Genomic DNA, 57,671 nt, shown 5'->3' with positions numbered 1-57,671 from the left:
TTACCTCTAAAGAACATCAAGGCTTACTTACACTTCTTGAAATTGCCCGTCATGAAACCCAGCTTCGTCATCAACCAGATGGCTTTCATATTGGCTTTAATGATGGTGAAGTTTTTGGAAAAACTTCAGATCATTTCCACATTCATGTCATTCCTTACTATAAAAACCAGCCGTTGAAACTAGATCAACGTTGGGGCGTAAAAGAGGATTAATCCTCTTTATGCTTGAAGCAGAGACCACTTATTTTCAAGTGATCTCTGTTTTAACAGGCTCGTTCTGGTTGCCTGCTTTAAACAAAACTTCTCTCCAATTTCAGCTATAATTTAGCCCTTACTTCTCTTCTATAGCTGTTCATGCCTGAATTTTCTTTTTCTGATGCCCTCTTAAACTGGTTCGATCAACATGGTCGTCACGATTTGCCTTGGCAAGTTGCCGATGATCCGTACAAAGTTTGGGTTTCTGAAATTATGCTACAACAGACTCAGGTGAAAACAGTTCTGCAATATTTTGACCGCTTTATGGAGCGCTTCCCAACTGTAGAAGCTTTAGGTCATGCAACTTGGGATGAAGTAGCACCTTTTTGGGCTGGCCTCGGTTACTACGCTCGTGCACGCAATTTGCATAAAGCGGCTGGTCTTGTCACGCAGCAAGGTAAATTTCCTGAAACGCTAGAAGAATGGATTGCGTTACCTGGCATTGGTCGCTCTACCGCAGGCGCGCTCATGTCTTTAGGTTTACGTCAGTACGGCGTCATTATGGATGGCAACGTGAAACGCGTCTTAGCTCGTTTCTTTGCAATTGAAGATGATTTAAGCAAACCACAGCACGAGCGTGAAATGTGGAAACTGGCTGAAGAGCTTTGCCCTACACATCGCAATCATGACTACACTCAAGCGATTATGGATCTCGGCGCAACCATTTGTACGCCTAAAAAACCGCTATGTTTATATTGTCCAATGCAAGCTCACTGTCAGGCTTATCAGCAAGGGTTAGAACAAGAATTACCTTTTAAAAAACCGAAAAAAACACCGCCTGTTAAAACAGCAGATGTTCTTATTATTCAGTGCGAAGGTGAATGGTTCTGGCAACAACGTCAAGCTCATGGTCTATGGGGCGGTTTATTCTGTTTACCTATTTTAGAAAATGAACATGAACGACTGAGCATAAGCCAGCAATATAAATTACAGCCTCAAGCACAAACTTTTCAGATCAGCCATAGCTTCACTCATTTCACATGGTTACTTAATGCTCATGTGTTCCACGTGGAACCTGATCAAAAAGAACATCTGGCTATTGAACTTGAAGGTCAATGGTTGAGTCCGGAACAAGCCATTGCCAAAGGTGTTCCAACCGCTATGAAAAAATTGATCTCGACAAGCCGTTCATGACATAGTGAGTAAAATAATTTTGATATGGGTGTGACAGGGAGTATTTTGTGCGACGTTTTGTTTCTCATTTCTCACTTGGTTTTCTGATTATTCTATTGGCGGCCTGTGCCAGTGCACCTAAAAAACCTGCCCCACTTCCACCTGCTGAAGTCATCAAACTCAAAAGTATGCAGCTTCCAAGTCGACTACCTGTACCTGTAAAAGGTATTGACCGGGATGAATTAAAAGACACATGGGGAGCTGCTCGGAGCCAGGGCCGTAGTCACGAAGGAATTGATATTTTGGCTCCACGTGGAACCAAAGTGTACAGTGCAACCGAAGGACTCGTTGCAGATCTTCGTAATAACAACTTGGGTGGCAAAGTCATCTGGATTTTAGGCCCAGCAGGAACATGGCATTATTATGCTCATCTGGATGGTCATAAACGTGGCTTAAACGTAGGCGACTATGTCAAAAAGGGCGACCTCATTGGCTATGTCGGCAATACGGGCAATGCACGTTATACTTCACCTCATCTTCATTATGGTCTTTACCTAGATGGTAAAGGACGTGGTGCTGTTAATCCTTATTTATATTTACGCTAGGAACATTTTATGTCGGAAGCGCTGATCAATCGCTTAGTAGAGTTTGCCGAGTCTGGCAACCAGCAAAAGATCATTTTAAATGGCAATAGCTATCAAGGCTGGATCATGGAAATCAGCGATGATGCCCTACTGATCAGTACCGGTTTTTCAGACAAAGTTGGCAAAGACTTTTGGCTAAAGTTTGAAGACTTAACACAAGCAGAACTGTATTATTGGGATACTCGCCCGAATGAATGGGTGCTATTTAAACTTTAAAATTCTAAGATAAATATAAGGAGCATTATCATGAAAACTCAACGTTGCGGATGGTGTTCCGACGATCCACTCTATATTGCCTACCATGATGAAGAATGGGGCAAACCCGAACACGACGAAGCACGATTATTTGAAATGCTCTGTCTTGAAGGTCAGCAAGCCGGCCTATCATGGATTACCGTACTGAAAAAAAGAGAAAGCTATCGTCAGCATTTTTTTAATCATCCGATTGCAGACATTGCTTCATTTACAGATGATTTTCTAGAACTAAAATTATCTGATGCTGGCTTAATTCGTCACTTAGGTAAACTCAAAGCCATTCGTGATAATGCTATTGCTTGGCAAGCGCTCAAAGCACAAGTCGGTGATGTTCCTACATGGCTTTGGCAGTTTGTAGATGCAGCTCCACAAAACAATGATGTTGTAGATTATCGTAAGGCCCCTGCTCAAACCGAACTGAGCGTAAAACTTTCCAAAACTCTTAAAAAGAATGGTTTCAAATTTGTTGGCCCAACCACCTGCTATGCTTTTATGCAGGCAGTAGGCATGGTCGATGATCATGAAAACGATTGTCAATTTAAAGCTTCATAACCCACCAGAACGGTTCAAAGCCGCTTAAGGAGTTTCCGATGAGCAATAATACGATTCAAGCTTATGCTGCAATGCAGGCAGGTGAAAAACTGGTTCCCTATCAATTTGACGCAGGTGAATTACAACCGCATCAGGTTGAGGTAAAAGTTGAATATTGTGGTTTATGTCATTCTGATATTTCTGTTTTAAACAATGAATGGCGTTCGACCGTGTACCCTGTGGTTGCAGGTCATGAAATTATTGGACGAATTGTTGCTTTGGGTTCAGAAGCAAAAGGTCTACAAATTGGGCAACGTGTCGGCATTGGTTGGACAGCTGAAAGTTGCCAAGCCTGTGATGAATGTATTGGTGGTCAGCAAGTACTGTGTACAGGTGGAAATGTTGCAACAATCGTGGGGCATGCTGGTGGCTTTGCCGATAAGGTCCGTGCAGGTTGGCAATGGGCCATTCCCCTCCCTGAAGATTTAGATGCTGAAAGTGCAGGTCCTTTACTTTGTGGCGGAATTACCGTTTTTGACCCGCTACTCAAACACAAAATACAGGCAACGCATCATGTCGGTGTAATTGGTATTGGTGGTTTAGGTCATATAGCCATTAAGCTACTTAAAGCTTGGGGCTGTGAAATCACTGCTTTTAGTTCTAATCCTGACAAAACAGAAGAACTCAAAGCAATGGGAGCGGACCATGTGGTAAATAGCCGCGATACAGAGGCGGTAAAAGCTCAAAAAGGGAAATTCGATTTATTGCTAAGTACCGTGAATGTGACTCTAAATTGGTCTGCTTTTATTGCAACACTGGCACCAAACGGAACCTTACATTTCTTAGGTCTTACGCTTGAGCCTGTTCCTGTTTCTGTTGGCTCTCTTATTGGTGGTGCTAAGTCAGTGACTGGTTCACCTACGGGCTCACCTGCTGCACTACGTCAGCTTTTAAAGTTTGCTGCACGCAAAAAAATTGCGCCTCAAATTGAGCTATTTCCAATGTCACAGCTCAATGAAGCAATTGAACGTCTACACTCAGGTCAGGCACGCTACCGCATTGTACTTAAAGCAGACTTTGCAGAATAAAACTAACTCGCTGTTTTAATCTGTTGCCGTGACCAGTCCGCTAAGTCTTTAATTGCTTGGCGGACATCTGCTGTTAACTCATGACCTGCATTTAAACGAATAAAATGCCGATAGCGTTCATCCTCACCAAAAACATGACCGGGAACTACAGTAATTCCGTGAGATTTTGCAGTGTAATAGAGCGCCAAACTATCTACAGTTTTAGGTAACTGCATCCATAAAGCATAACCACCTTCTGGTTGACTCAGTGCAATTGGAATATCTTCAAATGCATTTAAAATACAACTACGATAGTCCTCGACTTGCCGCATCAAATTCGGTCTTAACTGCTCTAAATGCTCCCTATAACCACGACTATAAATAAAATCAGCTAGACCTAATTGTAGCGGTGTATTGACCCCAATATTACTGGCTAACAGCTCAAGCCTTAAATGTTCTAACTTTGTTGTTAAACAGAACCATCCTACGCGATACGCACTCGACAATGACTTAGAAACTGACCCACACCAAATCACATAGCCTTCACGGTCCCAATAGCGAATAGGTAATGGTCGTTCACCGCTGTAACCACACTCTCCATAAATATCATCTTCGATAATAAAGCACTGATACTTTGCTGCTAATTCGGCAATCTTTTGTTTTTCTGCATTACTTAAACAATATCCTAGAGGGTTTTGATAGTTGGCTGTCATTAAGCAAACTTTAGCCAAACCTTGCTTCATAAATGATTCTAAGCGCTCAAGATCGATACCACGATGATGCGCTGGAATTTCAATAATCTGCCGTTTTAAACTGGCTATAAGCTGTAGTTGTCCATTAAAAGTAGGCGTCGGAATTAAAATACTATCGCCTACTTCTGTTAGATGTTGAATCACCAAAGATAAAGCAGGCATGCAGCCATTGGTAATAAAAATATCTTCTACCGCGATAAAAATCCCATCTTCACGCCAATGATCAGATAACGCTTTTCTTAATTGCTCATGCCCTTGTTTATTACAATAAAGAAAGTCTTGAGGCTGACAATTTTTTAAAGCCCGTTGAATAGAACGACGTAAACCTTCCACAGGAATAAAATGAGGTGTTAACTGAATAGAGCCTAATGGTACAAGATGGCTTTGTAAGGCAGCTTCCTGAATTTGATTATGCAATTCCAGATTTGAAACTTGTCGAGGTAAAGACAAGAAATCTGGACTTTCAGGAATGGGACCCGATTGTGCACGAGCAACCACAAAATAACCTGACTTCGGCTTTACATAAATAAGCCCCCTCGCCTCAAGTAACTCATAACAACTTTTTGCTGTACTTAAACTAATGCTGTGCTGACGAGCAAAATCTCGTAAAGAAATAAGTTTCTGGTGAGGTTTAAGCTCATCTTGATAAATACGATGTGCTAATTGATTGGCAAGAACCTGATATTGGAAAGTCATTCTGTGCTGCTTTTTTAAAAATTTCTGTATCTGTACTGGTTTATAGAACACCTTTAGGCTATAGAAATCAACTCAGAAAGTAGCAAACTCATGAAATTAAAAGCTATATTGTTATTTACTATTGTTTTAGCTGGTTGCCAAACTGAGCCACAAAACGAGCAGTACAGACATACCGTTTGCCAAAGCCTGATTGAAGGTTATTTAAAAATGACCAATCAACAAGACTATAAAATGGAGCAACGCACTGATGATGAGGCTAGTACGATTTCTCATTATCAATATAAGCGTAATAGCTCTAATGAAGTTGTGATGGTGAATTCGACTTATTCCAAATTATATTTTAGTTGTCGACAACAGCAAAAAAGCTATTTTCTGTCTCAACATTCATCACAAGGACAAACGACCCCACTTTTAGAAGTTCATTTTCCAACTGACAGTTACACTACTTTTAGAGAGCGTTTTTAAAACCGTCTTTTAACTGTTCTGCCAAAAACTCAATAAATAAACGAATTCGTTTTGGTAGATGCTCTTGTTGATAATACACAGCATGGATGCTTTGGTATTGATGTTCAATTTGGTCTTCGAATAATGCAATCAATCGCCCTTCTTCAATATCTTTCCAAATTTCAAATTCAGATAGTCGTGCAATACCATGTCCTCTAATCGTCAACTGACGTACCGTCTCGCCACTTGATGCTTTAATTTTTGATTGTGCAAAAAAATATTCATCACCAACTTTAATCGGCCAACTATTGATATATGCAGGCCTGGTAAAACCAATCAAATCATGTTGTTCAAGCTGTTCAGGTTGTGTCGGTGTACCCTTAATTGCTAAATACTCAGGGCTTGCAACGATAAATAAGCGACTTTTACATACTAATTTGGCATGAAGACTTGAATCATTAAGTTCCCCAAATCGGAATGCAACATCGGTTTTATGTTGCAGTAGATCAATCACCTGATCATTACTATTGAGCTCAATTTCAATGTTTGGATAGCACTCACGAAACTTATGCATTAATGGCGCAATTACGTGTAAGACAAACGGCGTTGCTGAATCAATGCGAATGAGTCCCGCAGTCCCCTGATCAGATTTTTGTAGTTCTTCTTCAGCCGCATTTAGCTCATTTAAGATTTTACGGGCCTTTACCAGAAACTGTTGTCCTTCTTGAGTGAGTTTCAATTTACGTGTAGTTCGCTCTAACAAAGTCACATCTAACTTAGCTTCTAAGCGTGTTAAAGATCGACTGACTCCTGAAGGCGTTTGTTTTAAATGTTCTGCCGCCGCAACAAAAGAGCCTGTATCAACGATTGCGATAAACGCGACCAGCTCTTCAATTGTTGATTTCATGTCTTATTCCATTATTGACTAATGATCAAAGATATTTTGCTTATTCATCTATTTTTTCGCAACAATAAAAAAAGCAAAATGCACATCAAGTTAAATGATTATTCAAATTTAGGTAAACACATGAATATCCCACGTTTTGGTCTAGGAACTTTCCGTCTTAAAGAACAAGCAGTTATTGATTCTGTTAAAACAGCTTTAGACGTAGGTTACCGTGTCATTGATACAGCTCAAATCTATGAAAATGAAGCTGCGATTGGACAAACCATTGCTGAAAGTGGTGTAGCGCGTCAGGACTTATTTCTAACCACAAAAATCTGGGTAGATAATTTTGCGCAAGATAAGTTTATTCCGAGCTTAAAAGAGAGCTTACAAAAGCTTCGTACTGACCATGTCGATCTTACTTTGATTCACTGGCCAGCACCAGATTTAGGGGTTTCGATTCCTGAAATTATGCAGCTTTTACTTGAAGCGAAACAACAAGGTCTTACCAAACAAATTGGTATTTCAAACTTCAATATTGAGCTTACCCAACAAGCCATTGACACCATCGGTGTAGAGCATATTGCGACAAATCAGATTGAGCTAAGTCCTTATCTTCAAAACCATAAACTTGTAAATTTCTTACAAGACAAGAACATTGATGTCACTTCATACATGACTCTTGCGTACGGTAAAGTGCTTCAAGACCCAGTTCTCGCTGAAATTGCAGCAGCACATAAAGCAACGACAGCGCAAATTGCACTAGCGTGGGCATTGCAACGTGGTTTTGCAGTCATTCCATCTTCGACTAAACGTGAAAACCTGATTAGCAACTTAAAAGCACAGGATATCGAGTTAACTTCAGCTGAAATGCAAATGATTGCTGAGCTCGACCGCAACAGTCGTGAAGTTAGCCCAGAGCCATGGGCACCTGTTTGGGACTAAACTCATGAACACTCAATCAAATACGGCGTTCTCGTTATTGGCATTGGCAATTGGTGCCTTTGCCATTGGCACCACGGAATTCTCACCAATGGGACTGTTGCCGAATATCGCTAATGATTTAGGAATTTCAATTCCAACGGCCGGAATGTTAATTACGGGCTATGCACTTGGCGTCATGCTAGGTGCGCCTTTCATGACCTTGTGGTTTGGTGGTTTTGCACGACGTAATGCGCTTATTTTGCTGATGGCGATCTTTACGGTCGGTAACCTAATCGCAGCGTTTTCACCAAGCTATATGAGCTTATTAGGTGCTCGTCTCATTACAAGCCTGAACCACGGTGCCTTCTTCGGGATTGGCTCTGTTGTAGCGGCAAGCATTGTACCCGCACATAAACAGGCCAGTGCTGTAGCAACCATGTTTATGGGTTTAACCATTGCCAATATTGGTGGTGTACCGTTAGCAACATGGGTTGGGCAAAACATTGGCTGGCGTATGTCTTTTCTTGCGATTTCTTTGCTTGGCGTAATTACCATGCTCGCTTTATGGAAAGCGCTCCCACAAGGTATGGTTGCCCAAAAACCAAATGTGAAAGCTGAATTAAAGGTATTAACGCGTACTCCTGTGGTCCTTGCGCTACTCACCACCGTACTCGGTGCAGGTGCAATGTTTACACTCTACACCTATATTGCGCCAAGTTTGACTGAGTTTACCCATGCTTCACCGACTTTCATTACGTTCATGTTGGTGCTGATTGGTGTAGGTTTCTCAATTGGTAACCATTTGGGTGGACGTTTTGCAGATTTGTCTATCAACAAAACTCTGATTGGTTTCTTGGTTCTGTTGATTGTGATGATGGTGACTTTCCCAATTCTTGCGCAAAGCCAGATTGGAGCAGCCATTGCATTAGTGACCTGGGGTGCAGCAACCTTTGCTTTAGTACCACCTTTGCAAATGCGTGTAATGTCAGTCGCTCATGAAGCACCAGGACTTGCCTCTTCAGTGAATATTGGTGCGTTTAACTTAGGTAATGCAGTAGGTGCAGCAGCAGGCGCGTTAGTACTCGATCTAGGTTGGGGTTATAGCGCAGTATCTTTTGCTGGCGCATTGTTGGCTGGGTTAGGTTTGTTATTGGTTTTATTTCAAATCAAACGCGAAAGCAGCCCTGCACAAGCTTTACAGCAGTGTTCAGATTAATAAAAAAGCGCCTGATCTCAGGCGCTTTTTTTTTAAGCTATTTATTTTAAAATATCTGGTAATTTAGGGTGTTCATAAATCGGACTGGTTACTTCCCGCTTCATTTTGAGCAGCATCTGGTAAGGTTGCTGTTGAACAAACATATTTACAAAGCTCAACGGAATTGCACCAGCAGGATCAGCATAACCACTGGTCGTTACTTTCACCTTATTATTTGCAAGTTTCTGGAATGTCCAATCCCCTTCATAGCGTGTTAAGCGCACTACATCAGGTTGTATCGGATAATTTCCACTAATTGCAGTATTTTTAATTGTTACAACGCCATTTGCAGCCTTGCTCATTTTTCCTTTTACAACCACATCGCGATCTTTCAAAGGAAACGGAAAATCCAACACCATATACAGTGTGAACTCACCTTTTTTCTCATCTTGAGACAACATTTCAACTTTGCCCATATAGGGCACCCACTGGTCAGCACGATTTACATCTAAAATCACAGCAACAGCGCGTTCAAGTGGCACATCAAATGTGGTTTCTGCTTTATATTGAAAGACTGGATTATCAGTTTTTTGATAGGTCCAGACTTTAATATTATTACGGTCTAAGCTGAGTTTAGCTTTTTCAGTAGAAGCAGCCCCCGTCCAGAGACTGCTTAAGCAAAGAAGAGTGGTCAAGGCAATTTGTTTTTTATTCATGTTCTGCTCTATCTTGTTTTTCTCGCTACACATGGAATACGTACAGGGTTTTATACCTGTACGTCGTTCAATCCTAAAACATCTTTCATGTCATATTTACGCGCTTCACGGCCCACAACCCATGCAGCAGCTCGTACTGCACCAGCAGCAAAGTTCATACGGTTAGTCGCTTTATGAGTCACTTCAACACGCTCACCTTCACCAATAAACATGACAGTGTGTTCGCCAACGATGTCACCACCACGGATAGTTTCAAAACCAATCGTTTGACGGTCACGTGGGCCTGTATGCCCTTCACGTCCATACACAGCAACTTCTTTTAAGTTACGGCCTAAAGTATCTGCAATTGCTTCGCCCATCATTAATGCTGTACCTGACGGCGCATCTACTTTATGACGGTGGTGCGCTTCAATCACTTCAATATCTACTGTATCGCCAAATACTTTTGCTGCAAGCTCAAGTAACTTGATTGATACATTTACGCCCACTGAATAGTTCGCAGCGTAAACCACAGGGGTATGCGTAGCAACTTCGTCTAGCTCGGCTTTTTGCTCATCTGACATGCCCGTTGTACCAATAACCATGGCAACCCCAGCTTCACGACAAAGCTTTAAATGCTGAGCAGTTGCAACGGGTGCAGTAAAATCAATGATTACATCGCAGTCTTTAAGAACTTCTGCCAAGTTTCCTGAAACTTTCACACCCACTGAACCAATACCAGCAAGCTCACCTGCATCAGTGCCCACCAAACTACTTTCCGGACGCTCTACCGCAGCAGCTAATTGATAGCCTGCCTGTTGAACTGCTTGAATAAGCGTACGGCCCATACGACCGCCTGCACCTAAAATACCAATGCGTGGAGCTGCTGACATAATCTTCCCAATCTTCGGTTTTATGTAATTTGTCTACTATATCAAAACTCTTTGCTCATCTTAAAAAGTAAAAATTATTTTTTGAGTTAGGACGAAATTTAATCTGTTTTCACAAAAGTTAAAGAATTGATCGGCAGACTACGGAGCCACGAATGAGAAAAAGATGACTATAAGGAGTTCAGCATGCATTCGAGAATTATTGGCTTTACAGTAATGATGGGGATTATGAGTTCAGTGGCATTTGCAGAGCCTGCAATCCAGCCAGGAGACACATTAGAAAGCTTATCTAAAGCGCGTATTACGACAAACGTAAATACTCAAACAGCAACGCCTACAGCTCAAACAAATGATGCCAATGCTGACGTTAAAGTTGAAGATATTGACCCAATTATTGGCGAAACAACAGCAGAAGCACCGAAAGTAGCTGTACAGGCAGAAGCAGTAGCCGCACCAGTGATCGAAAATGCTCCTACTCTTGCCTCTAGCGAACCGACTGTAAGTGTTGACGACATTGATGTTGCTCACCCTACAGAGTAAGCAGACGTAATTTTCTTTTAAGCAGAATAAAAATAATAAGATGAATCAGCGCAATAAAAAGGCGGATATTTTATAAATATCCGCCTTCTTTTTAATTTCTTGTCTAATCAAGCATTAATCGAACAAACGATCAAAGAATGATTTTTTCTTTGGTGAAGAAGCACTGTCTTCGCCATCAAAAGAAGCTTGCAACTCTTTAAGTAATTCACGTTGACGAGAATTTAAGTTGACTGGTGTTTCTACCACAATACGGCAGAGTAAATCACCGACCATGCTGCTACGTACTGGACGAACGCCTTTGCCACGTAAACGGAATAATTTACCTGTTTGAGTACCCTCAGGAATTTTCAGGCTAACACGGCCTTCCAAAGTTGGGATTTCAATTTCTTTACCAAGTGCAGCATCAGCAATGCTCACTGGTACGTCCATATAAAGATCTGCGCCATCACGTTGGAAAATTTCGTGTTCACGAACGACGACTTCAACGTACAAGTCACCTGATTGGCCATCACGAATTGCTTCGCCTTTACCACTCAAACGAACGCGGTCACCATTATCTACACCCGCTGGAATTGTAACTTCCAACGTTTGCTGGCGATCGGCAACACCTGAACCATGACATGCCTGACAAGGGTTTTTAATAATTTTACCTTGACCACGACACGTACCACATGTTTGTTGAACAGAGAAGAAACCTTGCTGCATACGAACTTGTCCTGAACCATGACAAGTTTTACAGGTTTCAACATCTTTTGGATTTTTAGAACCTTTACCATCACACACATCACATGGTGCTGGAGCAGTAAAGGTAATGGTTTTTTTCACCCCTTTTACAGCTTCTTCAAGGGTAAGTTCCATTACATAGCGTAAATCTGATCCGCGACGTTGACGCTGTTGACGTCCACCACCACCGAATGCGCCACCGAAGATATCACCGAACTGGCTAAAAATATCTTCTGCACTAAATCCGCCGAAGCCACCACCGCCCCCGCCAAAGCCACCTTCGAACGCATTATGTCCCATTCGATCGTACATGCTACGCTTTTCGCTGTCCGATAAAACTTCATAAGCTTCAGCAGCTTCTTTAAATTTCTCTTCAGCTTCGGCATTGTCAGGGTTTCTATCAGGATGATATTTCATCGCCAATTTACGGTAGGCTTTTTTGATCTCATCATCACTTGCGGTTTTTGAAACGCCTAAAACCTCATAATAATCACGTTTAGCCATTTTTGGCGGTGCTCCTCACGGAATTTTATCAATACTCTATTGCCGACTAAATGGGGGGCTTTAGCCGAATTTACAAGGGGGAAATGTTTAAAAAATAGATATATTAAAAAACTGCCTTATTTTTTAAATATTTAGACAAGCCTTTTAACCATGCATTTAATAGAAATAACCACGCAATAGCGCTAAAAACTACGCCAGCAACCGTAGAGGCTGTGACCCAAAGATTACTATCCCATGCAAAGAAGAAGAGCGGAATAAACCAGACAACAGCAAAAACTGACATGAGAAGGAATAGAATACCATTGCGCATAATCCATAGCGCATGCGCATGAATCCAAACTTCTGCATCATCCACAACAGCTACTTTGCGAGCGACCAGATAAGCCAAAGCCGCAAAGATAACCGTAAACAATGCAAGAAACATGAACGCATAAGAAATTACAATATAACGGCGATGCTGTTCGATATGGTCTTGCCCCATCTGTATTTCACCTCAATTCACTGCATTGTGCCTATTTTTTATGCAGCGAAATAATCCTGTATTTTTTGTGTAAAGACAGGTGCTACTATATTGAACTTTTCAATATTTCGCACCTTTATTCACAAAAAATTTATGTATTTTATGCGGTTTTTTTCACCTTAAACCATGCTGCATAGAGTGCAGGTAAGAAAAACAATGTCAGTAGGGTGGCAACAATCAATCCGCCCATGATCGCAACTGCCATCGGACCAAAGAAAATACTTCGAGAAAGTGGAATCATGGCCAGAACAGCGGCTAAAGCAGTCAAAATAATTGGACGGAATCGACGCACTGTCGCTTCAATAATTGCCTCCCAAGTTGGATGTCCCGCTTGTCGGTCCTGCTCAATTTGATCAATCAAAATAAGCGAGTTACGCATGATCATGCCAGAGAGCGCAATTGTGCCTAACATGGCCACAAAGCCAAATGGTTTGTTAAATAACAGTAAGAATAAAACAACACCAATTAAACCCAGTGGAGCTGTTAACAACACGATGGTCGAGCGAGACAAGCTTTTGAGCTGAATCATCAGTAATGTCATGACCACTGCCAAGAAGAGTGGCATACCCGCATTCACAGAATCTTGCCCACGTGCAGACTCTTCTACGGTTCCACCCACTTCAATGAGATAGCCGCTTGGCAATTCAGCACGTAACTTATCCATTGATTCAGCTAACTCATCCACAACGGTAGCAGGCTGTAAATTGGTACGAATATCTGCGCGAACAGTAATCGTCGGTAAGCGGTTACGATGCCAGATCAAACCATCTTCAAACTTATACTCAATCTTCGCGATTTGAGCTAAAGGTACAGTGGTTCCATTGTTCGTTGGCACAGCTAAGCTTGCCAGTGAAGCCACTTCAACGCGCTCTGCTTGGTCCCCGCGTAAGCGAATTTCAATGAGTTCACGTTTTTCACGATATTGCTCAATCGCACTACCTGTAATTGATGCATTAATGAAGTTCGCTAAATCCAGACTAGAGACACCCATTTGTCGAGCACGGTCTTGATCAATTTGAATAGAAATGATCTTACTTGGCTCGCCCCAATCTAAATGCACATTGGTGGTATTCGGGTTTTCACTCATTACTCTAGCGACTTGCTGCGCTTCTTTACGTACCAGATTTAAATCTTCACCTGACACACGATATTGCAATGGATAACCCACAGGTGGGCCATTTTCGAGTAATGACACACGAGTACGGACTTGTGGGAGTAACTGCTTAATTTGTGTTTCTAACGAACGACGAATGTCATCACGATCATCAAGTGATGATCCGAGTACAACAAACTGAGCAAAGCTGGCTTGCGGTAATTGCTGGTCTAAAGGTAAATAAAAACGTGGTGAACCTGTCCCTACATAGGCCACATAGTTATCAATACCTTTTTGTTTAGACAAGAATTTTTCAACCTTTTTCACAGCTTGTTCTGTTGCTGTTAAAGAAGCACCTTCTTCAAGCTTTAAATCGACTAAAATCTCAGCACGGTTTGAAGGCGGGAAAAACTGCTGAGGTACCATCTTAAACATCAGCACAGAGAGCACAAAAATCCCCACCGTCGTTGCAATCACGGTTTTACGATAGGTCACACAAAACTCGACCATCTTTCTAAAACGTAAATAGAAACTAGATTGATAAGGATCGTAATGATGGTCCTGTGAAATTGCCACAGTTTGCGGTTGTGGTTTTTTAGTTAATCTTGCCCACAAACGGACATACCAAGGGGCCTGATGTCCTAACTTGGTAAAGTCTGGTAATAGCTTTTCACCTAAATAAGGTACGAATAAAACTGCCGCGATCCAAGACACCAATAAAGCAATGGTCACAACCTGAAAGATAGAGCGTGTGTATTCACCTGTACTAGACTGAGCCGTAGCAATCGGTAAAAAACCTGCCGCGGTAATCAATGTTCCCGTGAGCATCGGAAATGCGGTAGTTTTCCACGCAAATCCGGCGGCTTTAATCCGGCTATAGCCCTGCTCCATCTTAATGGCCATCATCTCGACGGCGATAATGGCGTCATCGACTAACAGACCTAACGCCAAGATCAAAGCACCAAGTGAAATCTTATGCAGTCCGACATCGAATAAACTCATACCGGCAAAGGTCATTGCTAAAACTAAAGGAATAGAAAAAGCGACCACCAATCCCGTACGGAAGCCTAAAGAGAAAAAACTCACTAACAAGACAATAATGACTGCTTCAGCGAGTACCTTCACAAACTCATGAATACTGCGTTGTACTGCTACAGGTTGGTCAGAAACTTTTTGCAATTTCATGCCGAGTGGCAAGGTCTTTTGCAGTTGGGCAAATTCTGTTTCTAGATTTTTACCAAGGGCAATAATGTCACCGCCCTTACGCATCGAAACGGCAATGCCAATACCATTTTCACCCATGAAACGCATACGTGGTTGAGCAGGCTGACTAAAACCACGATAGACATCCGCGACGTCACCAAGCTGGATGGTTTTATCTCCGACCAATAAAGGTGTTTTTTTAATTTCATCAATGTTTTGTAGATGACCACTTACTCTAATTTGAATACGGTCTGTACCCGTTTCAAAAAAGCCCGCACTTGCCATACTATTTTGCTTTTGTAAGGCTTCTTGAATCGCTGTAACTGGAATTCCGAGCTGCACCGCTTTAGTGTTAGAAATCTCAACCCAGATTTTTTGATCTTGCAGACCAATCAATTCGACCTTACTGACATCTTTGACTCGTTGAAGCTGTAATTGCAAACGATCTGCATATTCTTTCAAAAGTGCATAGTCAAAGTCTTTGCCTGTCAGTACATAAATATTACCGAAAGTGTCCCCAAATTCATCGTTAAAAAATGGGCCTTGTACACCGTTTGGCAGTTCATGGCGAATATCATTCACCTTCTTACGAACGTTATACCAAACGTCAGGGATCTGTGCCGATGTCAGCGAGTCCTTGGCAACAAACGTGACCATAGACTCACCTGGGCGGGAGTAAGCCATAATCTTGTCATACTGCCCTGTTGTCATGAGTTCCTTTTCGATACGGTCAGTCACCAGCGTTGAAACTTCTTTCGCTGTTGCTCCCGGCCAATAGGTTTGTACGACCATGACTTTAAAGGTAAATGGTGGATCTTCACTTTGTGAGAGTTTTGAATAAGAGATCGCGCCGATAATGCCAAGTAACAGCATAAAATAAAGGACGATACCTTTATTATTTAATGCCCATTCCGAGAGATTGAATTTCATGGCTGGATTGCTCCCTGAATTTTCACCGCACGGTTTTCACGGTCAATCGGGTGAATCTTCTGCTTATCGCGTAGCAAATGCACACCACCAATCACCACCCAATCATTTGGTGTTAAACCAGATAGCACGGGTACACTGTCTCTGCCATATGCACCAACCGTTACAAATACTTTGCGTAAAGTTTGATTCGCATTAACAACCCAGACATAAGGCTGATTATCTGTTGCTGAAACACTCGAAAGTGGCACACTCATCACGTTGGTTTGAGTTGAGGTAAAAAATACACGTGCACTTTGTCCAAGTTGGATAACAGACTGCCCTTCTTTGAGTGCAACTTTCACTGTAAAGGTACGAGACTGATCAGCTGCCGGAGAAACTTCGCGTACATATCCAGCAAACCTTTCATTCGGTTTAGACCACAAGGTGATCCAAGCGCCTTGACCAACTTTAATCTCGGTAACTGCTTGTTCCGGTACGCCAATAACAACTTCACGCTCTCCATCAATTGCAAGTTGATAAGCAGCTTGTCCTGCTGCAACCACTTGTCCAATTTCTATGTTTCGCGCAGTAATCACCCCGTTTTTATTAGAAACGAGTTGGTTATAACCAGTTTGGTTTGCAGAAACTTCATAGTTAGAACGCGCTTGTTGTAGAGCCGCTTGTGCCGCGTCGTATTGATTTTTTACCGTATCAAATTGTGAACGGCTCACTGCATTAATAGGGAGTAATTGTTGAAAACGTTTAAGTTCATCTGCTGCTGTTTTTGCTGAAGCCTGTGCATTATCCAGTTGGGCTTTAGCAGCATTTAATTGTAACTGGGCATCTGCCACATCGAGTTTTGCTAATACTTGTCCAACTTTAACTCGGTCGCCTACATCCACATAGCGCGCCGTAACTTGTCCACCAACCCGAAATGCCAAAGCCGTTTGTTGTCTAGCCTGCACATCCCCTGCATAGCTTTTTTGTTCATTGAGTGTGGTTAATGGCTGCGCCACCATCACATAGGGTATTTCTTCTGTTTTGGGTGCTTCTTTACTGCATCCCATTAATGTGACCGTACAAACAATCACCATACTCATGATGAGAGGTTTTAACAGATTCATATCTTATCGCTCTTATTCAAACTGATTTTTTAAGGCACAATATGCTTGCATCATAGTTTGTTTGTTTTTTAATTAATATACCTACGAGTACATTAATTAAAAAAAACTTATAAATATTTATTTTTCTAAACTTTTATTAGAGGGTTTTGTGCAAACAGTTAATCAAAGTGGTCGTCCCAAAGATCTGGAAAAGCGTGCTCGTATCCTACAAGCCGCGAAAGCTATTTTTTTAAAATCCGGCTATCACGGAACCAGCATGAACCAGATTGCACAGGAAGCAGGCGTTACTAAACTCACGGTTTATAACCACTTTCAAGATAAAGTGAACCTGTTTATCTGCGCGATTACGGAAACTTGTGAAGAGACACTGTGCACTAAACAATTTGACTTAGATACATCGGCAGACTTCTATCAAACACTCTTTATTGTATGTTCACGTGCCTTACAAATTATTTATTCACCTGAAGCATTAAAGCTTGATCACGTATTGTTGGAGCTTGCAGCCGAACAGAACCCACTCGCCTTACAGTTTTTTGAAGCTTCACACACACGAATGGAGAATCAATTAGCTGAGTTTTTTCAAAAAGCTGCTCAATTAGGTTTCATTCAAGCCGATGATCCGATCTATCAAACAGAACTGCTTTTGACCTTATTGCTTGGTGTACGCCATCACAAGGTTTTACTGGGCATTACTGCTGCCCCAAATGCACAGGAGCTAGAGCAAATTATTCGCGACGCAATTAATTTATTCTTGCTCAAATATCGGAATTAAACCAAAGTCCGATTGTCAAAAGTTGCGCTGAGTGCATGCCAGCTTTTAAGACACTACAAGCGAATTAAATGTTATTTTTTAAGCAAAAATTCACATTTTCTTACGCTCAAAGCTTGGAATGTTTGTTAATCGCGCTATATTCGATAAGAATAAGAACAGGAGAAAATAGCATGGTTCAGCAAATCGATGCGCCACTGCGTGAGGATGTCCGCTTACTTGGTAATTTGTTAGGTGAAACCCTAAAACAACATGCAGGACAAGAACTGTTTAATCAGATCGAGCAAATCCGTGCTCTTGCCAAAGGTGCACGTGATGGTCAAGCTGAAGCCGAAAAGCAACTAGAACAATTATTTTTAGAACTGCCCGATGAAGAGTTACTTCCTCTCACCCGCGCTTTTTCTCACTTCCTCAATTTTGCGAATATTGCCGAGCAATATCATGTGGTCCGTAGCCGCAGACAGGCAGAGTTTGATTCGGATGCAAACTCTCCGAATCCGCTGGTTCACTTATTTCAAAAATTTAAAGATAAAAGTATTTCAACAGAAAAACTATTCCAGCAAATTTGCGATCTTAAAATTGAGTTAGTACTTACGGCGCACCCAACTGAAGTGAGTCGTCGTACCCTCATTCAAAAATATGATGATATTAACGCTTGCCTCTCACAGCTTGATCAGCAAAAACTCACCCCACGCGAACGCCAAAATGCACTTGCGAATTTAAAGCAACAAATTAGTTCGGCTTGGCAAACAGATGAAATCAGACAGCACCGTCCAACTCCAGTTGATGAAGCAAAATGGGGGTTTGCCACAATTGAGCAAACACTTTGGAATGCTGTACCTAAATTCATTCGCGAGTTAAATGAATTAGTTCAAGAAAACTGCCAACTTAATTTACCACTGAATATTGCACCAGTACGTTTCGCATCTTGGATGGGTGGAGATCGTGATGGCAACCCAAATGTTACCCATCAAATTACCCAAGAAGTACTGTGGTTATCACGCTGGCAAGCTGCCGATCTCTATTTAAGAGATATCGAAAACTTACGTTGGGAACTTTCAATCCAGACGTGTTCCGAAGAAATGATTCAGGCAATTGGTAGCCAACATGCAGAACCTTATCGCGAATATTTACGTGCTACACGAGAACGTTTAAAAGCAACTCGACACTGGTTAGCGCAGCGCCTACAAGGCTTAGAAGCAGACGACAGCAATGTCATTAAAAGTAAAGATGAGCTTTTACAACCATTATTGCTGTGCTATCGCTCTTTAATCGACAGTAACCTACCTGAAATTGCGAATGGTCAACTGCTCGACTTTATCTACCGTGTGAACTGTTTTGGTATTGAATTACTTAAACTCGACATTCGCCAAGAATCAGGCCGTCATCGCCAAGCGATTTCAGCCATTACCGAATATTTAGGTTTAGGTAATTTTGAATCGTGGACTGAACAAGCGCGCCAAAATTTCCTCATTCAAGAATTACAAAGTAAACGCCCGCTTTTACCGAAATATATTAATGAGCCTGAAGGTAGTTTGATTGGTCATCCAGATGTTCAAGAAGTATTTGCAACCATGCGTACTTTGGCAGACCAACCGCCTGAGTCTTTAGGTGCATATATTATTTCAATGGCTGAATATCCAAGTGATGTTTTAGCTGTGTTGTTATTGCAAAAAGAAGCAGGTATTCAGCACCCTTTACGTGTAGTTCCCCTGTTTGAAACTTTAAAAGACTTAGATGGCGCTGCAACTACCATGAATACGCTATTCAATATGCATTGGTATAAACAGCACATTCAGGGTAAACACGAAGTCATGATCGGCTACTCCGACTCTGCAAAAGATGCTGGCTTCATGTCTGCCAACTGGGCACAATATCGTGCTCAAGAAGAGCTGACTGCAATTGCTCAAACACACGGCGTACAGTTGACACTATTCCATGGTCGCGGCGGTTCAATTAGCCGTGGTGGGGCACCAACCCAACAGGCTTTGTTCTCGCAACCTCCTGGTTCAATTTCTGGGGCAATCCGTGTCACAGAACAAGGTGAAATGATTCGCTTCAAATTCGGTCTAGAAGGTATTGCGATGCAAAACCTTGAAATCTATACCGCAGCAACACTTGAAGCGACCTTATTACCACCACCAGAACCTAAAACTGAATGGCGTGAACTCATGAACCGTATGACAGATCATTCTGTTAAGGTTTATCGCCAAACAGTCCGTGAAAATCCACACTTTGTGAAGTATTTACGTACTGTCACGCCTGAGCTTGAATTACAAATGTTGCCGTTAGGCTCGCGTCCTGCAAAACGTAAAGTGAGTGGTGGCATCGAGTCTTTACGTGCGATTCCATGGGTGTTTGCATGGACTCAAATCCGTTTGATGTTACCTGCATGGCTAGGCACTGGCGCAGCTATTAATGAAGTGATTGCCGATCAGCAAAAAGCGACACTTGATGAAATGCTCCAGCAATGGCCTTATTTCCAAACACTCATTGATATGCTGGAAATGGTATTGTCTAAAGCCGATGCCAACATTGCACTCTATTACGAGTCTCATTTGACTGAAGATGAAGATTTGAAAGTGCTCGGCAACCAATTACGCCAACGACTAAAAGATGCTGTTGAAACCTTGCTTGCATTAAAAGATGAATCAAAGCTTCTGAGTAATAATGATGTTCTTGATCAATCTATGCAGGTTCGTAAGCCATACCTACTTCCTTTGCATCTTTTACAGGCTGAACTCATGAAGCGTCGTCGCGATTATCTAGCGCAGCGTCAGGCAGAGCACACCCCTGTCGACCATGCACTTATGGTGAGTATTGCAGGTATTGCCGCTGGATTACGTAATACGGGCTAGGCTGATTTTACCGATTGTTTTATAAAGCAGTGCGTCCCGATGTGCTGCTTTTTACTTGCAAAATTCTCTATTTTTCTTAAACTTTCCTCGATTTTCTATTTTTTTGAATATTTTTTAAAAATCATAAAATTAATTTTTATGAGAAAAAAATAACTAAATACGTATATTTAGTTTTTAAAAATTATACCAATCGTTAAAAAATAATTATTTTTCACTTACATACTTCTCACTAGAGATTAAATGCTTTCCCAAGAAAGAGTATCATTGCAGCAATTAAAGAATAATGAGCTCATTTTATGTCCAATTGGTTTCCAAAATGGCAGCCTTACCAAGGTGATATTGACCATCGGCCAGTCTCTACCAATGAATATCTCCCACCCGTTCAAAGTGCTGTTTTGGGTATTCAACATGCATTTGCCATGTTTGGGGCGACTGTTTTAGCACCGTTACTTATGGGTTTTAATCCTAACCTTGCTATTTTAATGTCTGGCATCTGTACCATCTTGTTCTTTTTAATTACAGGTGGTCGTGTTCCAAGTTACTTAGGTTCAAGTTTTGCCTTTATTGGTGTGGTTGCAGCTGCAACTGGACATATTACAGGTTCAGGTGCCAATCCAAATCTATCCATGGCTTTAGGTGGAATCGTAGCATGTGGTGTTTTTTATGCCATCATCGGTTTTATTGTGATGCTTACAGGTACACGCTGGATTGAAAAACTCATGCCACCTGTGGTGACTGGCGCCATTGTGATGATTATTGGTCTAAACCTTGCACCTGTTACGATTAAAGGTGTTGCAGGCCAACCATTTGAAATGTGGATGGCCTTAATTACAGTACTTTGTATGGGCAGTATTGCAGTCTTTACTCGTGGCCTATTGCAACGTTTACTTCTATTGATTGGTTTGATCTTGGCCTATGTGATTTATGCCATCACCACTAATGGACTAGGTTTAGGTAAACCAATCGATTTTAGCCAGATCTCACAAGCCGCATGGTTTGGGATTCCAAGCTTTTCACATCCTACCTTTGACACGAATACTATGCTAATTATTGCACCAGTTGCACTTATCTTAGTAGCAGAAAACCTAGGACATATTAAAGCTGTTGGCGCGATGACTGGTGAAAACCTGACTCCACAATTAGGTAAAGCATTTGTTGCAGATGGTTTGGCAACAACACTATCTGGTAGTGTCGGCGCTCCGGGGATGACCACTTACGGTGAAAACATTGGTGTGATGGCAGTCACTCGTGTGTACTCAACCATTGTTTTTGTGATCGCAGGTGTCTTTGCAATTTTCTTAGGTCTATCTCCAAAATTTGGCGCGGTGATTAGTACGATCCCAAGCGCAGTTTTAACAGGTGCATCTATTGTTGTATTTGGTTTGATTACCATTGCCGGTGCAAAAATCTGGATTGAAAACAAAGTTGATTTTTCTAACAATAAAAACCTGATTGTTGCTTCGGTCACGATTATTTTAGGTGCTGGTAACTTTGAATTATTGTTCGGTAATTTCAATTTAGGTGGTATTGGTACAGCAACTTTTGCGGCCATTATTTTAAATTGGCTGTTTAGTTTAAAAGATAAAACCTAAATTCAAAAAGGCAGCGCAAGCTGCCTTTTTTTATTACGATTTAGTATGATGACTTTTTAGCCTTCAATACGTTCCCTGTCATGCGTTTTGATTTTTTTGATTTACAGCTGGTTCTTCATATTGTCTCTACAGGTAGTCTAACCAAAGGTGCAGACCGCTCTGCGATTTCACTTCAAGCCGCAAGCGAACGTATTAAAAAACTCGAACAATATTTTGAAACACCCTTATTTATTCGTCACACCACTGGTGTAGAGCTCACCACAGCAGGACACGCTTTTGTTGAGCATGCACGTCAACTTATTGCACAAAAAGAGCAGCTCGAACAAGAAATGCAGCGTTTTAAGCCGCCTACCACAGAGTCATTAACGCTTTGGTGTAACTCTTCTGCTCAAAGCGAATATTTGCCTCCGTTATTACCACAATATTTGGTGCTTCATCCCGAAATGAACATTGATTTACACGAGGCAGAAAGTTCAGAAATTGTAGAGGCATTAACGCAAGGAATTGCGAGCCTTGGCTTGGTCTCAAGCTTTTTTGATACCAGGCATTTGCAAACTAAGGAATTTGCTAGCGATCCATTAGTTCTGATTTGTCCTCCTACTCACAACTTAGCTCAACACCAAGAGCTGAATTTGGTAGAGGCTTTAAGTTATGGTTTTATTGGCCTTAAACCCCATCATTCATTGCAACAGTCCATCGAAACTCAAGCTAAGCTATTAGGCTTTAACATACAGTACCGTTTGCGCTTACCTAATTTTGGGGCGATTGCTGAGGTAGTCGCCAAAGGTGTCGGAATTGCGATTATGCCAGCTCGCGCTGCCCAGCGTTTGCAATCGGACTATGACTTTCATTCCATTCAACTGCTAGGTGCTTGGGCAAATCGTAAACTGCTTTTGGCTACACAAAATTTCAATCAGCTCCCTAACAGTTATAAGCAATTTGCCGATTTTTTATTGCAACATCGCCCTTAAAAATTTGGTTTAGTGCAAAATCATATAAAGCCCTAATGACACCAAACCTATAAAAAAGATACGACGAAATAACTGCTCATTTAACCGATAACGGATTTTTTTACCTAACCACATTCCAACGAGCGCCGCCAACAATGCAGCGAAAGATAAACGATAATCCAATGTGATGCCCGACATCGGGTTGTGGTGTAAAAAGACTGCAAGACAAATTGTAGAGACAGTAAACGTTAGTCCTAAAGCCTGAACCAACTCATCACGCTTTAAATGTAAAGACTGCAAATAAGGAACGATTGGAATAATAATGACACCAGTTGCTACAGTCACTGCCCCGCCGATATATCCAATAATCGGTGATAGCCAACGTTCATACTTCCCTAAGTGTGGAAGTTTCTTCACGCACAGACCATAGAGTCCATATAAGGCCAACATACAGCCTAATAAAATCTCACTACTATGCCCATGACTTTGACTTAAAGTGGGTAGAAAGCTCCATATTGAGCCCACAACAATGCCCACAAGCAAAGTCCAGAAACGGCGAATAAAAGCCCAGACATGTCCTTCAGCAAAAAGTTGCCAGACATTGGTGACCATTGAAGGAACTATCAGAAGAGAAGCTGCCTGAAAAGGGCTCATTGCGATGGTCAGTAAGCCCATAGATACTGCGGGCAATCCTAAACCAATCATGCCTTTAATCATGCCAGCGAAGGCAAAGACCACCATAATAATTGCTAAAAAAGTCACTGTTTATCTCCGATTCCTTAAAGGATATGCTACGGAAAAAACAGGTATTGCCCTATTCTTGTTTTTAGAAGTAGGCCTCAATTAAAAGTTGAGGCTGTTTTATATTTCTCTTCTAATACATTACTAAAAATACTTTCGATCATCCATACACGATACAAGCTATTAAATACGTAGCTCTGACCATCAATACGCAGCTCTAAAACTGGCAAATCAGGCTGATGCTTGTCTTTGCAAAGTGCATCATTCTGCGCCAAAACAGATTGCACATCTTGGTCGGTTAGCTGCTCAATCCCAAGTTGTTGCTGTAACTGTTGGAAATGTTTTAAGAAAGATAAATCTTTTCCTTTTGTCCAAACTGCCTGCAATATCGTAAAAATTGTATCGATTTGCTGATTCTCTTGCACACTATAGAAAAGCTTTGCCATCTCTAATGTGCTTTCCTCAGTAGGGCGACAAAATGGCGTAAAGGCCACACCTGTTCGTTTAGAAACACGTGTCGCCAAACTCCAGTCAAACCAGTCTCGACCTTGATAACTTAAAGGGTAAACTTTTAGTTGAATATCATAATAATCAGCCAGCTCTTCCTTAATATAGGCAAGTAACAGCCAACTCATTGGATCTTCTAAAGCAATATAGATATCAAGCTCAGGATGAAGGGTCTGAATCTCGGTAAGTGCTTCAGCATCATTAATCAAATGTTCACGCCATTCGATATGATTAATTAAAAAAATTGGATTGCCCGTCAGTAACTTTTGCTGCTTCAGACGACGAGTTAAACGTAATAAATCATCTACTGCGTGATATTTACGTCCACCAAATTCAAAGTATGCTGCAGGTACGGGCTCATCCGTAAAAATACGTTCTGAAAAATGTTGAGGAAGCTGATGTTTAACTGCCATGGCATGTAAAGTACGCAACTTTCCATATTGTTGTTGCCAAAGCATGTGAAAAATATCTTCTAGTAAATGGAAGAAATTCTGACCTTGTAATGGGGTTCTTTTTAATATGACTGCCGCTTGTTTTAAAGATTCTGGGCTTGGGATTTCTGGAAATTCATCAAAACCGAAACGATGTTGTTTGGCTAATATCTTGGCATCATTTAGACAATAATTCTGCCACTCTTCATGCGACATACTGTTTGGAGGTTCAGAAGCCGTATGCGAAATAATAATTTTTAAAGGCTTAAGTTCATCACTTAAAATTTCATCTAGCTGAGACAATTGCTGAACAGCCAAATAGCTATACACATCATCAAGTCGTAAATAAATACTTAAACCATTTTCCGTGGGTAACACCGCTTGACGAGAAGGCTTTTGGTAAAACCAGCTCGATCGAATAGGGTCAAACCAACGGCGTAGCAGTGACATGAGTTGTGCCTCTAAAAATAAATCCTAAGCGAGATCAAAGATTGTTTTGATCATAATGCAAGGTAAAACAGTAGTCGAGATTGAAATATAACTACCTTAGTTCACGCAGAAAATAAGTCATGTTTTTAGCAAGTTTCTACGTAGGTGAAGATTTTATCACCATTTTATGGCAAACCCATAGAATGATCTAAAAACACCTTTTTCTACAAGCTGATTTTTTTTACCAGACATGAAAAATGCACCCCTAACATGATAGCAATTCATCGTGTTAAAGGGTGCATGATTCCTAATCAATTATTAAAATTGAATATTTTATAGAACGCGTACAGCTCCTTTCGCTGCACTTGTTGTATGCATTGCATAAACTTTTAACGCTTTTGATACTTTACGTTTACGTTCTTCTTTCGGATGCCAGCCTTTCGCTTCTTGCACTGTACGGCGATGCGCCATAGTTGCATCATCAACGTTTAAGTGAATGGTACGGTTTGGAATATCGATTTCAATGGTATCGCCATCTTCAACCAAACCAATTGCACCACCTTCAGCTGCTTCTGGTGAAACGTGACCAATCGAAAGACCTGATGAACCACCAGAGAAACGACCATCTGTTACCAATGCACAGTCTTTTCCTAAACCTTTCGATTTAAGATAGCTAGTTGGGTACAGCATTTCTTGCATGCCTGGACCACCACGTGGACCTTCATAACGAATCACAACAACATCACCAGCTTTAATATCATGACCCAAAATTGCGTCTACAGCCGCATCTTGGCTCTCAAATACACGCGCTGTGCCCGTAAATTTCAAGATTGATTCATCAACACCCGCAGTTTTCACGATACAGCCATCAAGCGCGATGTTACCGTATAGAACTGCTAAACCACCATCTTTAGAGAATGCATGTTCTGCATTACGGATAACGCCTTTTTCACGGTCGCCATCTAACGTTGAATAATAGCGATTTTGCGAGAATGCAACTTGCGTTGGCACACCACCTGGTGATGAACGATAGAATTCATAAACGTCTGCATCTTCAGTACGAATAATATCCCACTTATCCAACGCATCTTTTAAAGTTTTCTCGTGTACAGTCGGTACAGATACGTCAAGCAACTTCGCACGATCAAGTTCGCCCAAAATAGCCATAATACCGCCAGCACGATGAACATCTTCCATATGAACGTCTTGTTTTGCAGGTGCTACTTTCGACAATACAGGAACTCGACGTGATAACTCGTCAATATCGTCCATTGTAAAATCAACTTCTGCTTCACTTGCCGCAGCCAATAAATGCAGAACGGTATTGGTTGAACCACCCATTGCAATATCAAGGGTCATCGCATTTTTAAATGCAGCCTTGGTTGCAATCGAACGAGGTAAAATACTTGCGTCGTTTTGTTCGTAATAGCGCTTAGCCAATTCAACAATAAGTTGGCCTGCTTTTAAGAATAGTTTCTTACGATTTGCATGTGTCGCAACAATCGAACCATTACCCGGTAAAGATAGACCTAAAGCTTCTGTTAAACAGTTCATTGAGTTTGCAGTGAACATACCTGAACATGAACCACAGGTTGGACATGCCGAACGTTCAAATTCTTCAACTTCTTCGTCTGTATAACTTTCATCAGCCGCAACAACCATTGCATCAACAAGGTCAATCGCTTTTTCATTACCGCGGAACTTAACCTTACCAGCTTCCATTGGTCCGCCAGACACGAAAACAACAGGAATATTCAGACGCATCGCAGCCATGAGCATTCCCGGAGTAATCTTGTCACAGTTTGAAATACACACCATGGCATCTGCACAGTGTGCATTCACCATATATTCAACTGAGTCAGCAATCAAATCACGTGATGGTAAAGAATAAAGCATGCCGTCATGCCCCATTGCGATCCCGTCATCTACTGCGATCGTATTGAACTCTTTAGCAACACCACCTGCTGCCTGAATTTCTGCTGCGACAAGCTGCCCTAGATCTTTAAGATGTACATGGCCCGGCACAAATTGAGTAAATGAGTTGACCACCGCAATAATCGGTTTGCCGAAATCCTCATCTTTCATTCCTGTTGCACGCCATAAGCCACGTGCGCCAGCCATATTTCTTCCGTGTGTCGATGTTTTTGAACGATAGTCAGGCATTAGTGTTTCCAACAAGTTGTGCTTGAGCGGAATTTTTCCCGCTCTGGCGGATGATACTGATATAGCGTTAGATCAGTCGGAATATTGACTCATCATCATAATTTGATCATTCTCCATTCTATAGAAGCAAATAATATTCTGAAAGCCAAGAACAGTAATAGACAGTCAATATTTAGCAAAACTTACATGAATAATTTTTTATTTTTTCATAACCTTTTTTTATCAATAAAAGTTTTTCAATAATTTTTTGTTCACTATTTAAAAACTAAAATGCTCAATCGCCATGAGTTTAGGGCTTCAATCGTTTTTCACGTATACTACGCCTAAACTCTTTTTGGATTGCATTTGTGAAAATTATTTTTGCTGGCACCCCCGAATTTGCTGCAACAGCATTGGCGGCTTTATTAAAAACTTCCCATGAAATTATCGCGGTTTATACTCAGCCAGATCGTAAATCGGGTCGTGGACAAAAACTAACGCCATCTCCCGTAAAACAACTTGCACTTGAGCATAATATCCCTGTTTATCAACCTCTTCACTTCAAAGCTTCAACCGAAGAAGGGTTAGCAGCTCAACAAGAACTGGCAGCTTTAGGCGCAGATGTGATGGTGGTTGCAGCCTATGGTTTAATTCTTCCACAAACTGTGCTCGATACACCTAAATATGGTTGTTTAAATATTCACGGTTCATTATTACCACGCTGGCGTGGAGCAGCACCAATTCAACGTGCGATTGCAACGGGTGATGACGAAACTGGTATCACCATCATGCAAATGGCTGCTGGTTTAGATACAGGCGATATGATGTATAAAACATACTGCCCAATCACTGCCGAAGATACCTCAGCGACTTTGCATGACAAACTCGCCGCTCAAGGTGCAACAGCAATTTGTACGGTACTTGAGTCAGAAGAAACACTACAAAAATATTTGGCAGAACGCGAAGTTCAAGACGAAAGCTTAACGGTCTATGCTCATAAGCTCATAAAATCAGAAGCTCGTATTGATTGGTTAATTGATGCTGTTCAAGTTGACCGAAATATTCGTGCATTCAACCCTTGGCCAGTTGCCTTCATTCAGTTAGATGAAAATAATGCTCTGCGTGTCTGGAACTCTCTAGTTTCTAGCCAAAGCAAAGCGAATGCTCAAGCTGGTGAAATTATTGCAATCGATAAACAAGGTGTGCATGTTGCCTGCGGTGAAAATACATTTATTTGTCTGACTAGTGTGCAGTGGCCGGGTGGTAAAGCATTAAACGCTCAACAAATTGCACAAACTCAAAAACTTCACGTAGGACAAATTTTGCCATGAGTCAGGTTACCTCAAATTCCTCACGTTTTAACCTGCGTGCTCAAGTCGTCCAGACATTATTAAAAGTTCAGCAAGGCCAATCACTCGCTAGTATTTTAAATACACAGCTGAATCAGGTCGCAGAGCGTGATCGTGCTTTGTTTCACGAACTTGTTTTAGGCACATTGCGCCAATGGTTTGCACTTAAATCAATTAGCCTACCTCTACTCAGCAAGCCTTTAAATAATGAAACAGTAGAAACTTGTCTTTATGTTGGTCTTTATCAAGTTTTATGCACGCGTATTGCAGCACATGCTGCTATTTCAGAAACAGTAGATGCGACAAAACAACTTGGTTTCCCTGCACTCAGCGGCATTGTGAATGCAATTTTACGCAGAGCTACTCGTGAAACTGATGACTTTCAGCAAGGTTTACAGCAGGCGCATGGCTTACCAAGTTGGCTTTTCAAACGCTTAAAAAAGGATTGGGGTGAACAAACGGAATCTCTCTGCCAATCTTTGAAGCAAGTCGCTCCTTTAACCTTAAGAGTGAACCAGCGTCCTATTGGCCGCGATGCTTATTTAGCAAAATTACAGAGTTTAGAAATTCAGGCACGTGCATGTACTTTGTCTGAGACAGGTATTGTTCTTGAACAGTCTGTACAAATTACTCAACTACCCGGTTTTGAACAAGGTTGGTTTTCGGTACAAGATGAACACGCTCAGCTTTGCGCAACATTATTGCCAGATTTGAACGATAAAATAGTAGTTGATGCTTGTGCTGCCCCAGGCGGTAAAACTGCTCATTTACTTGAAAAATTTAAACCTGCTCAGCTCATTGCGATTGATCAGGACCCAAGCCGTTTAGTGCGTGTAACTGAGAACTTAAATCGCTTAGCACTTGATCAAAGTCATACAGAGATTTTAGCAGCCGATGCAACTCTATGGGTACCTGCACAGCCAGTAGATTGTATAGTGCTCGATGCACCTTGCTCTGCTACAGGGGTTATTCGTCGTCATCCTGACATACGCCTATTACGCCAATCTAGTGATATAGCTCAAACGATTGAGCTACAAAAGCAGATCTTGGACCACATGTGGCAACAACTCAAAGTTGGCGGTACATTGCTTTACATCACCTGTTCAATTTTAAAAGCTGAAAATGAACAGCAGATGATGAAATTTTTTGCTGAAAATCCAAATGCAAAAGAGATTAAAATTGAAGCCGATTGGGGAATTGAGCAAACCTATGGTCGCCAATTACTGCCAGAAGCGCAGTCTGGTGATGGGTTTTATTATTGTAAAATCCAAAAAATTGCATAAAAAAAAGCAGGCTTTAAGCCTGCTTTTTTACTCGATCAGCATTAAAGTGTGTGCTGATCTTTTACTTCTTCTAAAACGTCATCTAACTCTTCAGGATGTTTCGATAAATGGATAATGGATAAAGCCAAGCCGCCCCATAAAAACACCATCGAAATTACCATCATCACGATTGCTGAAGTATTCATTATTCTATCCTCCTAGCGATCTTTCATTTTGCTTAAAACGATTGCAACGACTGCACAGAAAATCACGCTTCCCCAGCCGAATACACCTTGTAAGCTCATACTATAAGTATCATAGCCATTTTTGATCAAATTAAATACAGTCATACTGAGTGTAGTTAACAAGATTAATGATGTAATGACTGTTAAAGTGAAATCCCATCCCTTACCTAATTGAATAGTTGAGATGCGATTAACGTGATCACGAAGTTCCATTAGAGCAGAACGTTTAAACCAAGCCACGGTAATAATAGAAAGTAAAGCACCGCCAATAATACCGATGTTATTGATAAAGTGGTCAACGATATCAACCAGTTTAATTGCGTTTACACTTGAGAATAAAATAATTGATACAAGCGCACTACCACCACCAATAATGGTTACAGCTTTTTTACGACCCCATTTCAATTTATCTTGCATTGCTGCAATAGGTACTTCCAAAATACTCACCATCGAAGAAATACCAGCGACGAAAAGGGAAGAGAAGAATAAGAAGCCAAATAAATCGGCACCTGCACCTAAACTTGAAATAATTTTAGGGAATGCAATAAATGCTAATCCAATCCCGCCACTCACCACATCTTTAACTTCAGTACCTGCAGCATGTGCCATAAAACCAAGCGCTGCGAAGATACCAATACCAGCCAAAATCTCTGTTGATGCATTTGCAAAACCAACGATTAAACCAGAACCTGTTAAATTCGTTTTTGGTTTCAAATAAGATGCATAAGTCACCATGATCCCGAAACCGACAGAGAGGGAGAAGAAAGTATGGCCATAAGCCGCTAACCAAACTTTATAATCCATCATTGCTGACCAGTTCGGCGTAAAGAAAGCATTTAAGCCTTGAACCGCGCCTGGTAAACGTAATGATTGAATCACTAAAATAGTGAAGAGAATAAATAATAAAGGCATGAAAATCTTATTTGATAATTCCACACCTTTTTTCACACCACCATAAAGAATGATTAAAGTAAGTGCCCAAATCCCAACAATCGGCCAGAATAAATGGCCTACAAACTGTAAATCAAAACCAGTTGCTTTTGTGGTTTGCAAATAGGTATTAAAGAAGAAACCTTCTGGATCACTTCCCCACATTTGGCCAATAGAGAAATAAACATAACTACCAGCCCAAGTGAGTACACTTGCATAGTACAAACCAATGATGATACAGACACAAACCTGCCACCAACCTAAAGTTTCTCCGCCTTTAAATAGGGCACGATAAGCTTTAGGCGGGGAGTTAGTACTACGATGACCTACCGCATAATCTAAAAATAGCAACGGTAAACCAGCAGTAATGAGTGCCAATAGATAGGGAATAAGAAACGCACCGCCACCATTTTCATAAGCAACGTATGGGAAGCGCCAAATATTACCTAAGCCTACAGCCGAACCAACGGCTGCAATAATAAAACCAGATCGTGACGTCCAGTTTTCACGAGAATCTGTCATAGAACACCTAATGTTAAAAGATTACTTATTTTTACTGCTATTGTTGATTGTTATTCCGCATGCAAAAAAAGAACCAAAAAATACTTTTGTGTTTGTAGAAAATAAAAAGCACCTTTTGAGTATTTTTATTCCCTTAACAAACAAGCAAAAATAGAAAATTCTTCCTTAAAGATTTTTGTCCATTTTTTGCCCCTATATAGCTGAACAATACCTGTTTTTATTTCTTTTTACTGTAATTTCCGTCAGAAATTTTACGAATTTTCTGAGTTTTTTTCACAATTGGTTATTTTTCAGCTAATATTTACGTTCTACTACTTGTAGCTCAACATTATTGTTCAATGACATTTTCTGCCAACTCTTAAAAAAGCTCCTTTAATTACTCAACTTATCCACTAATTTATTTTTAACTCTCCAGTTATCAATTAAAATTTAATAAGTCCGATAGGATTGACAAAATTTATACTAAATTTTCTAAAAGATTAAATTCATTTAAATTAGATAGAAAATATTAATTCTTTGAAATAAATAAACTTTTTTAAGGATAAAAAATTTACTCATATCACACACCTCAGATCTTTATTTTTTATCAATGCATCTGTAGCAAGATGTCTATATCATGCGCTCAAAGATTTCTTTTATGTGGATGTAAAAATGAAAATATTAAAAATATCTTTATTAACGCTCGGGATGGGCTTAAGTGGCTTTGCTCAAGCAGACTTCGTAGGAATAAAAGGAGACGTCGGTTACTGGTTTTATGACGGTAAAGCGAATATGTCTTCTCAATCATCCGAAGATCAAGACTTAGACCAAAAAGGTAGTGCTCAAATCTCATTAGCAGTAGAGCACCCAATTCCATTTATTCCCAATGCCAAAATTCGTTATGTAAATTTAGATACCGAAACTAAATCAGAAACTTTAGGTCAAGCCAATTATAAAGTTGATTTAGATCATAGCGATTTTATCCTCTACTACGAGTTACTAGATAATATCGTAAGTGTAGATGCTGGTCTTGGTGCCACTGTATTAAATGGTGATATTACTGCGTATACAGGTAAGCGCGTGGATATTGATAAAACATATCCTATTGCTTATTTGTCAGGTGAAGTAAAACTTCCATTTACAGGCTTAAGTGCTAAAGGTGAAGCAACTTATACAAACTTTGATGATGCACGAATTACAGATGCACTGGCAGAAGTAAAATATAAATTTGCAGATAACCTACTCATTGATCTGGGTCTAACAGCAGGCTATCGCGTACTTAATATCGACTTAGATGACTACGATAACAATGACCTTAAATTTGAGTTTAAAGGCCCATATGTAGGCTTGGAAGCACACTTCTAAATTAGAATTTCAGAAATAAAAAAGAACTCTATATGAGTTCTTTTTTATTTAAATCATATCTACATAACCTAAATATTTTCGAATCCTTTGGCACCACGCTTGAATATTTGGATATAGCTCCAAATCAAAACCACCTTCCTCCGCGATATGCGTGTATGCATACAAGGCAATGTCAGCAATGGTCAGTTCATTTCCAACAAGATAGTCGTGATCTACTAAAGCTTTATCCATAATAGATAGTGCTTTATGGCCTTTTGGCTGTAAATTATGGTATTCCTCTATTCTTTCTGGTGGTAACCCTAAATATTTATTAATAAAACGAGCAACTGCAATAAATGGTTCATGACTATACTGCTCAAAGAACATCCATTGGTACATTTTTGCTTTAATAAAAGGATCTGTAGGAATAAATTTTGTTCCTTCAGCCAAGTAACCTAAGATAGCATTCGACTCACTCAAAACACGACCATCTTCTAGGACTAATACAGGTATTTTTCCATTAGGATTTAAGGACAAAAAATCAGCTGATTGAGTTTCTTTGTTTAAAATATCAATGTGGATCCATCTATGATTAATATTTAATAAGGAAAGTAATAGTTTTATCTTATAGCAGTTACCCGAACCGACATCACCATAAATTATCATAGATGCTCTTCCCTTATTATGCATACTTAAAACATTAATTTTCTTATTATTTATAGCACAACTCTTCCTTAGTATTTTTATATTTATTCCCCCCAAATATATTTTAGGCATAAAAAAACACCCCCATTCATTGGAATGGGGGTGTTTGTAATAATGAGCTGGCGATGACTTACTCTCACATGGGTAACCCCACACTACCATCAGCGCTAAGAGGTTTCACTTCTGAGTTCGGGAAGGGATCAGGTGGTTCACTCTTGCTATGGTCGCCAGCACAACTGTTTATGGATACTTGCTTCGTTTTATTCACTGTGTGATACGTTGCGTTTTCCAAATCTTTACAGATGGGCTGATTGAATCTGATTTTTCGTTGTTCATTTTAGCTAAGTGTTTAACTAAATCAAGTTGCTTTGCATATTTATGAATCGATTGATGCTTCATATACAACTGCTTGGGTGTTGTATAGTCAAGCCTCACGAGCAATTAGTATTGGTCAGCTTCACATATCACTATGCTTCCACATCCAACCTATCAACGTCCTAGTCTCGAACGGCTCTTTAGAGGAATAAATTCCTAGGGAAATCTTATCTTGAGGTAGGCTTCCCGCTTAGATGCTTTCAGCGGTTATCCCTTCCGAACATAGCTACCCGGCGATGCGACTGGCGTCACAACCGGTACACCAGAGGTTCGTCCACTCTGGTCCTCTCGTACTAGGAGCAGATCCTCTCAAATTTCCAGCGCCCACGGTAGATAGGGACCGAACTGTCTCACGACGTTCTAAACCCAGCTCGCGTACCTCTTTAAATGGCGAACAGCCATACCCTTGGGACCTGCTTCAGCCCCAGGATGAGATGAGCCGACATCGAGGTGCCAAACACCGCCGTCGATATGAACTCTTGGGCGGTATCAGCCTGTTATCCCCAGAGTACCTTTTATCCGTTGAGCGATGGCCCTTCCATACAGAACCACCGGATCACTAAGACCTACTTTCGTACCTGCTCGACTTGTGGGTCTCGCAGTTAAGCGCGCTTTTGCCTTTATACTCTACGCGTGATTTCCGACCACGCTGAGCGCACCTTCGTACTCCTCCGTTACTCTTTAGGAGGAGACCGCCCCAGTCAAACTACCCACCAGACACGGTCCTCGTCCCGGATAACGGGACAGAGTTAGAACCTCAACATTACCAGGGTGGTATTTCAAGGACGGCTCCATTGGAACTAGCGTTCCAACTTCAAAGCCTCCCACCTATCCTACACAAGTAAGGTCAAAGTTCAGTGTCAAGCTGCAGTAAAGGTTCACGGGGTCTTTCCGTCTAGCCGCGGGTACACTGCATCTTCACAGCGATTTCGATTTCACTGAGCCTCTGCTGGAGACAGCGCCGCCATCATTATGCCATTCGTGCAGGTCGGAACTTACCCGACAAGGAATTTCGCTACCTTAGGACCGTTATAGTTACGGCCGCCGTTTACTGGGGCTTCGATCAAGAGCTTCGCTTACGCTAACCCCATCAATTAACCTTCCAGCACCGGGCAGGCATCACACCCTATACGTCCACTTTCGTGTTTGCAGAGTGCTATGTTTTTAATAAACAGTTGCAGCGGCCTGGTTTCTGCGGCTGTCGTCAGCTCAGGAAGCAAGTTCCATCACCAACAACAGCGTACCTTCTCCCGAAGTTACGGTACCATTTTGCCTAGTTCCTTCAGCAGAGTTCTCTCAAGCGCCTTGGTCTACTCGACCTGACCACCTGTGTCGGTTTCGGGTACGATTCCTGTGTAACTGAAGCTTAGAGACTTTTCCTGGAAGCATGGTATCAGCCACTTCACTGTACAAGTACAGCTTGCTATCGGATCTCAGTATAGAGTACCCCGGATTTGCCTAAGATACATACCTACATCCTTCCACCTGGACAACCAACGCCAGGCTGACTTAACCTTCTCCGTCCTCTCATCGCATTACACAGAAGTATTGGAATATTAACCAATTTCCCATCGACTACGCCTTTCGGCCTCGCCTTAGGGGTCGACTCACCCAGCCCCGATTAACGTTGGACTGGAACCCTTGGTCTTTCGGCGAACGGGTTTTTCACCCGTTTTGTCGTTACTCACGTCAGCATTCGCACTTCTGATACCTCCAGCATACTTCTCAATACACCTTCATCGGCTTACAGAACGCTCCCCTACCACTTGACTAATGTCAAATCCGCAGCTTCGGCACATAGTTTTAGCCCCGTTACATCTTCCGCGCAGGCCGACTCGACTAGTGAGCTATTACGCTTTCTTTAAAGGGTGGCTGCTTCTAAGCCAACCTCCTAGCTGTCTATGCCTTCCCACATCGTTTCCCACTTAACTATGATTTTGGGGCCTTAGCTGGCGGTCTGGATTGTTTTCCTCTTGACTACGGACGTTAGCACCCGCAGTCTGTCTCCCGGATAGTACTCATAGGTATTCGGAGTTTGCATCGGTTTGGTAAGTCGGGATGACCCCCTAGCCGAAACAGTGCTCTACCCCCTATGGTATTCGTCCGAGGCGCTACCTAAATAGCTTTCGGGGAGAACCAGCTATCACCAGGCTTGATTAGCCTTTCACCCCTATCCACAAGTCATCCCCTGGCTTTTCAACGACAGTGGGTTCGGTCCTCCAGTTAGTGTTACCCAACCTTCAACCTGCTCATGGATAGATCGCCTGGTTTCGGGTCTATACCCAGCAACTAAACGCCCTATTAAGACTCGGTTTCCCTACGGCTCCCCTATACGGTTAACCTTGCTACTGAATATAAGTCGCTGACCCATTATACAAAAGGTACGCAGTCACACCACGAAGGTGCTCCCACTGCTTGTATGCATGCGGTTTCAGGATCTATTTCACTCCCCTCACAGGGGTTCTTTTCGCCTTTCCCTCACGGTACTGGTTCACTATCGGTCAGTCAGGAGTATTTAGCCTTGGAGGATGGTCCCCCCATATTCAGACAAGGTTTCACGTGCCTCGCCCTACTCGTCATCATTATGTGTGCCCTTTCGTGTACGGGAATATCACCCTCTACGTTCGCACTTCCCAGAGCGTTCCACTAAAACACACATAACTTAATGGGCTGATCCCCGTTCGCTCGCCGCTACTGAGGGAATCTCAATTGATTTCTTTTCCTAAGGGTACTGAGATGTTTCACTTCCCCTCGTTCGCCTTGCAACACTATGTATTCATGTTGCAATACCTACCTTAAAGTAGGTGGGTTCCCCCATTCAGAAATCTCCGGATCAAAGGATATTTGCCGCCTCCCCGGAGCTTTTCGCAGGCTATCACGTCTTTCATCGCCTCTGACTGCCAAGGCATCCACCACATGCACTTAATTACTTGACTATACAACCCCAAACAGTCGTCAACACCTACAAGTGAGTGTTGTCCGTGCGATTCTTCATCGCTACTATCTGTTGTCTGTGTACTTAAACACTGTACAGCTTCAATCTAAATTCACATACCAAAACGCTTGATTCAGTTAATTTGCTAGTTCTCAATTCATTTAGATTAATTGCTTAATCCAAACTCTTGAGTGAACAATTTATTTCAGACTCAATTTTGCCAATCTGTTAATGAATAAACACGCCTTCGTCAGGTCATGCTTAATACCGTGATACTTAAATCACAGAAGTTAATAAACCAAGATCTAAATCTCTATTTACTAATTTCTGTAATCCGAACTTCTCTTAAGTTCTGGTGGAGACTAGGAGAGTCGAACTCCTGACCTCCTGCGTGCAAAGCAGGCGCTCTACCAACTAAGCTAAGTCCCCAGCTTACATCATCAGTCATGTATCTTTTATCTATAACTTCAACCAGTCAAAGTCATGGTGGGTCTGACAAGACTTGAACTTGTGACCCCACGCTTATCAAGCGTGTGCTCTAACCAACTGAGCTACAGACCCTCAGATACATCTATGAAGAACAACTTGTTGTGGATTCTTACCAATCGTCAATCTTTCGTTAAGGAGGTGATCCAGCCGCAGGTTCCCCTACGGCTACCTTGTTACGACTTCACCCCAGTCATCGGCCACACCGTGGTAACCGCCCTCTTTGCAGTTAGGCTAGCTACTTCTGGTGCAACAAACTCCCATGGTGTGACGGGCGGTGTGTACAAGGCCCGGGAACGTATTCACCGCGGCATTCTGATCCGCGATTACTAGCGATTCCGACTTCATGGAGTCGAGTTGCAGACTCCAATCCGGACTACGATCGGCTTTTTGAGATTAGCATCCTATCGCTAGGTAGCAACCCTTTGTACCGACCATTGTAGCACGTGTGTAGCCCTGGCCGTAAGGGCCATGATGACTTGACGTCGTCCCCGCCTTCCTCCAGTTTGTCACTGGCAGTATCCTTAAAGTTCCCGACATTACTCGCTGGCAAATAAGGAAAAGGGTTGCGCTCGTTGCGGGACTTAACCCAACATCTCACGACACGAGCTGACGACAGCCATGCAGCACCTGTATGTAAGTTCCCGAAGGCACCAATCCATCTCTGGAAAGTTCTTACTATGTCAAGGCCAGGTAAGGTTCTTCGCGTTGCATCGAATTAAACCACATGCTCCACCGCTTGTGCGGGCCCCCGTCAATTCATTTGAGTTTTAGTCTTGCGACCGTACTCCCCAGGCGGTCTACTTATCGCGTTAGCTGCGCCACTAAAGCCTCAAAGGCCCCAACGGCTAGTAGACATCGTTTACGGCATGGACTACCAGGGTATCTAATCCTGTTTGCTCCCCATGCTTTCGCACCTCAGCGTCAGTGTTAGGCCAGATGGCTGCCTTCGCCATCGGTATTCCTCCAGATCTCTACGCATTTCACCGCTACACCTGGAATTCTACCATCCTCTCCCACACTCTAGCTAACCAGTATCGAATGCAATTCCCAAGTTAAGCTCGGGGATTTCACATTTGACTTAATTAGCCGCCTACGCGCGCTTTACGCCCAGTAAATCCGATTAACGCTTGCACCCTCTGTATTACCGCGGCTGCTGGCACAGAGTTAGCCGGTGCTTATTCTGCGAGTAACGTCCACTATCTCTAGGTATTAACTAAAGTAGCCTCCTCCTCGCTTAAAGTGCTTTACAACCATAAGGCCTTCTTCACACACGCGGCATGGCTGGATCAGGCTTGCGCCCATTGTCCAATATTCCCCACTGCTGCCTCCCGTAGGAGTCTGGGCCGTGTCTCAGTCCCAGTGTGGCGGATCATCCTCTCAGACCCGCTACAGATCGTCGCCTTGGTAGGCCTTTACCCCACCAACTAGCTAATCCGACTTAGGCTCATCTATTAGCGCAAGGTCCGAAGATCCCCTGCTTTCTCCCGTAGGACGTATGCGGTATTAGCATTCCTTTCGAAATGTTGTCCCCCACTAATAGGCAGATTCCTAAGCATTACTCACCCGTCCGCCGCTAAGATCAGTAGCAAGCTACCTCTCTCCGCTCGACTTGCATGTGTTAAGCCTGCCGCCAGCGTTCAATCTGAGCCATGATCAAACTCTTCAGTTAAAATCATTTTGTACCTTATTTAAAGACAAGGTACCAATTCTGGCTCATCAATTACTGACTTAAATTTCGCTCAAATAAACTTCGAGTAATTTAAACCAATCAATCAATGAAAATTATTTCGATTAATCAATCAGTAAAAATCCACACAAGTTGTTCTTCAATTCTCTTAATGATCTTCTTCCTGGTTCGTCACCAGCAAGCTAGGTCGGCTATATTACTCTTAATCTCTTAAAAGTCAACAGGTAATTTCGATATTTTTAAAACTTATCTCTCAAACCAACTTACCATCAAATTCATCACTTAAAGCAACCAACTCAATTCCAAGTAACTGTTTTTCAACAAGTTTCTATCTGCATCACCGCCGATGGATGTGCATTATAGACCATTAAATTCCCTTTGCAAGGGGTATTTCAGCCTTTTTCACTTGAGTGCCGTTTTTTTCTACTATTTTGCGAAAAAAGTGATATATATGGCTTTTTTTTAGGCATTTTCACTACCTTTTATTAGTTTTTATATTTAAGAATTTGGGACATTTTTAATTTTCTATGTCTTTAATAAAGTTTATAGACATATATAGTCCCTTAATTCCAAAGATTCCAAAGATTCCAAAGATTCCAAAGATTCCAAAGATTCCAAAGATTCCAAAGATTCCAAAGATTCCAAAGATTCCAAAGATTCCAAAGATTCCAAAGATTCCAAAGATTCCAAAGATTCCAAAGATTCCAAAGATTCCAAAGATTCCAAAGATTCCAAAGATTCCAAAGATTCCAAAGATTCCAAAGAAATAATAGAGTAAACACTCTATTCCCAGCTATATTTCTTCTTACTTTTAACTTACTTCATTTATTATTAATTATGTTTAGATGGTTCCACGTGGAACGCTTAATTGGTTTTGTGATCCAGAAATAAAAAAAGCAGGATTACTCCTGCTTTTTTAATCTATAACTTTTTTATTAGTCAGTGAAAATTACACGTGCAATTGCTTTTTTACCTGATTGAATAATAAAGCTTCCTTTTTCTTTTACAGAGAAGCTTGCATCAACAGCATTCCAGTCAACTTTTACCGCACCACGAGCAACCGCATCTTTTGCCGCAGCTGCATTTGGGTTTAGCCCCGCTACACGTAAAATCGTAGCAATAAAGATTTCTCCTCCAAACTCCCCAAGTGAAATAGTCACTTCTGGTGTGTCTTTAGGTACTTCACCTTCTGTAATACGGTTACCAGCACTCTTATGGGCATTAGCAGCAGCTTCTGCATCATGGAAGCGTTCAACTAACTCAAGTGCAAGGATGCGTTTTACTTCTTGCGGATTACGACCAGCAGCAATTTCATCTAATAAAGCTTTGATCTCATCAAGAGATTTGAAGCTTAATAAATCGAAATAGCGTTCAATTAAAGAGTCTGGCATTGATAAAACTTTTTGGTACATTGCCCCTGGTGTATCAAATACACCAATATAGTTACCTAAAGATTTAGACATTTTATTTACGCCATCTAGACCTTCTAGAATCGGCACAGTGATACATACTTGAGATTCTTGGCCATAACGGCTTTGTAAAGTACGACCCATAAGTAAGTTAAAGGTCTGGTCTGTACCACCTAACTCAACGTCAGCTTCAAGCGCAATTGAGTCATAACCTTGAACTAAAGGATATAAAAACTCATGAATTGCAATTGGCTGATGGTTGCTATAACGCTTAGTAAAGTCATCACGCTCTAACATACGTGATACGGTTTGCTGACTTGCTAATTGAATAAGGTCAGCAGCAGACTTTTGATTAAACCATTCTGAGTTAAAACGTACTTTTGTTTTATTCGGATCTAATATCTTGAAAACTTGTTCTTGATAAGTTTTAGCGTTGGCTTCTACTTGTTCACGTGACAACGGCGGACGAGTTGCGCTTTTACCAGTTGGGTCACCGATCATCGCTGTATAGTCACCAATTAAGAAGGTAACCTCATGGCCCAAGTCTTGGAAAGTTTTTAGTTTATTAATAAGAACCGTATGTCCTAAATGTAAATCTGGTGCTGTAGGGTCAAAACCAGCTTTAATTTTAAGAGGGCGATTCTCTTTAAGCTTTTTCAGTAAATCTTCTTCTGAAATAATTTCGTGCGTGCCTCGTTGGATGAGGGCAAGCTGTTCTTCGGCGGGCAAGAAATTTGACATCACAAAACCTAAACACATCAGTTATTCAATTTGTGCGATATACTAACATTTTTTCAGCGTCTTGCAGGGGAAGTTGCATATGAGCGCAATCTATATCGGCGTAATGACTGGCACTAGTATGGATGGTGTGGATATTGTTGCGGCTTCATTTGAGCCACTACAGCTTCATGCCACTCTTACAGTTCCATTCGAACCCGAGTTACGTGATGAGCTTATGGCATTAACTTTACCTGATGACAATGAAATTGACCGCATGGGTAAAGCTGATGTTGCTCTAGCTCAAATGATTGGTCATGGGATTAATACTCTCATTGAAAAGCACCAATTAGACCGTAGCCAAATAAAAGCAATTGGTTCGCATGGACAAACTATTCGTCATCGTCCAGAACATGGCTTTACGCTACAAATTGGTGATCCAAACATTATTACTGAAATTACTCAGATTCCGGTTGTTTCAGATTTCCGTCGTAGAGATATGGCAGCAGGTGGTCAAGGCGCGCCATTGGTTCCGGCTTTCCATCAAGCATTATTTCAACATCCAAGTATTCATCGTGTAATTTTGAATTTGGGTGGTATTGCTAATGTGAGTATGCTGCCTGCCAATAACAGTGACGGCGTATTTGGTTTTGATACAGGACCTGCAAATATTTTGATGGATGCGTGGTGTCATCGCCATACAGGTCATCCATATGATGAAAATGGTGATTGGGCTGCCTATGGTCACCCTATTCGCTCTTTACTCGACCGTCTCCATGCCCACGAGTATTTTTCTAAAGAACCACCTAAGAGCACAGGACGTGAAGACTTTAATATTGATTGGTTAGATGATCAGTTAATCGATTGGCGAAATGATTTAACTTACGATGAGTTAGAAGATACCCCTGAAAACATTCAAGCAACCCTATTAAAACTTACTGTGCGTGCCATTCAAAAAGCAATTTATCGTTCTGAGATGGAAACAGGTGAAGTATATGTCTGTGGTGGTGGTGCTTATAACTCTTATTTGTTAGAACAATTACGTTGGCGTTTACGTAAACATAATTGGTCTGTTCAACCTACCGATGTGTTAGGACTTTCCCCTACTTGGGTCGAGGCTACAGCATTTGCATGGTTAGCAATGCGCTTTGTAGATGGTTTAAGTGGTAATTTGCCAGCAGTAACAGGTGCTTCGGATTTCAGAATTCTAGGTACGATCACGGCGGTATAAAGCTATTTATCGATTTGATTGGTCAGATTCGACCTCATAGCACATTTACTGACCCGAAATGCTGTTATGTAAATGAGCATAAGAACTCATGATAAATGCCAACAAAAATGATTTAAGGCATGTTTTCATGGATCTGACCAAACGTATTCATCAATACACACGTGGGGTTTGGACATTCGATGTAATTGATTCAGGCCCTATAGATGGTCCACTCGTTGTTTTATTGCATGGTTTTCCAGAAACTGCTCATAGTTGGGAGCAAACCTCTGAATTATTGCATCAGCATCAATTTAGAACACTTGCAATTCATCAACGTGGTTATAGTTTAAATGCTAGGCCTCAAAGCCGATTTCAATATTCATTGAGTGAACTTGTAGAAGATGTGGCAAGTTTCATTGAGCAGCTTGGCCAGCCAGTTTATTTAATTGGGCATGACTGGGGCTCGGCAATCGCTTCGGGCATTGCTATGAAGTATCCACAATATATTCAGCATCTCACTTTAGTTTCTGTGCCCCATCAAGCTGCTTTTTTAAAAGCTTGTTTAAGCAGCAGACAACTTTTTAAATCTTATTATTTTGCAATTTTTCAGCTACCCATTCTGCCCGAACTTTTATTTAAAAAGATACCTAAATTGGGTCGTAAGTTTCTAAAGTCATCAGGCATGACTGAACAGCAAATTGCTATATTCGAGACTGAGTTTATAAAAGAAAATAGATTAACTACGGCGTTGAATTGGTATCGTGGCTTTTTTTGGGACAAACCTCAAAATCCGTTTAAAGCCATAGATGTTCCAACTCTTTTTATTTGGGGTAAACATGATATTGCCGTTACAGAAAAAAGTGCCGAGCTAAACTCACATTATTTTAAAAATAGTTATAAAGCAGTTTTTATGGATGCGTCGCATTGGATTCCATATCAGGATGCGCCTGAGCTCGTACAATATTTTTTAGAATCTGTCTGTAAAAGATAATGATCTGATCAATAAAAAAACCTCTCAAAATAGAGAGGTTTTTTAAATTTTAAAATTCTTTTAAATCGAGAATGAAGAACCACAACCACATGTTGTTGTTGCATTCGGGTTTTGTACGATAAAACGTGAACCCTCTAGGCCCTCTACGTAGTCAACTACTGAACCAATGAGGTATTGATAGCTAAGTGAGTCAACCAGCATTTTTACATCGCCATTTACGAATTCTGCATCATCTTCATTTACGCTTTCAGCAAAATTGAAGCCATACGAAAACCCTGAACACCCGCCTCCTGTTACATATACACGTAACATGAGATCGTCATTCCCTTCACTATCACGGAGTTGGCGTACCTTATTGGCAGCATTATCTGTCAAAACTAGAGCTTGGGCATTCATGATGATTGTTCCTCGGATTTTGCTGTGCCTTTCAAAATAAAAAAGACCCTATATTGAGTATAGCATAATCAATATAGGGTCTGTCTTCGAAGTTTAAAGCGAATCTTGAGTATTTTTATCAAGATTATTTGTAATTCTCATCCTGTAAGCCACATTCGAAGTTTTTAGCATCTTGCTTACAACGGAATTGCCAAAGGAGTTTCATCATACGTTTATCGTATACACCACGTTGTGTAAGGTTAATTCGAGACTCCCGCATAAGCTTTTGGTAGCCTGGCTTATCGGCTGCTGGGACATCCATCCAGTATTTTTGTGGAATATCCGCTTTCATCTTACCCAAGATGGTAAAAGCACGTGGTAGCTGACCCGAAACCCATTCCCTAGATTTCTGGCCAAAACCAGCTGGGAAGTTATCAGGACGGATAATAATATTTCCTGTGACCTGTAAGATCGGATAATTCACGATAGCACCTTTTGTTCCTAAACCTTTTTGTAGTTCTAAAGGCTTAAATGCTGCTGCTGGCGCACCAATAATATCAACTTGATGATTATTAAATTTCGCACCAAAATTTGTTACATCAGCACTAACAGCCTGTGCCCCGACCTGCTGAACCATAATTTTTTGTGCTTCATCATAGTCAAGCACAGCGATTTTTTTACCGGCTGCTTTCGCTACTGTATTGATGCTACGGTCATTTACTAAAAGGTAAGCATCACCAACGGGAATAATACCGACGACCTCATAGCGTCCATTAACCATATATTTACTAAAAGTTTGGCTCGCTAAGCCTTGCATGACTTTAACAGCAAGTTTGAGATCTGGAATCGCACCAATTGCATCTAATGAACCAGTAAATGAGTTGAATTGACGCCCGCGCATTCCTGACACGCTAATACCATCACATTTACCCGCTTTAAAATCTTCAGCAATCACGGCTTCATTCTGGTTTACTTTAAGCTCGATATCAGCTCCCCAGTTTTTAGCGGCAAGCTGATAATCCCTCATCAGCGCATAGACATCGCCATTTTTACCAACGAAGTCAAAAACACATACTGTTTGTTTAGCCTCGGCTGCAAAAGAAACTGTTGTAAATCCCAGCGCAAGTAATAGCTTTTTGGAAAATTGCATATTCTTTTTCCTTTCCTTGTGGAGTTTTTGTTTTTCGATACCAAGAAATTTCACACCGATAAGGAGTGAATCGGATAGTCTTCATATAAAAATCATGTTGGAATATTTTTATAGACCGAATTTGCTTTTATGATTTTATTTCCATGAAAAATAGATAGCGATTAACCTACCTATTAGCAATTATTTTAATCACTCAAGTCCTTGATCCATTTTTATACCTTCATGTTTCCTTATGAAGTTTTTATCTAAATTTAGCTTAACGTCTTTCTAACTAACCACAATGGCATAACTGACAGCGTATATAAAACAAAAAGCCTAGAACTCAGTCTAGGCTTTCTGAATGAAATTAGGATTATTCACCAGGCATTGAACATTCAAAGTTAGCCTTGTCTACAGAACAACGTGCTTTTTTGAGTACAGACATCATTCCAGCATCGTAAACACCACGTTTAGTTAAGTCCATACGGCCATCACGCAACATTTTTTGATACTTAAGTTTATCTTCTGCACTTAAGTTCATTTTGTATTTGCCAGGAATTTGCGCTTCTAAACGGTTGATCATTGCAAAGCTCTTCGGTAACTGTTTAACAAACCAGTCACGAGATTTTTGACCAAAACCAGCTGGGAATTTATCAGAACGTAATACTAGATCTGCTGTAACGTGTAATACAGGGAAGTTCCACATTACACCGTTTGCGCCTAAACCTTTATTTAATTCTAATGGTTTGTAAGCATAAGCAGGCGCACCTACCATATCTACCTGACCATTGTTAAATTTAGCAGCAAAGTTTGAGATATCAGAAAGAACTGCTTGAGCACCTACACGTTGCACCATAATTTTTTGTGCATCGTCATAGCCAAGTACAGCGAATTTTTTACCCGCAGCTTTTTCAACAGAGTTGATATTTTTGTCACGTACGAAAATGAATGCTGAACCTAGTGGAGAAATACCAGCAACTTCGTATTTTTTACCACCCATATTTGTGGTCATTTTTGCTGCATTACGCGCATCTAATACATAGGTAATTGCACGTTGAGCGATTTGGTTATTTGGAACACCACCAAGTGAGTCGATAGATCCTGCGAATTTGTTATATTGGCGTGCACGCATTGCTGTCATTGCCACAGCATCACACTTACCCGCTTTAAAATCATTATCAGCAACAGCCTCGTCCTGACGAGGAACTAAGTTAATTTCAGTACCCCAGCCTTTTGCAGCAAGAGCCCATTCTTCCATCATTTTATATGAGTCGCCTGCTTTTCCTAAGAGGTCGAATACACATACGGTACTCGCTGCTTGCGCTGAAGCAGAAAAACCAACAACAGAAGCGGCAGCCATAGCAAGTACGATTTTTTTCATTTTCTTCATCCTTCCACGGAACAGATTTTTTGTTTGAAGTTTCCTTTCAAACACAGATATTAATCATGTTTTTTAGAAAAAAATAGAGCTTTTACTCAAATATTTTTATCTCATTGAACCATTGTTTGTTCGATTTAATTTATTTATTAGCAGTAAAAATCACTAAGTTTCCGTAAGTTACTTTTTATATTCACAATTTTCATACCCATATTCAGCTTTGAAATATATGTAGCGTTTTTGTGTTTAAAAAATAAACTACTCTCCATTAAGCGTACATTCAAAATTTGTCCGTTCAACTGTACAGCGGGCACGCTTTAGCACACTCATCATTGTTGCATCGTATACACCTTGTTTTGTTAAGCTGAGGCGACCTTCACGTAAAATTTTTTGATATTTAGTTTTGTCTTCTGCTGAAAAATTAATTTTAATTTTTGAGGGTACACCCATTTCTAGCCGCTTTATCATGGCAAAATTCTGAGGTAATTTTTGTATAAACCAAGCACGTGACTTTATACCGAAATCTGTGGGGAACTTATCACTTCGGGCAATTAAATCACCCGTAACGTTAACTACGGGGAAAGTAAACATTGCCCCTTTCACGCCGACCCCTTTACCAATCTCTAAAGGTTTATAAGCATAGGCTGGTGCCGCAATTGCATCGACTTGGCCACTATTAAACTTTTTCACAAAATCGGTAATTTCTGAAGGAATGGGCTGAGCGCCAACGCTTTCCACCATAATTTTTTGTGCTGCGTCATATTGCAAAATAGCAAACTTAGTCCCACGTACTTTTTCAATTGAGTTGAGGTTTTTATCTCTTACAAATAAATAAGCCAATCCAATCTGAACAATACCAACGACCTCGTAATTGGTTCCAGTTTGTGTAGTCACCATGCGATGTTTATTACGCTTATCCAAAACATAACTAATAGCTTTTTGGGCGATTGCATTACTGGTTACCCCTCCAATCGCATCAATTGAACCTGCAAATTTATTATAATTTCGCGCCCGCATGGAGGTCATATAAGCGGCGTCACATTTTCCTTCACGCAGTCTACGGTCAACTAAGCCTTCATCTTGAAATGGAATTAAAGTGATATCTGCTTGCCATTCTTTCGCTGCAAGCGCCCACTCTTCCATCATTTTATAGGATTCACCTGACTTTCCTAACAAATCAAACACACAGACACTTTGCCCAGCATGTACTGTCCCCACAGCACAGCAAAATACTGCACCAATTATCCCCAATCTTTTTTTCATTTGACTTTCCTTAGTCTAGTTTTATTAGTAGCTCATTAATCAACCAAATTTCAAACTGTTTTTATTTTAGCCATATTTTTTTAAAAGTATTCTATCTTGTTCAATATTTTGAAAATTTCGGATGAATAGCGAAATTTAGAATGTCTGGATATATGTAATTATTAACAGCTGCTCACTAAAATCCGGAAAGTTTTGTTTTCATCGGCAGTTCTCTTTAAAATACAGCATCCCTAACTCACCTCGATACAATAAGATGATTCAATTTGACCAAGTTTCTTTACGCCGCGGTGGACGTGTTCTATTTCAAAAAGCGTCTATGCAATTACACCCAGGTTGGAAGATTGGTCTAACTGGTGTAAATGGCGCAGGTAAATCGACCTTATTTGCTGCATTACTTGGAAGTTTAGGTGCAGATGAAGGTTCACTTACTCGTCCGACAGGCTGGACCGTGGCGCATATGGCGCAAGAAGTAAAAGCCCTAGATATGCCTGCAATTGATTTTGTTCTTTCAGGTGATGAAGAGTTTTGGGATATACAAAATAAGCTTGCTCAACCAGATCAACTGACTGATTTTGAATTGGCTAAATTGCATGGCCGTTTTGATGAAATCCATGGTTATTCAGCGCCCTCTAAAGCTGCGCAGCTCATGGCAGGCCTTGGTTTTCTAGAAAATCAATTACGTTTGAACGTTGAGAGCTTCTCGGGTGGATGGCGTATGCGCTTAAATTTGGCGCGTACCCTCATGAGTCGTTCTGATCTACTCTTACTGGATGAGCCAACAAACCACTTAGATTTGGATGCAATTCTGTGGTTAGAAGATTGGCTTAAAGCCTATGAAGGTACACTCATTCTAATTTCGCATGACCGCGACTTTTTAGATGCGATTACAGATCATATTCTTCACATTGAAAATCAAGAACTCACGCTTTACACCGGAAACTACTCTACATTTGAAACCACACGTAGTGAACGTCTTGCCCAGCAACAACAAGCTTTTGAAAAGCAGCAAGAAACACGTGCTCACTTACAAAAGTTTATTGACCGTTTTAAGGCAAAAGCAACTAAAGCTCGTCAAGCACAAAGTCGTATTAAACAACTTGAGCGCATGCAGCAGCTTGCACCAGCCCATGTAGATACGCCGTTTACATTTAGTTTCCGTGAACCGACTAAAATGAGTTCACCGTTGCTGACTTTAGATAATGCCAGTATTGGTTATGGTGATAAGCAAATAGCCGAAAAAATTAGATTACAAATTACACCGAACTCACGTATTGGTTTGCTTGGGATGAACGGCGCAGGTAAGTCAACATTGATTAAGAGCTTGGTTGGTGATTTACCACTCTTGGCAGGTGAACGTAAAGCTTCCGAGCTGCTTAATATTGGTTACTTTGCACAGCACCAGATGGATGCTTTAGATGGTCATGCTAGCCCAATGCTACAGCTTGCTCGTATAGCAGATAAACAAATTAGTGAAGCCACTCTACGTTCTTTCTTAGGTAGTTTTGGCTTTAGTGGTGAACGCATGGATACGCCATGTGAAAGCTTTTCTGGTGGAGAACGCGCTCGTTTAGCCCTAGCACTGATTGTATGGCAGCGTCCAAATGTTTTAATTCTCGATGAACCGACGAACCATTTAGATCTTGATATGCGTCATGCACTGAGCATGGCATTACAAGATTTTGAAGGTGCCGTTGTTCTGGTTTCCCACGAACGTCAACTTATTGCAAGTGTATGTGATGAGCTTCTTTTAGTACACGGCGGTAAATGTACTGAGTTCGAGGGTGATTTACAGGACTATGCTAAATGGCTACGTGAAGCACGTCAGCAGCAAATCAATGCTCAGACTGCCGTCGCACAGAATAATTCGTCCTCTGCCGCTCCAGCGCCTGCTAAAGTTGATAAAGAAGCACAGCGTAAAGAAGCAGCTCGCCGTCGTGAACAGACTCGACCTATTCGTAAAAATATTGAAAAGGTTGAATCACAAATTGAAAAGCTACAACCGCAGCTCGCCAAAATTGAAGAATCCTTAGCAGACACATCTTTATATGATGCTGCACGTAAGGATGATCTACTCAAACTTATGAATGAGCAGACAGAGCTGAAAGCTAAACTTGAGCAACACGAAGAGCAGCTTTTGGAACTTATGATGGAGTTAGAAGAAATGGAAGCTTCTTTTGATTAATCCATTTTCTAAAATAAAAAAGCCGATTTCTTAATCGGCTTTTTTATTTGTTAATAAGGCGTATAAAAAGCCCCTAATTCATTTAAATTGGTATTGATCGGTAAAGGCCAAACATTGCTTGATAGACTGTCAGCAATATATAAATCGTATCCGCCTCGACTTCCTGTTTGTCCTGCAAGAGACACTACCATGTAACGCTGATCTAAAGGAGCTGGGTCGGAAGTATCATAATTGGTGTTGTTAAATGGCAAACGTGTAGTTTGTTTATTAGCCATATCATAAATATAGATCTGGTCATGAGGATTTGTTGGGCTATACCAGCGCACATATAAGAACCGACTTCCTTGCCACCATACTGGATAATATGAAGCAATATTGGTCAGCTGTGTATCATAAGCACCCGACTGATCAATACTAAAAATTCTAGAATTATTTCCAGCACCTTTCGCATACAAAATTTGGGTGGTATTCACCATCGGATAAGGCATCGATTCTTCTATATCCCAACCATTTTGAGTCACAGAAGTCATCGTCCGATCCGTCATTTTAATGATTTTTAGATCGCCATTTTGTTTAAAAATAATACGCTGGTTATCTATGAATTTAGGATCTTCATCGCGCTTATTATTTCCTTGGGTTAGGTTAATGGGTAACTCAGTGCTTCCGACCTTCCATACATATACATCCCATGCATCACCATAATGCTCCCCAGAGTTAACTCCCATGAACGTCAACCATTTTCCATCTGGAGAAAAATGACCATTCATCATATGATCAATTTTCCAATTTGCACCGAGTAATGTGGTCTGCTGTGTTGTGAAGTTATAAAGATAAAGCTTACTGTCCCATGCCTCATAATCACTATAACGATGAAATACTAATTTTCCATAAAAGGTGGGGGCTATCGCAGCATGCAATTGAAACACACTAGTGACAAAAACAATGCTACCCAATATAAGTTTATAAATCTTTTTCATAATTATATTTCCTATTGTTATTAGAAAGTACCGCATAGAGAATATAACTTCGAATAGTTTACTTGTTAAACAAAATGCTTTTTTTGGATACAAAAAAGGGCTAATAATGATTAGCCCTTTACCATAAAAAATCAATTATCTAAATTTTTTATGATTTTCATTTCGTATTTTGACTAAATTAATTGCTTCGGTCTTGGCTTGATCTAATTGTCCTTGCTCAACTAAAACAGTTACTTTATCAATTTCGGCAACAAGCTGATCTAAACCAGCTTGGTACTCTTTTACCTTTACATTTTCTGATGGCAAACCTTCGAGTTTATGCGGCAAATATTGCTTAGAAGAAACTGCTGCTTCACGCATTACAACAAGCTGTTGTTTCGCGTTATCAGTATCTTTCGCTTCGGCAAATGCTTTAGTACTCTTAGCTAAAGTTTTCATATTCGTTTCTAGGTCTGCTGCCGAAACAGCAGAACTTCCTAAAACCGCACATGAAATTAAAAGACTAGCTAATAATTTCTGACTCATCATTCTCTCCCTAGACTGATTTAGAATCATGTTATGAATTAAGCATCAATATCCGCATTTAAAGCATTCTCTTCAATGAATGCACGACGTGGTTCAACATCATCACCCATTAAGCAAGAGAACATACGATCTGCTTCAATCGCATCATCAATTGTCACCTGCAACATATTACGGTTTTCAGGGTCCATTGTTGTTTCCCACAGCTGTTCAGCATTCATCTCTCCAAGACCTTTATAGCGTTGGATCATCATACCGCGGCGTGAATCTTGTAAAATATGTTGCCAAACTTGATGGAAGTTAGCCACTTGAATACGGCGGTCGCCTTTTTGTAAAAAAGCACCATCTTCAAGTAAAGTGAACCAACTCTTCGAGTTTTTCAACAAACGTGCATATTCAGCCGAATTCAATAAAGCTGCATCAAGCAAGTACGCATGTGGCAGGTTATGTACATACACCGTAATACGTGGCCAGTAATGTGCAGATTTTTCACCTTGAGCATTTTCACGCTCAAATGCCTCTAAAGAGATTTCTGGACGTAAACTTGGCTGTAATCTGGTAATGATATCGCGTACCTGATCTGCCCATTGTTGTACATAAGCTTCATCATGGTTTTGATCACTCTTGAATGCTTCTACTTCAAGTAAAGCATCCAGTAAGCTAGCTGGATAACGTAAAGTTAAGCGCTGTAAGCTCTTTTGTGAAACTTGATAGTCTTGAATCACTTTCGCCAGTGCTTCACCAGTAATTGCAGGTGCTTCAGCATTGGTATGTAGAGATAGCTCATCAATTGCATTTGAGATGAGATAAGTTTCCAACGCATCATTATCTTTGATGTATTGTTCTTGCTTACCTTTCTTCAATTTATACAAAGGTGGCTGAGCAATATAAATATGCCCACGCTCAACCAATTCTGGCATTTGACGGAAGAAGAACGTTAACAACAAGGTACGGATGTGCGAACCATCGACGTCGGCATCGGTCATGATAATGATTTTATGATAGCGAAGCTTATCAGGGTTATATTCTTCACGGCCAATACCACAGCCAAGTGCAGTGATTAAAGTACCGACTTCCTGACTAGAAATCATTTTGTCAAAGCGTGCACGTTCAACGTTCAGGATTTTACCTTTCAACGGTAAAATAGCCTGCATTTTACGATTACGGCCTTGCTTAGCACTACCACCAGCAGAGTCACCCTCGACTAGATATAATTCAGAAAGTGCTGGGTCTTTTTCCTGACAATCTGCCAATTTACCCGGTAAACCAGCAATATCAAGTGCACTCTTACGACGCGTCATTTCACGTGCCTTACGTGCAGCATCACGTGCACGCGCAGCATCAATAATTTTACCGGCAATTGATTTTGCAGCTTGCGGGTTTTCAAGTAAGTAAGCAGAGAACTCTTTGTTCATTGCTTGCTCAACCGCTGGTTTTACTTCACTCGATACCAGTTTTTCTTTAGTTTGAGAAGAGAATTTCGGATCAGGTACTTTTACCGAAATAATCGCCGTTAAACCTTCACGGGCATCATCACCTGTCACATTGACTTTTTCTTTCTTGAGAATGTTTTCGTTTTCAAGATATTGGTTAAGACCACGTGTTAAAGCCGCACGGAAACCTGCTAAATGAGTACCACCATCCTTTTGAGGAATATTGTTGGTAAAACAACGCACGTTTTCTTGATAACTTTCATTCCACTGCAATGCAACTTCTACACCAATACCGTTTTCTGTATCAGCAGTGAAATGGAAAATCTCGTTTAGATGAGTTTTACCTTCGTTAATGTATTTTACAAACTCAGATAAACCACCTTCGTAGTCATATACATGCTCAAGGTTAATACGTTCATCACGTAAAACAATACGCACACCCGCGTTTAAAAATGAAAGCTCTCGTAAACGACGCGCTAAAATTTCAACGTTAAAAATGGTTTGACTAAAAGTTAGCTCACTTGGCCAAAAACGTACAGTTGTACCACTGCTATCCGTTTCACCAATCACACGTAATGGATATTGCGGATCACCGTGGTGATACTCTTGTTCATGCACTTGGCCAGCGCGATTAATAATTAAATGCAATTTACTTGAAAGCGCATTTACAACTGAAACGCCTACGCCGTGCAAACCGCCTGAAACTTTATAGCTGTTATCGTCAAACTTACCGCCTGCGTGCAAGATCGTAAGAATTACTTCCGCTGCAGATACCCCTTCTTCAGGGTGGATATCGGTTGGAATACCACGGCCATTATCAGAAACACTTACCGATTCATCTTCGTGAATCGTGACAATAATTTCGTCACAATGCCCAGCTAAAGCTTCATCGATTGCGTTATCGACAACCTCGAATACCATATGGTGTAAACCGGTACCGTCGTCTGTATCCCCAATATACATACCCGGACGTTTACGAACTGCATCTAATCCACGTAATACTTTAATACTAGAGGAATCATAAGCCTTTTCATTGGTTTGTTCTGTTTGAGAGGCTGATTGAGACTCTGAACTCATGGTTTCTCCCTAGCAAATATAGGTTTATTCAAAGATGGGTAACATCAAAAAATTATGGTGAAGCAAGACTAACTTGACCGGATTCAACATTGAATAATTGATATGAAATAGACAGATCATGTAAGTGTTTTTTTACCGATGCATGATCTAAAGTTGTCATAAAAACCTGGCTACCAAGTTGGCTTAATCGTTCAATTAAACGTTGTTGTGCGGTTAAGTCTAATTCTGCTGTCAGATCATCTAATAATACCACAGTTTCCTTATTACTCGCATGTAACATTGCAATTTGTGACAGTTTTAAGGCAATAATCAAGAGTTTTTTCTGACCTCTTGATAAAACTACATCAGCATGTCCAAACGGGGTTTTTAAGCGCAAATCTGCACGATGTGGGCCATATTCGGTATAGCGTCGTTCGATGTCTTTTTGGTGTTGATTCAGCAAGTCTTGCATGAGTCCCTGCTCTGTATGAAAACCGGGACTATATTCCAGTTCAATCTCTAGATCAGGTAGCAATTGACTTAAATCATTTTGAAAAAAGACATTCCATTGTTCCACAATACTTAAACGCTGAGAGTGTAAAATTTCACCATAATCACTCAACATTTTATTCCACGGCTCTAAATCCGCTAGAGAAATATTCCGTCTGGTTTTAAGTAAAGTATTACGCTGCTTTAATGCACGAGAATAATATTGCCAAGCAAAATAAAACTCAGGTTCCACGTGGAACATCAGCCAATCTAAAAGCTGGCGCCGAGGTTTCGCCCCATGGTCAATAATATCTGTACTTTGTGGATCAATATGCTGCAAAGGAAGCAGTTTAGCGAGTTGTCCTTGTGTAGCCACTGTATCGCCATTGACCTTCATCAACTGCTCACCAGAGGCCAACTTTTGCATGCCAATTTTTTCAGTTGCAGATTGCGCAAAAACAATCGCATCTTCAGCAGAGTATTGAATATAATTTTTAGGTATGTGGGTGCGGAACGACCGCCCTGTTGCAAGCAAATGGATTGCTTCCAGTATTGAAGTTTTTCCTGAACCGTTAGCGCCATAAAATACATTAAACGGTTGCAACCCTTGGAGTGCAACCGTTTTTAAATTACGCACACGTTCAATATTTAAACGCGTAAGATGCATATTAGATAGCCAGATTATACACGCATCGGCATAACGACATAGGTTTGATCAGGATGTGCCGGATCTTGAACCAATACAGATTGATTTGCCTCAGTCATGCTCATATTTACATCATCACCATCAAGCACACCTAAAACATCCAGCAAATATTGTGCATTAAATGACATTTCAAGCGGTATGTTTTGATACTGAATCGCTAAATCTTCAATCGCTTCGTCTTGTTCAGGGTTATTTGCACGTAGCTGTAAAGAATCTTGATTAAAATTCAAGAAAACACCACGTAATTTCTCATTACTCAAAATTGCGACACGTTGTAATGATTGTTTGAACACATCATGGCTAATTAACACATGTTTATCGCCACCACGTGGAATTACACGACGATAATCAGGGAATTTTCCATCAATCAACTTTGTAGTAAAGCGAACAGTGATATCGCCCTGCTCTTTGTCACGGCTTGGCGTATTAATTGTGACATTTAACAATTCACGACCAATCAGCAACGTTAATTGTTCATCTTCAATGCTAAGTAAACGCTGTAATTCACCAACAGCTTTACGAGGCACAATTGCTTGGACCAATTGAGATGATGTAGAAGAAGCAGTAATTTCACAAAGTGCTAAACGGTGACCATCTGTTGTTACTGCACGTAATTGATTTTCATCAATTTCTAATAAAGTACCCGTTAAATAGAAACGTACATCTTGTACGGCCATAGCAAAAGCCGTTTTTTCAAATAAACGCTTTAACTCACGTTGAGTGACCTGTACTTGTGTACCTTGACTATTTTCAGTGGTCAATAATGGATAATCTTCTGCCGGTAAAGTACCTAATACAAAACGGCTATTACCAGATTTTAAAATACATCTTTGATCTTCTGTAATTTGTAAGTCAATCAATGCAGCTGTAGGCAATGATTTACAAATTTCCATCAACTTACGAGCAGGAACAGTTGTTTCACCTGCTTCAATGCATGCCCCTTCTGTTAAAACAGTACTGGCAACCAGCTCGACTTCTAAATCAGAACCGGTAATGGTGAGTGCCTGAGCATTAGCCTGAATTTTGACGTTTGAAAGAATATTCAATGTATGACGACGTTCTACCGCCCCAACAACATGCGATAAAACATTGAGTAAGCTTTCTTTAGCGATTTTCAAACGCACGATTCATTCCTCTAGCAACTTGGAGCAAATATTTCATTTTTTAGCTGTGTACTATGCTGCACTTACGTAGACTTTGCAACAACGTCTTATCATTTCATTAACTCTGGAGTAGACGCAGTAAATTTTTATAGTCTTCGTCAAAAATCGGATCTTCTTCTCGTAGACTCACAACTTTTTCACAGGCGTGCATTACGGTACTATGGTCACGTCCACCAAAAGCCATTCCAATTTCGGGAAAACTATCACCAGTCAACTCACGAGCAAGTCCCATTGCTAACTGACGTGGTCGCGCATAGATTCGAGTCCGCTTTGGTCCTACCAATTCTTTTAAAGGAATACGGAAATATTCACTAACCACACGTTGGATATTTTCTACACTAATTGTACGTGCACGGATTGCCAACACATCTTTTAAAGATTCGCGGACAACATCAAGATCAATTGGTGCACCTTTAAAACGAGAAATTGCGACGACTTTATTGAGTGCACCTTCAAGTTCACGTACGTTAGCAACTACTTGTTGTGCAATAAATAATGCACAGTTTCGAGGTAAATCAACGCCGCTATTTTCGGCTTTTTTCAATAGAATTTCGATACGAGTTTCAATATCTGGCGGTTCAACGCCTACAGAAAGTCCCCAAGAAAAGCGTGAAACCAAACGTGGATCCAACTCGGTCAATTCTTTTGGATAACGATCTGAAGTTAAAATAATCTGTTTAGATTCATCAAGTAAAGCATTGAATGTATAGAAGAATTCAACCAAGCTGGCTTCTTTACCGGCTAAAAGATGAATATCATCGACCAACAATAAATCTAAAGAACGGCAATTTTTCTTAAATTCTTCAACTTTGCCTTTTTGCAAAGAACTTACAAAATCCTGAACAAAGCTCTCAGAGGTCATATACATCACCCGTGCATTAGGCTTGGCTTGCAATAAAGCATTACCAACTGCCTGCATCAAGTGAGTCTTACCCAATCCTGTCGGACCATATAAGAATAAAGGGTTATGCTGTGAAGCACCTAATTGTGTTAATACCTTTCTACATGTTTCAGCAGCCATCTGGTTCGAACGGCCTTCAACAAATAAAGAAAAAGTAAATTGGGGATTTAATAGTTTCTTTTTCGGTGTTTTTGGGTTCACTACACTATTAGTAGTAGGTGAACTGGAAATAGAATCTGGTTCTTTTTTTACTTTAATACTTTGTTGGGGCGCAGTTTGCAAAGCAGCAGTTGTAGTTGCTGGCTGCTCACCTGATGACAAAATACTACCAGGACGAGAATCAACTAAAATCTCAACCTGACGTACTCGCCCTTCTGATAACTGTTCGGCCAATATAGAAATTAATTCTAGATGGTTCTCTTGAATGTAACGCGTCCAATAAGGATTAGGTGCATAAAGACGCAGTGTCCCTTCTACTTCTTCAGCAACTAATGGGCGAATCCACATCGCAAAGACGTTATCAGAGAGCTCTTGTCGCAAGCGAGTTAAGCAGTCTGTCCAAAGCAT

Annotated in this window: 47 protein-coding genes, 2 tRNA genes and 3 rRNA genes (1 of these 52 running past the window's edge); 21 read left to right on the top strand and 31 right to left on the bottom strand. The window is 40.9% G+C overall.

Annotated features, from left to right (window positions below; translation table 11 throughout):
- From ACYU0V_RS00260 to ahr, 6 genes are all read left to right on the top strand, one after another.
- Nucleotides 1-212, top strand: partial view of an HIT family protein gene (locus ACYU0V_RS00260; RefSeq protein ID WP_461848620.1) — the 3' portion only. Its footprint begins 151 nt before the window's first position; only the last 212 of its 363 coding nucleotides appear in the window; its start codon lies beyond the left edge, outside the window; it ends in the stop codon at nt 210-212.
- 141 nt (nt 213-353) lie between these two features.
- Complete coding sequence (gene mutY / locus ACYU0V_RS00255; RefSeq protein WP_060465146.1) at nt 354-1,388, top strand: A/G-specific adenine glycosylase; 1,035 nt, start codon at nt 354-356, stop codon at nt 1,386-1,388.
- Nucleotides 1,389-1,435: 47 nt separating this feature from the next.
- A complete protein-coding gene (locus ACYU0V_RS00250; RefSeq protein WP_461848617.1) occupies nt 1,436-1,972 on the top strand; it encodes a M23 family metallopeptidase in 537 nt (178 codons plus the stop codon).
- A 9-nt stretch (nt 1,973-1,981) separates the two neighbouring features.
- Nucleotides 1,982-2,227 carry a hypothetical protein gene (locus tag ACYU0V_RS00245; RefSeq protein WP_001287364.1) on the top strand — a complete coding sequence of 82 codons (246 nt, stop codon included), beginning with the start codon at nt 1,982-1,984 and terminating at the stop codon, nt 2,225-2,227.
- A gap of 30 nt (nt 2,228-2,257) precedes the next feature.
- Entirely contained in the window at nt 2,258-2,818 is a 561-nt protein-coding gene (locus ACYU0V_RS00240; RefSeq protein ID WP_005066585.1) for a DNA-3-methyladenine glycosylase I, read from the top strand.
- Nucleotides 2,819-2,856: 38 nt separating this feature from the next.
- A complete protein-coding gene (gene ahr, locus ACYU0V_RS00235; protein WP_017481883.1) occupies nt 2,857-3,885 on the top strand; it encodes an NADPH-dependent aldehyde reductase Ahr in 1,029 nt (342 codons plus the stop codon).
- Nucleotides 3,886-3,887: 2 nt separating this feature from the next.
- Here ahr and ACYU0V_RS00230 read toward each other — a convergent pair whose 3' ends face one another.
- Nucleotides 3,888-5,312 (bottom strand): aminotransferase-like domain-containing protein, encoded by a 1,425-nt coding sequence (locus tag ACYU0V_RS00230; protein ID WP_461848614.1) that lies wholly within the window; start codon nt 5,310-5,312, stop codon nt 3,888-3,890.
- 90 nt (nt 5,313-5,402) lie between these two features.
- Here ACYU0V_RS00230 and ACYU0V_RS00225 point away from each other — a divergent pair, with 90 nt between their 5' ends.
- Complete coding sequence (locus tag ACYU0V_RS00225; RefSeq protein WP_461848613.1) at nt 5,403-5,777, top strand: hypothetical protein; 375 nt, start codon at nt 5,403-5,405, stop codon at nt 5,775-5,777.
- Here ACYU0V_RS00225 and ACYU0V_RS00220 read toward each other — a convergent pair.
- On the bottom strand, nt 5,761-6,663 hold the full coding sequence (locus ACYU0V_RS00220) for a LysR family transcriptional regulator (protein WP_017386200.1): 903 nt from the start codon (nt 6,661-6,663) through the stop codon (nt 5,761-5,763). The two genes, ACYU0V_RS00225 and ACYU0V_RS00220, sit on opposite strands and share 17 nt — an antisense overlap.
- Before the next feature lie 120 nt (nt 6,664-6,783).
- Between ACYU0V_RS00220 and dkgB the strand changes: the two genes are divergently transcribed.
- Together dkgB and ACYU0V_RS00210 are read left to right on the top strand one after the other, a co-directional pair.
- A complete protein-coding gene (gene dkgB / locus ACYU0V_RS00215; protein ID WP_461848611.1) occupies nt 6,784-7,587 on the top strand; it encodes a 2,5-didehydrogluconate reductase DkgB in 804 nt (267 codons plus the stop codon).
- 4 nt (nt 7,588-7,591) lie between these two features.
- Nucleotides 7,592-8,782 (top strand): MFS transporter, encoded by a 1,191-nt coding sequence (locus ACYU0V_RS00210; RefSeq protein WP_002119209.1) that lies wholly within the window; start codon nt 7,592-7,594, stop codon nt 8,780-8,782.
- Nucleotides 8,783-8,823: 41 nt separating this feature from the next.
- On the opposite strand, the gene ACYU0V_RS00205 is transcribed toward ACYU0V_RS00210, so the two are convergent.
- Both ACYU0V_RS00205 and dapB read right to left on the bottom strand, forming a co-directional pair.
- Nucleotides 8,824-9,477, bottom strand: a complete 654-nt coding sequence (locus ACYU0V_RS00205) for an START domain-containing protein (protein WP_002119284.1) — start codon at nt 9,475-9,477, stop codon at nt 8,824-8,826.
- 50 nt (nt 9,478-9,527) lie between these two features.
- A complete protein-coding gene (gene dapB / locus ACYU0V_RS00200) occupies nt 9,528-10,349 on the bottom strand; it encodes a 4-hydroxy-tetrahydrodipicolinate reductase (RefSeq protein WP_002119175.1) in 822 nt (273 codons plus the stop codon).
- Nucleotides 10,350-10,532: 183 nt separating this feature from the next.
- Between dapB and ACYU0V_RS00195 the strand changes: the two genes are divergently transcribed.
- Entirely contained in the window at nt 10,533-10,886 is a 354-nt protein-coding gene (locus tag ACYU0V_RS00195) for a hypothetical protein (protein ID WP_461848608.1), read from the top strand.
- Between the two features lie 114 nt (nt 10,887-11,000).
- Here the strand turns inward: ACYU0V_RS00195 and dnaJ are convergent, their stop codons facing one another.
- The 4 genes from dnaJ to ACYU0V_RS00175 all read right to left on the bottom strand — a co-directional run bounded on the left by dnaJ (nt 11,001) and on the right by ACYU0V_RS00175 (nt 16,962).
- On the bottom strand, nt 11,001-12,113 hold the full coding sequence (dnaJ, locus tag ACYU0V_RS00190; RefSeq protein ID WP_002119101.1) for a molecular chaperone DnaJ: 1,113 nt from the start codon (nt 12,111-12,113) through the stop codon (nt 11,001-11,003).
- Between the two features lie 103 nt (nt 12,114-12,216).
- Nucleotides 12,217-12,594, bottom strand: coding sequence for a hypothetical protein (locus ACYU0V_RS00185; protein WP_461848605.1), 378 nt, complete (start codon nt 12,592-12,594; stop codon nt 12,217-12,219).
- A gap of 139 nt (nt 12,595-12,733) precedes the next feature.
- On the bottom strand, nt 12,734-15,859 hold the full coding sequence (locus tag ACYU0V_RS00180; RefSeq protein WP_461848604.1) for an efflux RND transporter permease subunit: 3,126 nt from the start codon (nt 15,857-15,859) through the stop codon (nt 12,734-12,736).
- Entirely contained in the window at nt 15,856-16,962 is a 1,107-nt protein-coding gene (locus tag ACYU0V_RS00175) for an efflux RND transporter periplasmic adaptor subunit (protein WP_461848602.1), read from the bottom strand. Before ACYU0V_RS00175 ends, ACYU0V_RS00180 begins: the two co-directional genes overlap by 4 nt.
- 148 nt (nt 16,963-17,110) lie before the next feature.
- Between ACYU0V_RS00175 and ACYU0V_RS00170 the strand changes: the two genes are divergently transcribed.
- The 4 genes from ACYU0V_RS00170 to ACYU0V_RS00155 all read left to right on the top strand — a co-directional run bounded on the left by ACYU0V_RS00170 (nt 17,111) and on the right by ACYU0V_RS00155 (nt 23,152).
- On the top strand, nt 17,111-17,734 hold the full coding sequence (locus tag ACYU0V_RS00170) for a TetR/AcrR family transcriptional regulator (protein WP_002119184.1): 624 nt from the start codon (nt 17,111-17,113) through the stop codon (nt 17,732-17,734).
- Between the two features lie 170 nt (nt 17,735-17,904).
- Nucleotides 17,905-20,589 (top strand): phosphoenolpyruvate carboxylase, encoded by a 2,685-nt coding sequence (ppc, locus tag ACYU0V_RS00165; protein ID WP_325792289.1) that lies wholly within the window; start codon nt 17,905-17,907, stop codon nt 20,587-20,589.
- Between the two features lie 296 nt (nt 20,590-20,885).
- A complete protein-coding gene (locus ACYU0V_RS00160) occupies nt 20,886-22,181 on the top strand; it encodes a solute carrier family 23 protein (protein WP_461848599.1) in 1,296 nt (431 codons plus the stop codon).
- An 80-nt stretch (nt 22,182-22,261) separates the two neighbouring features.
- Nucleotides 22,262-23,152: a LysR family transcriptional regulator gene (locus tag ACYU0V_RS00155; RefSeq protein WP_284090745.1), complete on the top strand. Its 891-nt coding sequence runs from the start codon at nt 22,262-22,264 to the stop codon at nt 23,150-23,152.
- Between the two features lie 9 nt (nt 23,153-23,161).
- On the opposite strand, the gene ACYU0V_RS00150 is transcribed toward ACYU0V_RS00155, so the two are convergent.
- From ACYU0V_RS00150 to ilvD, 3 genes are all read right to left on the bottom strand, one after another.
- Nucleotides 23,162-23,893 carry a sulfite exporter TauE/SafE family protein gene (locus tag ACYU0V_RS00150; RefSeq protein ID WP_202744948.1) on the bottom strand — a complete coding sequence of 244 codons (732 nt, stop codon included), beginning with the start codon at nt 23,891-23,893 and terminating at the stop codon, nt 23,162-23,164.
- 77 nt (nt 23,894-23,970) lie between these two features.
- On the bottom strand, nt 23,971-25,260 hold the full coding sequence (locus ACYU0V_RS00145; protein ID WP_032007455.1) for a hypothetical protein: 1,290 nt from the start codon (nt 25,258-25,260) through the stop codon (nt 23,971-23,973).
- A gap of 312 nt (nt 25,261-25,572) precedes the next feature.
- Complete coding sequence (gene ilvD, locus ACYU0V_RS00140) at nt 25,573-27,402, bottom strand: dihydroxy-acid dehydratase (protein WP_068564699.1); 1,830 nt, start codon at nt 27,400-27,402, stop codon at nt 25,573-25,575.
- A 347-nt stretch (nt 27,403-27,749) separates the two neighbouring features.
- On the opposite strand from ilvD, the gene fmt reads away from it, so the two are divergent.
- Complete coding sequence (gene fmt, locus ACYU0V_RS00135; RefSeq protein ID WP_262441984.1) at nt 27,750-28,712, top strand: methionyl-tRNA formyltransferase; 963 nt, start codon at nt 27,750-27,752, stop codon at nt 28,710-28,712.
- Complete coding sequence (rsmB, locus tag ACYU0V_RS00130) at nt 28,709-30,013, top strand: 16S rRNA (cytosine(967)-C(5))-methyltransferase RsmB (protein WP_461848595.1); 1,305 nt, start codon at nt 28,709-28,711, stop codon at nt 30,011-30,013. Before fmt ends, rsmB begins: the two co-directional genes overlap by 4 nt.
- A 41-nt stretch (nt 30,014-30,054) precedes the next feature.
- Here the strand turns inward: rsmB and ACYU0V_RS00125 are convergent, their stop codons facing one another.
- A complete protein-coding gene (locus tag ACYU0V_RS00125; RefSeq protein ID WP_002119126.1) occupies nt 30,055-30,198 on the bottom strand; it encodes a methionine/alanine import family NSS transporter small subunit in 144 nt (47 codons plus the stop codon).
- Between the two features lie 12 nt (nt 30,199-30,210).
- A complete protein-coding gene (locus ACYU0V_RS00120; protein WP_086375991.1) occupies nt 30,211-31,689 on the bottom strand; it encodes a sodium-dependent transporter in 1,479 nt (492 codons plus the stop codon).
- A 639-nt stretch (nt 31,690-32,328) separates the two neighbouring features.
- On the opposite strand from ACYU0V_RS00120, the gene ACYU0V_RS00115 reads away from it, so the two are divergent.
- Nucleotides 32,329-33,033, top strand: coding sequence for a TIGR04219 family outer membrane beta-barrel protein (locus ACYU0V_RS00115; protein WP_461848592.1), 705 nt, complete (start codon nt 32,329-32,331; stop codon nt 33,031-33,033).
- A 48-nt stretch (nt 33,034-33,081) separates the two neighbouring features.
- Here ACYU0V_RS00115 and ACYU0V_RS00110 read toward each other — a convergent pair whose 3' ends face one another.
- The 7 genes from ACYU0V_RS00110 to ACYU0V_RS00080 form a co-directional block, all read right to left on the bottom strand.
- Complete coding sequence (locus ACYU0V_RS00110; RefSeq protein ID WP_274862076.1) at nt 33,082-33,678, bottom strand: glutathione S-transferase family protein; 597 nt, start codon at nt 33,676-33,678, stop codon at nt 33,082-33,084.
- A gap of 156 nt (nt 33,679-33,834) precedes the next feature.
- Nucleotides 33,835-33,949, bottom strand: a 5S ribosomal RNA gene (rrf, locus tag ACYU0V_RS00105).
- A 32-nt stretch (nt 33,950-33,981) separates the two neighbouring features.
- Complete coding sequence (locus tag ACYU0V_RS00100) at nt 33,982-34,116, bottom strand: hypothetical protein (RefSeq protein ID WP_447512500.1); 135 nt, start codon at nt 34,114-34,116, stop codon at nt 33,982-33,984.
- 21 nt (nt 34,117-34,137) lie between these two features.
- A 23S ribosomal RNA gene (locus ACYU0V_RS00095) occupies nt 34,138-37,028 on the bottom strand.
- 352 nt (nt 37,029-37,380) lie between these two features.
- Nucleotides 37,381-37,456, bottom strand: a tRNA-Ala gene (locus tag ACYU0V_RS00090).
- 55 nt (nt 37,457-37,511) lie between these two features.
- Nucleotides 37,512-37,588 (bottom strand) — tRNA-Ile (locus tag ACYU0V_RS00085).
- Between the two features lie 59 nt (nt 37,589-37,647).
- Nucleotides 37,648-39,185, bottom strand: a 16S ribosomal RNA gene (locus ACYU0V_RS00080).
- The 16S, 23S and 5S rRNA genes sit together here with 2 tRNA genes alongside, the layout of an rRNA operon.
- 545 nt (nt 39,186-39,730) lie before the next feature.
- Here ACYU0V_RS00080 and ACYU0V_RS00075 point away from each other — a divergent pair.
- Nucleotides 39,731-39,973 (top strand): hypothetical protein, encoded by a 243-nt coding sequence (locus tag ACYU0V_RS00075; RefSeq protein WP_461848591.1) that lies wholly within the window; start codon nt 39,731-39,733, stop codon nt 39,971-39,973.
- Between the two features lie 165 nt (nt 39,974-40,138).
- Here the strand turns inward: ACYU0V_RS00075 and tyrS are convergent, their stop codons facing one another.
- Complete coding sequence (tyrS, locus tag ACYU0V_RS00070) at nt 40,139-41,371, bottom strand: tyrosine--tRNA ligase (RefSeq protein WP_274862218.1); 1,233 nt, start codon at nt 41,369-41,371, stop codon at nt 40,139-40,141.
- A gap of 61 nt (nt 41,372-41,432) precedes the next feature.
- On the opposite strand from tyrS, the gene ACYU0V_RS00065 reads away from it, so the two are divergent.
- Entirely contained in the window at nt 41,433-42,560 is a 1,128-nt protein-coding gene (locus ACYU0V_RS00065; RefSeq protein WP_017386211.1) for an anhydro-N-acetylmuramic acid kinase, read from the top strand.
- 127 nt (nt 42,561-42,687) lie between these two features.
- The gene (locus tag ACYU0V_RS00060; protein ID WP_461848589.1) at nt 42,688-43,530 is read left to right on the top strand and encodes an alpha/beta fold hydrolase; all 843 of its coding nucleotides are present in this window, start codon (nt 42,688-42,690) and stop codon (nt 43,528-43,530) included.
- Between the two features lie 60 nt (nt 43,531-43,590).
- Here ACYU0V_RS00060 and erpA read toward each other — a convergent pair whose 3' ends face one another.
- The 4 genes from erpA to ACYU0V_RS00040 all read right to left on the bottom strand — a co-directional run bounded on the left by erpA (nt 43,591) and on the right by ACYU0V_RS00040 (nt 47,675).
- Nucleotides 43,591-43,926: an iron-sulfur cluster insertion protein ErpA gene (gene erpA / locus ACYU0V_RS00055; protein ID WP_002115421.1), complete on the bottom strand. Its 336-nt coding sequence runs from the start codon at nt 43,924-43,926 to the stop codon at nt 43,591-43,593.
- A 124-nt stretch (nt 43,927-44,050) separates the two neighbouring features.
- Nucleotides 44,051-45,055 (bottom strand): putative solute-binding protein, encoded by a 1,005-nt coding sequence (locus tag ACYU0V_RS00050; protein WP_461848587.1) that lies wholly within the window; start codon nt 45,053-45,055, stop codon nt 44,051-44,053.
- A 352-nt stretch (nt 45,056-45,407) separates the two neighbouring features.
- Nucleotides 45,408-46,415, bottom strand: a complete 1,008-nt coding sequence (locus ACYU0V_RS00045; RefSeq protein ID WP_002115480.1) for a putative solute-binding protein — start codon at nt 46,413-46,415, stop codon at nt 45,408-45,410.
- Between the two features lie 255 nt (nt 46,416-46,670).
- Entirely contained in the window at nt 46,671-47,675 is a 1,005-nt protein-coding gene (locus ACYU0V_RS00040) for a putative solute-binding protein (protein ID WP_005804874.1), read from the bottom strand.
- Between the two features lie 253 nt (nt 47,676-47,928).
- On the opposite strand from ACYU0V_RS00040, the gene ACYU0V_RS00035 reads away from it, so the two are divergent.
- Nucleotides 47,929-49,857, top strand: coding sequence for an ATP-binding cassette domain-containing protein (locus ACYU0V_RS00035; RefSeq protein ID WP_039767390.1), 1,929 nt, complete (start codon nt 47,929-47,931; stop codon nt 49,855-49,857).
- Nucleotides 49,858-49,907: 50 nt separating this feature from the next.
- Here ACYU0V_RS00035 and ACYU0V_RS00030 read toward each other — a convergent pair whose 3' ends face one another.
- The 6 genes from ACYU0V_RS00030 to dnaA form a co-directional block, all read right to left on the bottom strand.
- The gene (locus ACYU0V_RS00030) at nt 49,908-50,834 is read right to left on the bottom strand and encodes a hypothetical protein (protein WP_461848584.1); all 927 of its coding nucleotides are present in this window, start codon (nt 50,832-50,834) and stop codon (nt 49,908-49,910) included.
- A gap of 135 nt (nt 50,835-50,969) precedes the next feature.
- Entirely contained in the window at nt 50,970-51,362 is a 393-nt protein-coding gene (gene cybC, locus ACYU0V_RS00025; protein WP_461848582.1) for a cytochrome b562, read from the bottom strand.
- A gap of 35 nt (nt 51,363-51,397) precedes the next feature.
- Nucleotides 51,398-53,866 carry a DNA topoisomerase (ATP-hydrolyzing) subunit B gene (gene gyrB / locus ACYU0V_RS00020; protein ID WP_002115497.1) on the bottom strand — a complete coding sequence of 823 codons (2,469 nt, stop codon included), beginning with the start codon at nt 53,864-53,866 and terminating at the stop codon, nt 51,398-51,400.
- A gap of 52 nt (nt 53,867-53,918) precedes the next feature.
- Complete coding sequence (gene recF / locus ACYU0V_RS00015; protein ID WP_002115479.1) at nt 53,919-55,001, bottom strand: DNA replication/repair protein RecF; 1,083 nt, start codon at nt 54,999-55,001, stop codon at nt 53,919-53,921.
- Between the two features lie 14 nt (nt 55,002-55,015).
- Nucleotides 55,016-56,164 (bottom strand): DNA polymerase III subunit beta, encoded by a 1,149-nt coding sequence (dnaN, locus tag ACYU0V_RS00010; protein WP_069122199.1) that lies wholly within the window; start codon nt 56,162-56,164, stop codon nt 55,016-55,018.
- A 97-nt stretch (nt 56,165-56,261) separates the two neighbouring features.
- Nucleotides 56,262-57,671 carry a chromosomal replication initiator protein DnaA gene (dnaA, locus tag ACYU0V_RS00005; protein ID WP_002115442.1) on the bottom strand — a complete coding sequence of 470 codons (1,410 nt, stop codon included), beginning with the start codon at nt 57,669-57,671 and terminating at the stop codon, nt 56,262-56,264.

The sequence above is a fragment of the Acinetobacter sp. X9 genome (assembly GCF_054889255.1).
Note: the sequence above shows the minus strand (reverse complement) of the source record. Positions and strands in the feature narration are given on the sequence as shown.

What these genes read in the sequence shown, in the direction of transcription:
- ACYU0V_RS00110 (WP_274862076.1), bottom strand. Translation starts at nt 33,678, where the DNA reads ATGATAATTTATGGTGATGTCGGTTCGGGTAACTGCTATAAGATAAAA.
- ACYU0V_RS00030 (WP_461848584.1), bottom strand. Translation starts at nt 50,834, where the DNA reads ATGAAAAAGATTTATAAACTTATATTGGGTAGCATTGTTTTTGTCACT.
- ACYU0V_RS00050 (WP_461848587.1), bottom strand. Translation starts at nt 45,055, where the DNA reads ATGCAATTTTCCAAAAAGCTATTACTTGCGCTGGGATTTACAACAGTT.
- rsmB (WP_461848595.1), top strand. Translation starts at nt 28,709, where the DNA reads ATGAGTCAGGTTACCTCAAATTCCTCACGTTTTAACCTGCGTGCTCAA.
- dnaJ (WP_002119101.1), bottom strand. Translation starts at nt 12,113, where the DNA reads ATGGCTAAACGTGATTATTATGAGGTTTTAGGCGTTTCAAAAACCGCA.
- ACYU0V_RS00125 (WP_002119126.1), bottom strand. Translation starts at nt 30,198, where the DNA reads ATGAATACTTCAGCAATCGTGATGATGGTAATTTCGATGGTGTTTTTA.
- ACYU0V_RS00210 (WP_002119209.1), top strand. Translation starts at nt 7,592, where the DNA reads ATGAACACTCAATCAAATACGGCGTTCTCGTTATTGGCATTGGCAATT.
- ACYU0V_RS00175 (WP_461848602.1), bottom strand. Translation starts at nt 16,962, where the DNA reads ATGAATCTGTTAAAACCTCTCATCATGAGTATGGTGATTGTTTGTACG.
- ppc (WP_325792289.1), top strand. Translation starts at nt 17,905, where the DNA reads ATGGTTCAGCAAATCGATGCGCCACTGCGTGAGGATGTCCGCTTACTT.
- dapB (WP_002119175.1), bottom strand. Translation starts at nt 10,349, where the DNA reads ATGTCAGCAGCTCCACGCATTGGTATTTTAGGTGCAGGCGGTCGTATG.
- ACYU0V_RS00065 (WP_017386211.1), top strand. Translation starts at nt 41,433, where the DNA reads ATGAGCGCAATCTATATCGGCGTAATGACTGGCACTAGTATGGATGGT.
- recF (WP_002115479.1), bottom strand. Translation starts at nt 55,001, where the DNA reads ATGCATCTTACGCGTTTAAATATTGAACGTGTGCGTAATTTAAAAACG.
- gyrB (WP_002115497.1), bottom strand. Translation starts at nt 53,866, where the DNA reads ATGAGTTCAGAGTCTCAATCAGCCTCTCAAACAGAACAAACCAATGAA.
- ACYU0V_RS00120 (WP_086375991.1), bottom strand. Translation starts at nt 31,689, where the DNA reads ATGACAGATTCTCGTGAAAACTGGACGTCACGATCTGGTTTTATTATT.
- mutY (WP_060465146.1), top strand. Translation starts at nt 354, where the DNA reads ATGCCTGAATTTTCTTTTTCTGATGCCCTCTTAAACTGGTTCGATCAA.
- erpA (WP_002115421.1), bottom strand. Translation starts at nt 43,926, where the DNA reads ATGAATGCCCAAGCTCTAGTTTTGACAGATAATGCTGCCAATAAGGTA.
- ACYU0V_RS00100 (WP_447512500.1), bottom strand. Translation starts at nt 34,116, where the DNA reads ATGAAGCATCAATCGATTCATAAATATGCAAAGCAACTTGATTTAGTT.
- ACYU0V_RS00240 (WP_005066585.1), top strand. Translation starts at nt 2,258, where the DNA reads ATGAAAACTCAACGTTGCGGATGGTGTTCCGACGATCCACTCTATATT.
- ACYU0V_RS00060 (WP_461848589.1), top strand. Translation starts at nt 42,688, where the DNA reads ATGGATCTGACCAAACGTATTCATCAATACACACGTGGGGTTTGGACA.
- ACYU0V_RS00245 (WP_001287364.1), top strand. Translation starts at nt 1,982, where the DNA reads ATGTCGGAAGCGCTGATCAATCGCTTAGTAGAGTTTGCCGAGTCTGGC.
- ilvD (WP_068564699.1), bottom strand. Translation starts at nt 27,402, where the DNA reads ATGCCTGACTATCGTTCAAAAACATCGACACACGGAAGAAATATGGCT.
- ACYU0V_RS00220 (WP_017386200.1), bottom strand. Translation starts at nt 6,663, where the DNA reads ATGAAATCAACAATTGAAGAGCTGGTCGCGTTTATCGCAATCGTTGAT.
- ACYU0V_RS00160 (WP_461848599.1), top strand. Translation starts at nt 20,886, where the DNA reads ATGTCCAATTGGTTTCCAAAATGGCAGCCTTACCAAGGTGATATTGAC.
- ahr (WP_017481883.1), top strand. Translation starts at nt 2,857, where the DNA reads ATGAGCAATAATACGATTCAAGCTTATGCTGCAATGCAGGCAGGTGAA.
- tyrS (WP_274862218.1), bottom strand. Translation starts at nt 41,371, where the DNA reads ATGTGTTTAGGTTTTGTGATGTCAAATTTCTTGCCCGCCGAAGAACAG.
- ACYU0V_RS00045 (WP_002115480.1), bottom strand. Translation starts at nt 46,415, where the DNA reads ATGAAAAAAATCGTACTTGCTATGGCTGCCGCTTCTGTTGTTGGTTTT.
- ACYU0V_RS00145 (WP_032007455.1), bottom strand. Translation starts at nt 25,260, where the DNA reads ATGTCACTGCTACGCCGTTGGTTTGACCCTATTCGATCGAGCTGGTTT.
- ACYU0V_RS00040 (WP_005804874.1), bottom strand. Translation starts at nt 47,675, where the DNA reads ATGAAAAAAAGATTGGGGATAATTGGTGCAGTATTTTGCTGTGCTGTG.
- ACYU0V_RS00195 (WP_461848608.1), top strand. Translation starts at nt 10,533, where the DNA reads ATGCATTCGAGAATTATTGGCTTTACAGTAATGATGGGGATTATGAGT.
- cybC (WP_461848582.1), bottom strand. Translation starts at nt 51,362, where the DNA reads ATGATGAGTCAGAAATTATTAGCTAGTCTTTTAATTTCATGTGCGGTT.
- ACYU0V_RS00155 (WP_284090745.1), top strand. Translation starts at nt 22,262, where the DNA reads ATGCGTTTTGATTTTTTTGATTTACAGCTGGTTCTTCATATTGTCTCT.
- ACYU0V_RS00185 (WP_461848605.1), bottom strand. Translation starts at nt 12,594, where the DNA reads ATGGGGCAAGACCATATCGAACAGCATCGCCGTTATATTGTAATTTCT.
- ACYU0V_RS00180 (WP_461848604.1), bottom strand. Translation starts at nt 15,859, where the DNA reads ATGAAATTCAATCTCTCGGAATGGGCATTAAATAATAAAGGTATCGTC.
- ACYU0V_RS00075 (WP_461848591.1), top strand. Translation starts at nt 39,731, where the DNA reads ATGTCTTTAATAAAGTTTATAGACATATATAGTCCCTTAATTCCAAAG.
- ACYU0V_RS00225 (WP_461848613.1), top strand. Translation starts at nt 5,403, where the DNA reads ATGAAATTAAAAGCTATATTGTTATTTACTATTGTTTTAGCTGGTTGC.
- dkgB (WP_461848611.1), top strand. Translation starts at nt 6,784, where the DNA reads ATGAATATCCCACGTTTTGGTCTAGGAACTTTCCGTCTTAAAGAACAA.
- ACYU0V_RS00205 (WP_002119284.1), bottom strand. Translation starts at nt 9,477, where the DNA reads ATGAATAAAAAACAAATTGCCTTGACCACTCTTCTTTGCTTAAGCAGT.
- dnaA (WP_002115442.1), bottom strand. Translation starts at nt 57,671, where the DNA reads ATGCTTTGGACAGACTGCTTAACTCGCTTGCGACAAGAGCTCTCTGAT.
- ACYU0V_RS00035 (WP_039767390.1), top strand. Translation starts at nt 47,929, where the DNA reads ATGATTCAATTTGACCAAGTTTCTTTACGCCGCGGTGGACGTGTTCTA.
- ACYU0V_RS00230 (WP_461848614.1), bottom strand. Translation starts at nt 5,312, where the DNA reads ATGACTTTCCAATATCAGGTTCTTGCCAATCAATTAGCACATCGTATT.